This is a genomic window from Microbacterium sp. KSW4-4 (assembly GCF_023091185.1).
Classification (GTDB): Bacteria; Actinomycetota; Actinomycetes; order Actinomycetales; family Microbacteriaceae; genus Microbacterium; species Microbacterium paraoxydans.
The window spans coordinates 621,862-676,869 of sequence record NZ_JAHWXJ010000002.1 but is presented as its reverse complement, the minus strand read 5'-3'; the positions used below and the strand labels follow the sequence as shown (position 1 = coordinate 676,869).

General features: G+C 70.3%; 55 protein-coding genes and 6 tRNA genes (1 of these 61 only partly in view). 23 read left to right on the top strand and 38 right to left on the bottom strand.

Features of this window, described 5'->3' with window-relative positions:
- Nucleotides 1-6 precede the first annotated feature (6 nt).
- Nucleotides 7-1,500 carry an L-serine ammonia-lyase, iron-sulfur-dependent, subunit alpha gene (locus tag KZC57_RS12800; RefSeq protein ID WP_060921440.1) on the bottom strand — a complete coding sequence of 498 codons (1,494 nt, stop codon included), beginning with the start codon at nt 1,498-1,500 and terminating at the stop codon, nt 7-9.
- A gap of 136 nt (nt 1,501-1,636) precedes the next feature.
- Between KZC57_RS12800 and KZC57_RS12795 the strand changes: the two genes are divergently transcribed.
- Nucleotides 1,637-1,909 (top strand): hypothetical protein, encoded by a 273-nt coding sequence (locus KZC57_RS12795; protein ID WP_247641919.1) that lies wholly within the window; start codon nt 1,637-1,639, stop codon nt 1,907-1,909.
- Between the two features lie 92 nt (nt 1,910-2,001).
- Here KZC57_RS12795 and KZC57_RS12790 read toward each other — a convergent pair whose 3' ends face one another.
- Entirely contained in the window at nt 2,002-3,732 is a 1,731-nt protein-coding gene (locus tag KZC57_RS12790; RefSeq protein WP_247641918.1) for an L-aspartate oxidase, read from the bottom strand.
- A 71-nt stretch (nt 3,733-3,803) separates the two neighbouring features.
- Here KZC57_RS12790 and KZC57_RS12785 point away from each other — a divergent pair, with 71 nt between their 5' ends.
- Nucleotides 3,804-4,739 carry a LysR family transcriptional regulator gene (locus KZC57_RS12785; protein ID WP_186326287.1) on the top strand — a complete coding sequence of 312 codons (936 nt, stop codon included), beginning with the start codon at nt 3,804-3,806 and terminating at the stop codon, nt 4,737-4,739.
- A gap of 76 nt (nt 4,740-4,815) precedes the next feature.
- On the opposite strand, the gene KZC57_RS12780 is transcribed toward KZC57_RS12785, so the two are convergent.
- The 14 genes from KZC57_RS12780 to KZC57_RS12715 all read right to left on the bottom strand — a co-directional run bounded on the left by KZC57_RS12780 (nt 4,816) and on the right by KZC57_RS12715 (nt 15,318).
- A tRNA-Arg gene (locus tag KZC57_RS12780) sits at nt 4,816-4,888 on the bottom strand.
- 77 nt (nt 4,889-4,965) lie between these two features.
- Complete coding sequence (locus tag KZC57_RS12775) at nt 4,966-5,550, bottom strand: asparagine synthase (RefSeq protein WP_247641917.1); 585 nt, start codon at nt 5,548-5,550, stop codon at nt 4,966-4,968.
- Nucleotides 5,551-5,665: 115 nt separating this feature from the next.
- Complete coding sequence (locus KZC57_RS12770) at nt 5,666-6,517, bottom strand: hypothetical protein (RefSeq protein WP_247641916.1); 852 nt, start codon at nt 6,515-6,517, stop codon at nt 5,666-5,668.
- A gap of 8 nt (nt 6,518-6,525) precedes the next feature.
- Entirely contained in the window at nt 6,526-6,771 is a 246-nt protein-coding gene (locus KZC57_RS12765; RefSeq protein ID WP_247641915.1) for a hypothetical protein, read from the bottom strand.
- Nucleotides 6,772-6,871: 100 nt separating this feature from the next.
- Entirely contained in the window at nt 6,872-7,531 is a 660-nt protein-coding gene (locus KZC57_RS12760; protein WP_060921434.1) for a GntR family transcriptional regulator, read from the bottom strand.
- 69 nt (nt 7,532-7,600) lie between these two features.
- On the bottom strand, nt 7,601-8,242 hold the full coding sequence (locus KZC57_RS12755) for an NADPH-dependent F420 reductase (RefSeq protein WP_060921433.1): 642 nt from the start codon (nt 8,240-8,242) through the stop codon (nt 7,601-7,603).
- Between the two features lie 58 nt (nt 8,243-8,300).
- On the bottom strand, nt 8,301-8,735 hold the full coding sequence (sufU, locus tag KZC57_RS12750) for a Fe-S cluster assembly sulfur transfer protein SufU (protein WP_247641914.1): 435 nt from the start codon (nt 8,733-8,735) through the stop codon (nt 8,301-8,303).
- Nucleotides 8,732-10,039 carry a cysteine desulfurase gene (locus tag KZC57_RS12745; RefSeq protein ID WP_247641913.1) on the bottom strand — a complete coding sequence of 436 codons (1,308 nt, stop codon included), beginning with the start codon at nt 10,037-10,039 and terminating at the stop codon, nt 8,732-8,734. Before KZC57_RS12745 ends, sufU begins: the two co-directional genes overlap by 4 nt.
- Before the next feature lie 142 nt (nt 10,040-10,181).
- Complete coding sequence (locus KZC57_RS12740; protein ID WP_105949261.1) at nt 10,182-10,985, bottom strand: DUF1206 domain-containing protein; 804 nt, start codon at nt 10,983-10,985, stop codon at nt 10,182-10,184.
- Nucleotides 10,986-11,055: 70 nt separating this feature from the next.
- Nucleotides 11,056-11,691 carry a GyrI-like domain-containing protein gene (locus KZC57_RS12735; protein WP_247641912.1) on the bottom strand — a complete coding sequence of 212 codons (636 nt, stop codon included), beginning with the start codon at nt 11,689-11,691 and terminating at the stop codon, nt 11,056-11,058.
- 86 nt (nt 11,692-11,777) lie between these two features.
- Nucleotides 11,778-12,641, bottom strand: coding sequence for an AraC family transcriptional regulator (locus KZC57_RS12730; protein ID WP_105949259.1), 864 nt, complete (start codon nt 12,639-12,641; stop codon nt 11,778-11,780).
- An 84-nt stretch (nt 12,642-12,725) separates the two neighbouring features.
- Nucleotides 12,726-12,860, bottom strand: a complete 135-nt coding sequence (locus tag KZC57_RS12725; protein WP_075251602.1) for a methionine/alanine import family NSS transporter small subunit — start codon at nt 12,858-12,860, stop codon at nt 12,726-12,728.
- The gene (locus KZC57_RS12720) at nt 12,857-14,476 is read right to left on the bottom strand and encodes a sodium-dependent transporter (RefSeq protein ID WP_247641911.1); all 1,620 of its coding nucleotides are present in this window, start codon (nt 14,474-14,476) and stop codon (nt 12,857-12,859) included. The genes KZC57_RS12725 and KZC57_RS12720 overlap by 4 nt, the downstream gene beginning before the upstream one ends.
- Before the next feature lie 50 nt (nt 14,477-14,526).
- Nucleotides 14,527-15,318 carry an SDR family NAD(P)-dependent oxidoreductase gene (locus KZC57_RS12715; protein WP_247641910.1) on the bottom strand — a complete coding sequence of 264 codons (792 nt, stop codon included), beginning with the start codon at nt 15,316-15,318 and terminating at the stop codon, nt 14,527-14,529.
- Between the two features lie 116 nt (nt 15,319-15,434).
- Between KZC57_RS12715 and KZC57_RS12710 the strand changes: the two genes are divergently transcribed.
- On the top strand, nt 15,435-15,926 hold the full coding sequence (locus KZC57_RS12710; RefSeq protein WP_247641909.1) for a MarR family winged helix-turn-helix transcriptional regulator: 492 nt from the start codon (nt 15,435-15,437) through the stop codon (nt 15,924-15,926).
- A 66-nt stretch (nt 15,927-15,992) separates the two neighbouring features.
- Here KZC57_RS12710 and KZC57_RS12705 read toward each other — a convergent pair.
- Nucleotides 15,993-16,081 (bottom strand) — tRNA-Ser (locus KZC57_RS12705).
- 162 nt (nt 16,082-16,243) lie between these two features.
- Between KZC57_RS12705 and KZC57_RS12700 the strand changes: the two genes are divergently transcribed.
- Nucleotides 16,244-16,951, top strand: coding sequence for a potassium channel family protein (locus KZC57_RS12700; RefSeq protein WP_247641908.1), 708 nt, complete (start codon nt 16,244-16,246; stop codon nt 16,949-16,951).
- A 3-nt stretch (nt 16,952-16,954) separates the two neighbouring features.
- Here the strand turns inward: KZC57_RS12700 and KZC57_RS12695 are convergent, their stop codons facing one another.
- Nucleotides 16,955-17,959: a LacI family DNA-binding transcriptional regulator gene (locus tag KZC57_RS12695; RefSeq protein ID WP_247641907.1), complete on the bottom strand. Its 1,005-nt coding sequence runs from the start codon at nt 17,957-17,959 to the stop codon at nt 16,955-16,957.
- 148 nt (nt 17,960-18,107) lie between these two features.
- On the opposite strand from KZC57_RS12695, the gene KZC57_RS12690 reads away from it, so the two are divergent.
- From KZC57_RS12690 to KZC57_RS12650, 9 genes are read left to right on the top strand one after another with little or no spacing between them, the layout of a single operon-like run.
- Nucleotides 18,108-19,625 (top strand): sugar ABC transporter ATP-binding protein, encoded by a 1,518-nt coding sequence (locus tag KZC57_RS12690; protein WP_247641906.1) that lies wholly within the window; start codon nt 18,108-18,110, stop codon nt 19,623-19,625.
- Nucleotides 19,622-20,641: an ABC transporter permease gene (locus KZC57_RS12685; RefSeq protein WP_247641905.1), complete on the top strand. Its 1,020-nt coding sequence runs from the start codon at nt 19,622-19,624 to the stop codon at nt 20,639-20,641. Before KZC57_RS12690 ends, KZC57_RS12685 begins: the two co-directional genes overlap by 4 nt.
- Nucleotides 20,638-21,741, top strand: a complete 1,104-nt coding sequence (locus KZC57_RS12680; protein ID WP_247641904.1) for an ABC transporter permease — start codon at nt 20,638-20,640, stop codon at nt 21,739-21,741. Before KZC57_RS12685 ends, KZC57_RS12680 begins: the two co-directional genes overlap by 4 nt.
- Complete coding sequence (gene rhaS, locus KZC57_RS12675) at nt 21,738-22,769, top strand: rhamnose ABC transporter substrate-binding protein (protein WP_247641903.1); 1,032 nt, start codon at nt 21,738-21,740, stop codon at nt 22,767-22,769. The genes KZC57_RS12680 and rhaS overlap by 4 nt, the downstream gene beginning before the upstream one ends.
- A gap of 56 nt (nt 22,770-22,825) precedes the next feature.
- Nucleotides 22,826-23,206: an L-rhamnose mutarotase gene (locus tag KZC57_RS12670; protein ID WP_105949252.1), complete on the top strand. Its 381-nt coding sequence runs from the start codon at nt 22,826-22,828 to the stop codon at nt 23,204-23,206.
- Nucleotides 23,203-24,369, top strand: a complete 1,167-nt coding sequence (rhaI, locus tag KZC57_RS12665; RefSeq protein WP_105949251.1) for an L-rhamnose isomerase — start codon at nt 23,203-23,205, stop codon at nt 24,367-24,369. The genes KZC57_RS12670 and rhaI overlap by 4 nt, the downstream gene beginning before the upstream one ends.
- Nucleotides 24,370-24,373: 4 nt before the next feature.
- A complete protein-coding gene (locus KZC57_RS12660; RefSeq protein ID WP_247641902.1) occupies nt 24,374-25,222 on the top strand; it encodes an alpha/beta hydrolase fold domain-containing protein in 849 nt (282 codons plus the stop codon).
- Nucleotides 25,223-25,269: 47 nt separating this feature from the next.
- Entirely contained in the window at nt 25,270-27,306 is a 2,037-nt protein-coding gene (locus KZC57_RS12655) for a bifunctional aldolase/short-chain dehydrogenase (protein WP_247641901.1), read from the top strand.
- The gene (locus KZC57_RS12650) at nt 27,303-28,745 is read left to right on the top strand and encodes a rhamnulokinase family protein (protein ID WP_247641900.1); all 1,443 of its coding nucleotides are present in this window, start codon (nt 27,303-27,305) and stop codon (nt 28,743-28,745) included. The genes KZC57_RS12655 and KZC57_RS12650 overlap by 4 nt, the downstream gene beginning before the upstream one ends.
- 7 nt (nt 28,746-28,752) lie before the next feature.
- On the opposite strand, the gene KZC57_RS12645 is transcribed toward KZC57_RS12650, so the two are convergent.
- The 4 genes from KZC57_RS12645 to serS form a co-directional block, all read right to left on the bottom strand.
- Nucleotides 28,753-30,012, bottom strand: a complete 1,260-nt coding sequence (locus KZC57_RS12645) for an LCP family protein (RefSeq protein ID WP_060921416.1) — start codon at nt 30,010-30,012, stop codon at nt 28,753-28,755.
- A gap of 47 nt (nt 30,013-30,059) precedes the next feature.
- Nucleotides 30,060-30,144: transfer RNA gene (locus KZC57_RS12640), tRNA-Ser, on the bottom strand.
- Nucleotides 30,145-30,186: 42 nt separating this feature from the next.
- Nucleotides 30,187-31,008 carry an HAD family hydrolase gene (locus KZC57_RS12635; RefSeq protein WP_247641899.1) on the bottom strand — a complete coding sequence of 274 codons (822 nt, stop codon included), beginning with the start codon at nt 31,006-31,008 and terminating at the stop codon, nt 30,187-30,189.
- On the bottom strand, nt 31,005-32,309 hold the full coding sequence (serS, locus tag KZC57_RS12630) for a serine--tRNA ligase (protein WP_060921414.1): 1,305 nt from the start codon (nt 32,307-32,309) through the stop codon (nt 31,005-31,007). The genes KZC57_RS12635 and serS overlap by 4 nt, the downstream gene beginning before the upstream one ends.
- Before the next feature lie 97 nt (nt 32,310-32,406).
- On the opposite strand from serS, the gene KZC57_RS12625 reads away from it, so the two are divergent.
- The gene (locus KZC57_RS12625; RefSeq protein WP_105949248.1) at nt 32,407-33,405 is read left to right on the top strand and encodes a diacylglycerol kinase family protein; all 999 of its coding nucleotides are present in this window, start codon (nt 32,407-32,409) and stop codon (nt 33,403-33,405) included.
- Nucleotides 33,406-33,417: 12 nt separating this feature from the next.
- On the opposite strand, the gene KZC57_RS12620 is transcribed toward KZC57_RS12625, so the two are convergent.
- The 3 genes from KZC57_RS12620 to KZC57_RS12610 form a co-directional block, all read right to left on the bottom strand.
- The gene (locus KZC57_RS12620) at nt 33,418-34,164 is read right to left on the bottom strand and encodes a hypothetical protein (protein ID WP_060921412.1); all 747 of its coding nucleotides are present in this window, start codon (nt 34,162-34,164) and stop codon (nt 33,418-33,420) included.
- 57 nt (nt 34,165-34,221) lie between these two features.
- Nucleotides 34,222-35,682 (bottom strand): cardiolipin synthase, encoded by a 1,461-nt coding sequence (cls, locus tag KZC57_RS12615; RefSeq protein ID WP_060921411.1) that lies wholly within the window; start codon nt 35,680-35,682, stop codon nt 34,222-34,224.
- 90 nt (nt 35,683-35,772) lie between these two features.
- On the bottom strand, nt 35,773-35,946 hold the full coding sequence (locus KZC57_RS12610; RefSeq protein WP_167627854.1) for a hypothetical protein: 174 nt from the start codon (nt 35,944-35,946) through the stop codon (nt 35,773-35,775).
- Between the two features lie 112 nt (nt 35,947-36,058).
- On the opposite strand from KZC57_RS12610, the gene KZC57_RS12605 reads away from it, so the two are divergent.
- Nucleotides 36,059-37,174: a DUF4192 family protein gene (locus KZC57_RS12605; RefSeq protein WP_247641898.1), complete on the top strand. Its 1,116-nt coding sequence runs from the start codon at nt 36,059-36,061 to the stop codon at nt 37,172-37,174.
- 11 nt (nt 37,175-37,185) lie between these two features.
- Here the strand turns inward: KZC57_RS12605 and lysS are convergent, their stop codons facing one another.
- Nucleotides 37,186-38,718: a lysine--tRNA ligase gene (lysS, locus tag KZC57_RS12600; protein WP_217584067.1), complete on the bottom strand. Its 1,533-nt coding sequence runs from the start codon at nt 38,716-38,718 to the stop codon at nt 37,186-37,188.
- 86 nt (nt 38,719-38,804) lie between these two features.
- Between lysS and KZC57_RS12595 the strand changes: the two genes are divergently transcribed.
- Complete coding sequence (locus KZC57_RS12595; RefSeq protein ID WP_247641897.1) at nt 38,805-40,658, top strand: DUF2207 domain-containing protein; 1,854 nt, start codon at nt 38,805-38,807, stop codon at nt 40,656-40,658.
- Nucleotides 40,659-40,713: 55 nt separating this feature from the next.
- On the opposite strand, the gene KZC57_RS12590 is transcribed toward KZC57_RS12595, so the two are convergent.
- From KZC57_RS12590 to hpt, 10 genes are all read right to left on the bottom strand, one after another.
- Nucleotides 40,714-41,406, bottom strand: coding sequence for a DUF2520 domain-containing protein (locus KZC57_RS12590; protein WP_060921443.1), 693 nt, complete (start codon nt 41,404-41,406; stop codon nt 40,714-40,716).
- Nucleotides 41,407-41,408: 2 nt separating this feature from the next.
- Nucleotides 41,409-43,448, bottom strand: coding sequence for a PH domain-containing protein (locus KZC57_RS12585; RefSeq protein WP_247641896.1), 2,040 nt, complete (start codon nt 43,446-43,448; stop codon nt 41,409-41,411).
- A complete protein-coding gene (locus tag KZC57_RS12580; RefSeq protein ID WP_060921542.1) occupies nt 43,445-44,026 on the bottom strand; it encodes a PH domain-containing protein in 582 nt (193 codons plus the stop codon). Before KZC57_RS12580 ends, KZC57_RS12585 begins: the two co-directional genes overlap by 4 nt.
- Nucleotides 43,977-44,459, bottom strand: coding sequence for a DUF3180 domain-containing protein (locus KZC57_RS12575; RefSeq protein ID WP_025104584.1), 483 nt, complete (start codon nt 44,457-44,459; stop codon nt 43,977-43,979). The genes KZC57_RS12580 and KZC57_RS12575 overlap by 50 nt, the downstream gene beginning before the upstream one ends.
- Nucleotides 44,456-44,995, bottom strand: coding sequence for a 2-amino-4-hydroxy-6-hydroxymethyldihydropteridine diphosphokinase (gene folK, locus KZC57_RS12570; RefSeq protein ID WP_060921543.1), 540 nt, complete (start codon nt 44,993-44,995; stop codon nt 44,456-44,458). Before folK ends, KZC57_RS12575 begins: the two co-directional genes overlap by 4 nt.
- Nucleotides 44,992-45,387: a dihydroneopterin aldolase gene (gene folB, locus KZC57_RS12565; RefSeq protein ID WP_060921544.1), complete on the bottom strand. Its 396-nt coding sequence runs from the start codon at nt 45,385-45,387 to the stop codon at nt 44,992-44,994. Before folB ends, folK begins: the two co-directional genes overlap by 4 nt.
- Before the next feature lie 34 nt (nt 45,388-45,421).
- The gene (folP, locus tag KZC57_RS12560; RefSeq protein WP_060921545.1) at nt 45,422-46,231 is read right to left on the bottom strand and encodes a dihydropteroate synthase; all 810 of its coding nucleotides are present in this window, start codon (nt 46,229-46,231) and stop codon (nt 45,422-45,424) included.
- Entirely contained in the window at nt 46,228-46,839 is a 612-nt protein-coding gene (gene folE / locus KZC57_RS12555; RefSeq protein ID WP_025104588.1) for a GTP cyclohydrolase I, read from the bottom strand. Before folE ends, folP begins: the two co-directional genes overlap by 4 nt.
- A 1-nt stretch (nt 46,840) precedes the next feature.
- A complete protein-coding gene (ftsH, locus tag KZC57_RS12550) occupies nt 46,841-48,841 on the bottom strand; it encodes an ATP-dependent zinc metalloprotease FtsH (protein ID WP_025104589.1) in 2,001 nt (666 codons plus the stop codon).
- A 156-nt stretch (nt 48,842-48,997) separates the two neighbouring features.
- The gene (gene hpt / locus KZC57_RS12545) at nt 48,998-49,549 is read right to left on the bottom strand and encodes a hypoxanthine phosphoribosyltransferase (protein ID WP_017204674.1); all 552 of its coding nucleotides are present in this window, start codon (nt 49,547-49,549) and stop codon (nt 48,998-49,000) included.
- 121 nt (nt 49,550-49,670) lie between these two features.
- Here hpt and KZC57_RS12540 point away from each other — a divergent pair, with 121 nt between their 5' ends.
- A complete protein-coding gene (locus KZC57_RS12540; protein WP_060921546.1) occupies nt 49,671-50,261 on the top strand; it encodes a DUF937 domain-containing protein in 591 nt (196 codons plus the stop codon).
- A gap of 26 nt (nt 50,262-50,287) precedes the next feature.
- Here KZC57_RS12540 and tilS read toward each other — a convergent pair whose 3' ends face one another.
- Nucleotides 50,288-51,280 (bottom strand): tRNA lysidine(34) synthetase TilS, encoded by a 993-nt coding sequence (gene tilS, locus KZC57_RS12535; RefSeq protein ID WP_060921547.1) that lies wholly within the window; start codon nt 51,278-51,280, stop codon nt 50,288-50,290.
- A gap of 101 nt (nt 51,281-51,381) precedes the next feature.
- Between tilS and ppa the strand changes: the two genes are divergently transcribed.
- Nucleotides 51,382-51,873, top strand: coding sequence for an inorganic diphosphatase (gene ppa / locus KZC57_RS12530; RefSeq protein ID WP_025104593.1), 492 nt, complete (start codon nt 51,382-51,384; stop codon nt 51,871-51,873).
- 189 nt (nt 51,874-52,062) lie between these two features.
- Here the strand turns inward: ppa and KZC57_RS12525 are convergent, their stop codons facing one another.
- Nucleotides 52,063-53,412, bottom strand: a complete 1,350-nt coding sequence (locus tag KZC57_RS12525; protein WP_247641895.1) for a M23 family metallopeptidase — start codon at nt 53,410-53,412, stop codon at nt 52,063-52,065.
- 211 nt (nt 53,413-53,623) lie between these two features.
- Between KZC57_RS12525 and KZC57_RS12520 the strand changes: the two genes are divergently transcribed.
- From KZC57_RS12520 to KZC57_RS12500, 5 genes are all read left to right on the top strand, one after another.
- Nucleotides 53,624-53,696 (top strand) — tRNA-Glu (locus KZC57_RS12520).
- 31 nt (nt 53,697-53,727) lie between these two features.
- Nucleotides 53,728-53,801, top strand: a tRNA-Asp gene (locus tag KZC57_RS12515).
- Nucleotides 53,802-53,869: 68 nt separating this feature from the next.
- Nucleotides 53,870-53,942, top strand: a tRNA-Phe gene (locus KZC57_RS12510).
- Nucleotides 53,943-54,112: 170 nt separating this feature from the next.
- On the top strand, nt 54,113-54,688 hold the full coding sequence (locus KZC57_RS12505; protein WP_158698513.1) for a helix-turn-helix transcriptional regulator: 576 nt from the start codon (nt 54,113-54,115) through the stop codon (nt 54,686-54,688).
- A protein-coding gene (locus tag KZC57_RS12500) for a hypothetical protein (protein WP_247641894.1) crosses the window boundary here: on the top strand, nt 54,688-55,008 show its 5' portion. The gene runs 264 nt beyond the window's last position; 321 of the gene's 585 nt are visible here — the first part of the coding sequence; it begins with the start codon at nt 54,688-54,690; the stop codon falls past the right edge of the window. The genes KZC57_RS12505 and KZC57_RS12500 overlap by 1 nt, the downstream gene beginning before the upstream one ends.

The following is a 55,008-nucleotide window of genomic DNA, read 5'->3' as shown; positions in this document are numbered from 1 at the left end:
GCGAGGTCAGCACTCGATGACGTTCACCGCCAGACCGCCCTCGCTGGTCTCCTTGTACTTCGTCGACATGTCGAGGCCCGTCTGCCGCATCGTCTCGACGACGGCATCCAGCGAGACGTAGTGGCTCCCGTCACCGCGGAGCGCCAGGCGGGCGGCGGTGACGGCCGTCGAGGCGGCGATGGCGTTGCGCTCGATGCACGGGATCTGCACGAGCCCGCCGATCGGGTCGCACGTGAGGCCGAGGTGGTGCTCCATCGCGATCTCCGCGGCGTTTTCGATCTGCCGGTTCGTGCCGCCCATCACCGCGGTGAGCCCGCCCGCGGCCATCGCGCACGCGGAGCCGACCTCGGCCTGACACCCGCCTTCGGCGCCGGAGATCGAGGCGTTGGCCTTGAACAGCGACCCGAGGGCAGTGGCCGTCAGCAGGAACCTGCGTATTCCCCGGCGGCGGTTGGCCTCCGCGATCTCCGCGTCCTCGCCGTCGAGTGCGGGAGGCGACGGCGGAGCTCCGTCGAACCCGAGCAGCGCACTGCCGACGAGCTCGCCGTACGGCGTCACCGCGTTCCCGGCACCGAGGCCCGAGTCCGCGAGGAAGCGCCACCAGTACATCGCCACCGCGGGGAGGATTCCGGCCGCGCCATTGGTGGGTGCCGTCACGACGCGGCCACCAGCCGCGTTCTCCTCGTTGACGGCGAGCGCGAAAGCTCCGAGCCACTCGCCGGGGAGCTCCCGGTGCCCGTCGGCTTCGACCGCCTCGAGCTGCGCGCGGATCGTGCCCGCACGGCGCTTCACCTGCAGCATGCCCGGAAGGACGCCCTCGGCGTGGAGTCCGGCGTCCACGCAGCCCGCCATCGCGTCCCAGATCGCATCGAGGCCGGCGGCGACCTCCTCCTCGCTCCGCAGCGCCGTCTCATTGCGGCGAGCGACCTCCGCGATGGACAGGCCGAGGTCATCGCACACCGCGAGCAGCGAGGCGGCATCGGCATAGGGGTGCGGGAAGGCACCGGTCGAGAGGTGCGCCTCCTCACCCTCGCGCCGGATAAAGCCTCCGCCGATCGAGTAGTACGTCTGCTCGAACAGTGTGGTCCCGTCGGTCTCACGGGCGATGAGCGTCATGGCGTTCGGATGCCCGGGGAGACGGGTCCGCGGCGCGAACACGATGTCGTCCTTCTGGAACGGCACCGCATGGGCGCCGTCGATCCGCAGCGGCTCCCCCTCCGGATACGCCGACCACGCCGCACGGACGGCCGCCGGATCGCACGTCTCGGGAGCGAGACCGCGGAGCCCCGCGACGACCGCATCCGGGGTGCCGTGGCCGATCCCGGTGGCGCCGAGCGAACCGTACAGCGTGCACTCCACGCGACCGACACGGTCGAGCTCGCCGGAGGCGGAGAGCTGTCGCGCGAAGTCGAGCGCGGCGCGCATGGGTCCGACGGTGTGCGAGCTGGACGGGCCGACGCCGATGGAGAAGAGGTCGAAGGCCGAGACGTACGCAGTCACCCCTCCAGGCTACGCCGAGTTCGGGATTCCGGTTCACCGCGATTAACCGCGCGGCCGGCGGGTCCGCGTCAAGGCCCTTCATCTCCCGGAGAGGCGGAGGCAGGCTGAGAGGACGACATCGCAGAAAGGGACGATCATGACCGACAGCACTCCCGAACCGACCGCGAACGACGACCTCTCGCCCGAGGCGCAGACCCCGACCCCGACCCCGGCCTCCGACACCACGGAGGGTGAGGCGACGACGCCGGAGCAGGCGGACTCCCCCGAAGACGCGGACCCGGCCGAGCTCCCGAGCACCGAGGAGCTGGAGGAGCCCAGCACCGAGAAATCCCCCGGCGAGGAGCCGAAGGCCCCGAAGCGCGACGACCCGGAGCCGGATCACGAGGCCGTCGGCCTCGGGGTCGACTGACCCCCTCCCCGAGACCCCGCACTACCGCCGAGACCCCGCCCTGCAGACATCTGCAGGGCGGGGTCTCGACGCGAAAGCGGGGTCTCGGGGATCTACTCGACGAGCTTGCCCGTCGTGTCGACGTCGCGCATGAGCTCGGCGATCTCGTCGGGGACGGCGGGGATCTCCTCGCGGGTCACGCCGGCGGTCGGCGACCACACGAGGTTCACCTGCAGCGTGGGATCGGTGTCCGGGAAGTCGCTACGGTTGTGGCATCCCCGCGTCTCCCGACGCTCCCGCGCCGCCTCCAGCGTGGCCCGGGCGGCGAGCGCGGAGGCCTTGAGATCGAAGGCGTGCGCGAGGTCCTGGAATCCGGCGATGTCCGGGTGGATGCCGATGTCCTCCATCCGCCCCTCGATCATGTCGAGGTCGGCGAGGCCCGCCTTCAACCCTTCCTCCGACCGCACCACGCCGGCGTACTCCGTCATGAGGTTGCGGATCGCGCGCTGCAGGGCCCGCACGTTCTCGCGCCCCTCCGCGGCGAGGAGGTCGTCGATCTCGGCACGGGCGGCGGCGACCGCATCGGCCGACCGGCGCTGGGCGTCGAGCCCCGCGGCGTGGGCCATCGCGGCCTGACCGACGATCCGGCCGTAGACGAGCAGCTCGATGAGGGAGTTGCCCCCAAGACGATTCGCGCCGTGGAGTCCGCTCGATGCCTCCCCGATCGCGTACAGCCCGTCCACGTCGGTCTGGTGGTCGTCCGGCCGCACCCACACGCCACCCATCGAGTAGTGCGCGGTCGGCGCGATCTCGATCGGCTCCGCCGTGATGTCGAGCATCTGCAGCTCCATCATCGTCTGGTAGACGCGCGGAAGCCGCGTCATGATGGTCTCGCGGGGCAGGTGCGACACATCGAGCCAGACGCCGCCGTTCGCGGTGCCGCGCCCTTCCTGGATCTCGGTGTAGGCGGCGAGCGCGACCCGGTCCCGCGTCGACAGCTCCATCCGCTCGGGGTCGTACTTCGCCATGAACCGCTCGCCGAGGGCGTTGCGGAGGATGCCGCCCTCCCCGCGCGCGGCCTCGGAGATGAGCGTGCCGGCGGCGTTCTCGGGCTCGATGATGCCGGACGGATGGAACTGCACCAGCTCCGGATCGCGAAGTCGCGCCCCCGCCTCGACGGCGAGCCGGAACGAGTCTCCGGTGTTCTCGTCGCGGCGCGACGACGTGCGGCGCCAGATGCGGTTGTGTCCGCCGGCGGCAAGGATCACGGCGTCCGCATGGATGAGGTAGCGCGTGCCGTCCGCCTGGTCGAAGCCATAGGCGCCGAATACGACGTTGTCGCGCACCAGCAGACGTGTGATGTAGACGTTGTCGAGGATGGGGACGTCGAGCTGCTCCGCGCGAGCCACCAGCGTCCGCTGGATCTCGAGGCCCGTGTAGTCGCCGGCGAAGGCCGTGCGGCGGTAGGTGTGCGCGCCGAAGAAGCGCTGCGAGATGCGGCCGTCGCCTTCACGGGCGAAGTCCATGCCCCAGCGCTCGAGGTCGCGGATGCCGCGCTCGGCGCCCTGGGTGACGATCTGGACCGTGTGGGGGTTGGCGAGGAGGTAGCTCTCCTTGATGGTGTCCGCGGCGTGCTGCTGCCAGCTGTCCTCGGCGTCCATCGTGCCGAGCGCCGCGTTGATGCCGCCGGCCGCGAGCGACGTGTGGGCGTCCTGCCGCGGGCGCTTGCCGACGGCGAGCACGTCGACGCCGTGCTCGGCGACCTCGATCGCGGCGCGGAGCCCGGAGCCTCCGGTGCCGATCACGAGGACCGTGGTGGAGATCTGTCGTTCGGGTGCATTCATGCTCTCGACGCTAGTTAGGCAATCCTAATAACTCCAATGCATAGTTCGTCTGGAAACCATGCGGGTACGCTATGGATATGAACCTCGAGCAGCTCCGCGGGTTCGTCGAAGTCGCCCGCCTCGGCCATTTCACCCGCGCGTCCGAGCACCTCCACCTCGCGCAGCCCTCGCTGAGCCGTCAGATCTCGACCCTCGAGCGGGAGCTGGGCGCCGAGCTGTTCCATCGCGCCCGCGGCCACATCGCCCTGACCGCCGCCGGTGAGACGGTCCTCCCCCGCGCGCAGCGCATGCTCGCCGAAGCCGACGCCATCCGCGACGAGGTGGCCGAGCTCGCCGGACTCCGTCGCGGCCGCGTGCGCCTCGGCGCCCCACCCACCCTCTGCATCAGCCTCGTCGCGGAAGCCCTCAGCTCGTTCCATGCCGCCCACCCCGGCATCGACCTGCACCTCACCGAAGGAGGCTCCCGGCTGCTCGTCGAGCAGCTCGCCGTCGGTGCCGTCGACATCGCCCTCGTCACCCAGTCCGAGGGGCCCGTGCCCGCAGGAGTCAGTCTCACGCACATCCCGCTGCTCGCGGAGGAGCTCGTGGTGATCTCGTCGGCGGCCGCACCTCCGGTCACCCACGGCCCATCCGTGAGCCTCGCGCACCTCGCGACCCTCCCGCTCATCCAGTTCGATGAGAGCTACGAGCTGCGCGCCGCGATGGACGCCGCCTTCCGCGCCGCCGACCTCACCCCGACCCTCGCGCTGGAGGGTGCGGAGATGGACGCCGTGCTCCGCTTCGTGGAACGAGGCGTCGGGGTCGCGGTGGTCCCGGCGATGGTGCTGTACGAACGCCCCGCCCTGCGGTCGGCGCGCCTCGCCCACCCGGCGATGTCCCGGACGATCAGCCTCGCCCACCGCTCCGACGTCACCCCCGCGGTCGCGGTGGCCGCGATGCGCACCGCCATCATGGCCACGGCGGCCGACCTCGCCGAGCGCGACCCGGCGATCACCAGCCTGCTCTGACCGGAGCGCTCACCCCGGAACAGCGAAAACCCCCGCCGCTTCCGCGACGGGGGTTCCGTACTGTCTCAACACAGTGTGCGCCTCGAGGGACTCGAACCCCCAACCTTCTGATCCGTAGTCAGATGCTCTATCCATTGAGCTAGAGGCGCAGGACCCGCGGTGCTTTACCGCTCAGCGGGCCGACGACCAGCCTACAACAGACGAGACCGGAAAGCGAAACGAGGCCTCAGTCCGCCTTCGCGGCCGCCTTCTCCTGCTTCTTCCGCCGCTTCTCCTTGGCGCGCTGCTCCGAGGAGAGGGCCTGGAGATCGACCAGTCGCAGTGCCTGCATCCGCGCCTCGCGCATGCGCGCGTAGTCAGGATCCTGGTCCGGCCGCATGCCCTCGACGCGCAGCCGGCGGTCGAGGTTGTGCCGCACGTCGGCCCAGGCCGCCGCGCGCGCCTCCTCGACGATGCTCTCCAGCTGGGCACGGTCGTCCATCATCTCGCGCAGACGCTGCGCGACGCCGAGCGACTGCTTCGCCCGCCGCCGGAGATTGCGCACATCGCGGTCGCGGTAGTCGTGCGTGCCGACCGGGTCGGAATGTCGACCGCGGGCGCGCTTGCGCAAGGCCGTGACCGTGGCGGCGGCCTCCTCCGACTCCTCGGCCATCGCCTCGAGAGCAGCCCTCGCATCCTCGACGTACTTGTCGAGGTCGAAGACGCCGTCCTCGGCGATGGTGCCGATGAGGATGTGATTCTTCACGGCGAGGCGCGCAGCGGCCGTCGCGATCGCGACGCCTTCGGCGATGGCATCCGCAGTCCGTCCCACCGGCACCTCCTTCTCTCGAGCGTACCGGTATGGATGCCGCGCAGTCTCGGCCGGAATCGCTCCGGATCAGCTTGCCGCAGACGTCCGACATCGGCAGGCGGCGTCGGGCCGAGGCTCAGCCGACGACGCCGACCCAGATTCCGGAGGCCCAGGCCTGCTGCTCCCCGGAGCAACCCACCACCCCGGGGAAGCCGCGGACGACAGCCATGCAGTTGGCGAGGAACTCCGGATCGCCGCCGAACATCGCCCCGTACGCGCCCGAGGAGGTGAGGGTGCCCCAGACCCGGAACTGGTAGATGTGAGCCAGCTCATGCGCCATCGCCCAGTTCAGGCGTCCGTCGCTCCAGCCGGTGATGTCGGCGCGGTACTTGATGTACCCGTTGCTGTTGGCGCAGGCCGGGGCTGTGCCGCCCGCACAGGACGACGACTCGTACAATCCGACGCCCCCGCCGCCGACCCTGTCGAGGGCGGCCCGCACCCGCGCGTAGCCGTCCGGCCCGCTCGACGTCCATGCGGGCCCGCCGGGACCGGCACTCTGCGACGCCTGCCACCCGGCGACCTCGGTGCCGACCTTCTGCGTGAGCGCCTCCACCGTCGCGGTCGCCGCGACCACGGTGTCCGGGTCATGGCGCTCGGCGCGCACGGTCTCCTGCGCGGACCGGGCGGACGCGAGATGCGCCGCCGTGTCGACCTTGCCGTCCGCGCCCTGGAGGACGGCGGCCAGCGTCGAGAGCTCCTCCAGGAATGCCGGCCGCACCGCCAGGACGGAGGCCCGATCCTCAGCGTCCTGCTCGGCCCGGGCCACGGCGCCGGACAGGTGGTCGGTGCGCTGTGCGGCGTCGTATGACCGGTCGGCCAGTACGGAGAGCTCGGCCACCGCCTCGGCGCGCTCCTGGTCCAGCGCGTCGGAGCGCGCGACGGCGGCCGCCGCGACGAGCACGGCCGCCGACACCGTCACCGCGAGCACCCGGCGCCTCACGGGAGGAAGCCCGTCGTGTCGTTCAGCTCGGCGTCCTGCTCCGCGATGCGCGACCTCAGGGCGGTGAGACGCTCCGCCAGTTCGAGGTTCTCGGCCTGCGACTCCGCGAGCACCTGCTCGATCCGCGCGATCTCCGCCTTCACGGCGGCGACACCGGAGGCGCGCTCCTGATCGGCCACCACCAGGAGTGCAGCACCTCCGAGCAGGAGGATCCCCCCGACGACGACAGCAAGACTTCGCATCTCGCTCCCCAGGACAGCGCGAACAGACCGAACCGACTCCGACCGGACAAGGATACAACCGCTCGCGGCGCGTCCGGGGGTCGTTCTCCCGACGGACGCCTCAGGTGGTCGCCGTCTGCGCCAGCCGCCGTTCGGCCGCGGAGTGCCCGCTCGCCAGGTGCGCGGGGACGATCCGCCGCAGCGCCTCGACATCGCGCGCACGGACGGCCTCGAGGATGACGCGGTGCTCCTCCGCCATCGCCTCCAGATCGTCGTGCTGTCCGAACAGCCAGCGCAAGCGCGTCAGGAACACGGCGATGAGCTCGCCGAGCATCTCGTTCCCCGCCAGGTCGACGGCGACCTCATGGAACGCCGCGGCCGCCGTCCGGGCGGTCTCCGCGTCGCCGGCCCGGGCCGCGGCGACTTCGCGCTCGTACACCTCGCTCAGCCGGGCGAGCCCTTGCGCATCGTGACGCTCGGCCGCGAACACGAAGATGAGGGTCTCGATCGCCTCGCGCACCTCCGCGAAGTTGCGGATGTCGTCATGGGTGAACTCCCGCACCACGGCCCACGTCCGGGGCCGTGCGACGACCACGCCCTCCGCGACCAGCGTGCGGATGGCTTCCCGCACCGGGAGTCGGGACACGTTCAGCTCGGCGGCGATATCCCGCTCCACCAGCCGGGAACCGGGCGCGCGCCGCCCCAGCACGATGTCGTCTCGGAGGATCCTCGTGACCCTGACCGACTCGAGTTCCCCGCCTACCCCCACAGCCCCCGCCATCCGGGCATTGTCGCACCCCGGCCCGGGATTGGCCAAGTTTGGTATCCCAGACCGGGGCGCGCGCCAAGGTCAGGGCAGACGGTTCGCCCGCGCGACGTTGGCCGTCAGCTCTTCCGCGTTCTGCCGGATGACGTATGCCGGGCGGTCGCGCTCGACCCGCCACGACTCGCTGAGCGGGCCGACGTTGACCGTGTCGAAACCGGCCTCGTCGTAGAAGCGGGTGACGAAGGCCACGGCCTCCGCGTCGTCCCCGGCCGTGGCCAGCGCGCGACGGTTCGGCGTACCGGCCGGGGTTCCGTCGGTGGTGATCTCCGCGGCGTAGATGTGGTTGAACGCCTTGGCGATCTTCGAGTCCGGGAGCTGCGCCTGCACGAGCTCGGACGTGGTGGTCTCGCCCTTGTCGAGGGCCTCGATGTGCCCGTCGCGCTCGAAGTAGTAGTTGTTCGTGTCGAGCACGATCTTCCCGGCGAGCTGCGCGGCGGGAAGCTGATCGATCGCGTGCAGCGGCACCGTCACCACGGCCACGTCCGCCGCGGCGGCCGCCTCCTCCGCCGTCGCCGCCTTCGCGCGCGGCCCGAGCTCTGCGACGAGATCGGCCAGGGTCTCCGGCCCTCTCGAGTTCGCGATCACGACGTCATAGCCGTTGGCCACCGCCACACGCGCGACCTGGCTGCCGATGTTGCCTGCTCCGATGATTCCGAGAGTTGTCATGCTCGGGCCAACGCCTGCCGCCGGATGCTATTCCCGGCGAGGAGGGAGGCGAACGCGGTCAGAGGCGCGTGAGCGCGTCCTCCGCCGCCACCCAGGCGAGCATGGCGCACTTCACGCGCGCCACGTACCGCGAGACTCCCCCGAGCGCCGCGGCATCGCCGAGCAGTTCCTCGTCCGGCTCGATCGTGCCGCGGGAGCGCATCGCCTCGCGGAAGGCAGCGATGCGCACCTCGAGCTCGTCCACGGTGAGGCCCTCGGCGAGCTCGGCGAGCAGGGACGCGGAGGCCTGGGAGATGGCGCACCCGTGTCCCTCCCACGCGATCGCCTCCACGCCGCCGTCGGCGCCTCGATGCACCTGCAGCGTGATCTCGTCGCCGCAGGTCGGGTTGAGCTGATGCGATTGCGCGGGGGTCTCCTCGCGGAGGCCGAAGCCGTGCGGCGTGCGCGAGTGGTCGAGGATCAGCTCCTGGTACAGACTCTGCAGGTCGCTCATGCGCCCCTCCCGAAGAACGCGATCGCCCCGGCGACCGCCTCGATGACAGCGTCCACCTCGGACGGGGTGGTGTACAGATAGGTGCTCGCCCTCGTCGATGAGGTCACGCCGAGCCGACGGTGCAACGGCTGGGCGCAGTGGTGACCGACGCGCACCGCGATGCCCTGGTCGTCGAGGAACTGCCCGACGTCGTGCGAATGGATGCCGGCCACGTCGAAGCTCGCGAGACCGACCCGCGGCAGCTCGATGCCCGCGCCCAGGACCCGCACGCCGTCGATGGCGCCGAGCCCTTCGACGAGACGCTGCCCGAACGCGGCCTCGTGCGCGGCGATGCGATCCATCCCGACCGCGGAGAGGTAGTCGACCGCGGCGGCGAGCGCGATCGCCTGGGACACCCGCTGCGTGCCCGCTTCGAAGCGCTGCGGCGGCGGCAGGTACTCGGCCGCGGTCGTGGTCACCGTCGTGATCATGGAGCCGCCCGTGAGGAACGGGGGCATGGCGGTGAGGACCTCGCGACGACCGTAGAGCGCGCCGATGCCGGTGGGGCCGAGCATCTTGTGGCCGGAGAGGACCGCGAAGTCGACGCCGAGCGCGTGCAGGTCCAGCGGGAGGTGCGGAGCCGACTGGCAGGCGTCGAGCAGGGTGAGGGCGCCGACCTCCCTGGCCAGCGCGACGAGGGTCTCGACCGGATTGATCACGCCCAGCACGTTCGACACGTGGGTGAAGGCCACGAGCTTCGTGCGCTCCGAGATGATCTCCGCGGCCGCATCCAGACGGAGGGCCCCGTCGTCGTCGAGCGGGATGACCCGGAGCGTTGCCCCGGTGCGCGCGGCGAGCTCCTGCCAGGGGATGAGGTTGGCGTGGTGCTCCATCTCGGTAGTGACGATCTCGTCCCCTTCGCGGAGCCGGAGAGGCTCGGCCGCAGCACCACCCCGGCCGAGGGAGGCGTTGGAGAGGGAGTAGGCGACGAGGTTGACCGCTTCGGTGGCGTTCGAGGTCCAGACGATCTCGTCGTCATCGGCGCCGACGAACCGGGCGAGGGTGCTGCGGGCGTCTTCGAAGAGCTCGGTCGCCTCGGCGGCCAGCGTGTGGGCGCCGCGGTGGACGGCCGCGTTCATGGTGGTGGCGAAGCGGCGTTCGGCGTCGAGCACGGCCTCCGGACGCTGCGACGTCGCCCCCGAATCGAGGTACGCCAGCGGGTGGCCGTGGACGCGGGTGTGCAGGATCGGGAAGTCCTCGCGGATCCGCTCCACCTCGGTCTCGGTCAGCGGGGCGATCACGTCGACTCCGGGAGAAGCGCTCATCGTTCCAGTCTCCCATCTTCCGGCTGACCGGGGCCCGGCTCCGGACGGGCACAGCTTCGGAGACGGGGCGAGACACGTCGGGCTGCCGGACCGTCGAGCGGCGTGTCGGCAACGATCTCCGAAGTCGTGCCCGGCGGAGGCGCTACGACATGCGGGCGAGACGGGCACGGGCGATGCAGAAGGCCCCGTACAGGGCGAAGCCGACGCCGACGGCACCGAGGATGAGCCGCCCGAACGGCAGGCTGAGGAGGCTGTGCAGAGCGGCGTCCAGACCAGCGGCGCGTTCCGGGTCCTGCGTCACGGCGGCCACCACGAAAAGCACCCCGGTGACCCCCACCGCGATGCCCTTGCCGATGTAGCCCACGATGCCGAGGGCCATCACCCCGGCGCGGGCGGCTCCGGTCGGCACGTCGATGAGCTTGCGGAAGGAGCGCATGATCCCGCCGATGATGAAGCCGACGCCGACGCCGATGACGCTGAGACCGATCACCACGAGCAGCGCCACCCCGCCTGGCGCGGACAGGACCACCTGGCTCAGGGTCTTCGAGGCGTCGGAGGACTCCGCGCGGCCCCCCACGGCGTAGATGAGCGCGAGGCCGGCGATCACGAGGTACGTACCGGAGATGCCGAAGAGCTTGAGGCGCTTGCCCCACTTCTTCGTCTCCGCGGGGTCGGCGGCGAGGAACCCGCTCGCCACCTGCCACACGGCGAGCGCAAGAAGGCCGACGGCGATCGCGAGGAGCAGCAGTCCGCCGATCGGGTTGTTGCGCACCTGCTCCATCGCGCCGTCCTGGTCGGCGTCCCCCGACCCGCCGGCCGCGATCGTGATGGCGATCGCGCCGATGATGATGTGGATGATGCCGAGGACCACGAATCCTGCGCGGGCGGTCCGCCGGAACGCGGTGGAGTCCTTCGCCACGCGTGCCGCATGCTTGACGGTGCTCATCCTCGAAGAGTATCCGCCGCGAACCGCCGGAATCAGGGGGTTGCTTTCCGGACGCCCGGTGCGAAAGCGCTCAGGTGATCCGCTCCACCGGCTGCCGCAGGATGGTGCGCAGCTTCTCCGGGGCTGCGCGACGACGGTCGCTGAGGTAGATCTCGTGGTGCCGCCCGCGCATCCGCAAACCGTTCTCCGGAACGAAGCGCTCGTGCAGCTCCTCGAGCACCGGGCCTTCGTCGTCGAACGGCCCGATGTGCAACGTCTGCACGCAGAGGCCCTCGTCCAGCACCTCCCGCCGGACGGCAGCCAGTGCCGGGAGCTCTTCCCCCTTCTTCGCGCTCTTCGCCGCGACCGTCTCGACCGCGCGGTCGAACAGGGCAGGAGTGACGTGGTCGCCCACCATGATCATGAGCGTCCAGAGCCAGGTCGACTTGTCGCGCCGGGTGGTGAACGACGCCATGTCCGGCGCATGCCACAGGCCTTCCAGGGGCATCACGACCTGATCGATGCCGAGCTCGGCGCGACTGGCGAACTTGAGGGTGTACGCCAGCGGGTAGAGCGCCGCGACCGCATCGAAGAAGGCCGGAGCGGTGTTCGGATCTCCGGCGCCGTCGATCATCAGATAGGTCAGCGGCGGCACCTCGAGGACACGGAAGGCGCCCCGCTTCGCCTGATACGCGTCGAGGGTCTTCTTGGGATCGATCGCCGCCATGGCCCGCCTCTCGGTACGTCGTGCGGTCAGTGTGCCACCGGGCACCGACATCGGGTCGAGCCGCTCGGGCCCGACCCGATGCACGGTCAGCTCTGCTCGACGGGGAGCCAGAGCTCGCAGGAGGCCGTGTCGCCGGTGAACTCGCGATAGCGGACGATCGAGGGCCCGGGTCGCAGCCGCCACGGGTTCGACGGGAACCACTCGGTCGCCGTCGCCGCCCACAGATTCTGCAGGGTCTCCGGGAACGGGCCGCTCGCGCCGAACACGGCCCAGGCACCCTCCGCCACGCGCAGAGCGTCGAGGTCGTCGGGGACTGCGGTGTCGTCGCGCACGGCCACCCCGTGCAGGTAGGTCAACGGCGTCCCCTCCGGGGCGTCCGGGTCGATGTCGGCGGTCACGGCGAGGATGCCCGCGGGCTCCTCGTTCCCGAGCGCCTTGAGGCGGGCGTGCTCCTCGGGCGGGATCGCGGCGATGTGCGCCTGGATGTGCGGATTGACGCCGACGTGGATCAGCGGGACCTCCGCGGCATGCCCGGCGAGGACGAATGCGGGACGGTGGGTGATGGTGACATCCATCGGGGTGCTCCCTTCGACGCTCAGGCGGAACCGGAGCGTGGGTTGTGTGCGGAGAGGACCCCCGTGCCGACGCGCGTCCGCCGGCCCGATGCCGTGCACGGCGCGGAACGCCCGGGCGAACGCCTCGGTCGAGCCGTAGCCGTGCCGAACGGCGACATCGAGCAGACTCGGCGCGCCGGCGGCGAGCTCCGCGCCGGCGAGCGTCATCCGACGACGCCGCACGTACTCGGTCAACGGCATCCCGGCGAGCGCCGAGAACATCCGGCGCAGGTGGTACTCGGTGGTGCCATGCGCACGGGCGAACGCAGCGACGTCGATCTCCTGGCCGTGGTCCGCCTCGACGAGGTCGACCAGGGCGTTGAGCGTGCCGATCACGGGGGCCCTCCTTTCCCCCTCATCGTCTGGCCGCTGTCCATCCGCGCACCCGACCGTTCCGACCCGATGCGATCGGGTCGGTGCTCAGAGCTCGGTCGGGACTGCGGGCTCCGTGTCCTCCACCTCGGGGTGACGGGCGAGGTTCACCACGGCGGCGATGAGACCGCCCCACACCGTGACCATGGCGATGATCATCATGACGATCGCGGTGGTGGTCATGCGCCCGCTCCCTTCGTCTGCGCCGCCGGGACGGCGATGCTCGTCGTCTCGGGGTCGGCGGCGTACTCCTCCTGGTCCAGGAAGTCGTCGTACCCGACGTCGTCCTTGGCACGGGAGCGCCTGCTCCACGGCACCAGCGACAGCAACACTCCCCCGATCACCAGCGCGATGACCATGCCCCAGCCGAACACGCCGAGGAACCAGCCGGGGTAGCCGCTGTACGGCTCGGCGATCTTCGTCAGGAGTTCCGTGATCAGCAGGTACCCGAGCACGAGCGGTGCGAGGACACCCACGAGCAGGCGCCAGAGCAGGCCGACGCGGAAGCTCGAACGGCGGTTCAGGTGGTCCTGCAGCTGCGGCAGCTTGTGCAGCACCCAGGCCACGACGATCACCGCGACGAGAGCGACCGCCATGATGCCGAAGGCGTTGACGAAGGCGTCGGTCGTGTCGAGGACCGACAGCGCGGTGGTGGTGGAGAACAGGGCGGCGGAGATGATGGCCAGCGGGATCGAGACGACGAGGGTGGTGCGCACCCGCGCCCAGCCGAGCTTGTCCTGCAGCGCCGCGACGATCACCTCCAAAATCGAGATCATCGAGGTGATCCCGGCGAAGACGAGGGCGCCGAAGAACAGCACGCCGATGATCGAGCCGCCGGTCGCCTGCGACACGATCGTGGGGAACGCGACGAACGCGAGACCGATACCCGAGGTGGCGACACCGGAGACATCCGTGCTCTGCGCCTGAGCCATGAACCCGAGGGCGGCGAACACTCCGATGCCGGCGAGGATCTCGAAGCCGGAGTTGGCGAACGCGACCACGAGACCGGAACCGGTGAGGTCGGTCTTGCGCTTGAGGTAGGACGCGTACGTCACCATGATCCCGAACGCGACGGACAGCGAGAAGAAGATGTGCCCGTAGGCGGAGGCCCACACGGCCGGGTCGGCGAGCGCTTCCCAGTTCGGCGTGAAGAACGCGTTGAGGCCGTCCAAGGCGCCAGGGAGGAAGAGGGCCTGCACGACGAGCACCGCGAACATGAGGGTGAGCAGCGGCATCAGGATCATGTTGGCGCGACCGATGCCGCGCTTGACGCCGAGCGCCATGATGATGATGACGATCAGCCACACCGCGATCAGCGGTAGGCCCACCTGCGGCACGAACTCGCCGGACAGGCCGACCTCCGCGACGTCGGCGGAATGCAGGAAGTCGACGAAGAAGAAGTCGTTCTCGTTACCTGCACCCCAGGTGAGCTGCGCCGAGAACCAGGTGTACATGCCCGCCCACGCGACGATCACCGCGTAGTACACCGCGATGACGACGCAGATCAGCACCTGCCACCAGCCGAGCGGTTCGGCGGCCCGGTGCAGACGCCGGAACGCGAGGGGCGCGGAGCCCCGGAACCGGTGGCCGATCGCGTAGTCGAGGAACAGCAGCGGGATACCGGCGGTCAGCAGCGCGCACAGGTACGGAATGAGGAACGCACCGCCGCCGCCTTCGTAGGCGACGTAGGGGAAGCGCCAGATGTTCCCGAGACCCACGGCCGAGCCGATCGCCGAGAGGATGAACACGTTCCGCGAGCCGAAGGCCTCGCGCTGCGGCGTCTGGGTGGGTCTAGGCATGCCCGCGAGGATACCGGAAGCCATGGGCCCCGGCGAGTGACGCGCTCGGGTCAGAGCATCGCCGTCAGCACCCCGCCGTCCGCCCGCAGCGCGGCGCCGTTCGTCGCGGAGGCCCGGACGCTGGAGAGGTAGACGACGAGGTCGGCGACCTCGGTCGGATCGAGGAAGCGCTCCAGGAGTGAGGTCGTGTTCTGTCCGATGATCGCCTCTTTCATCACGTCCACGGAGACGGACTGGGCTGCTGCGACGGCGGCGACGCTCGCCGCGACGCCCTCCGAGTAGGTCGGGCCACCCAGGACGGTGTTGACCGTCACGCCGGTGCCGCGGGTGAGCTTGGCCAACCCGTTGCCCAGGGCGATCATCGCCGCCTTCGTCATGCCGTAGTGCACCATGTCGGCCGGCACGTTGACGCCGGACTCGCTGCTGACGAAGACGATGCGCCCCCAGCCCCGTTCCCGCATCCCCGGCAGGAGAGCCCGGGAGAGGCGCACGCCGCTCATCACGTTCACCTCGAAGTAGCGCGCCCAGTCCTCGTCGGTGATGTCCGCGAAGTCGGCGAGTCCGAAGAGACCGACGTTGTTGACGAGGACGTCGACGTCGCCGAGCTGCTCCGTCAGCCGCGCCACCTGCGACGGGTCGGTGAAGTCCGCGGCGATCCCGGACACGGTCACCTCCGGGTGCGCGAGGGCCAGCACGCGCACCGCTGCGTCGACCCGTCCCTCGTCACGACCGTTGATCACGACATCGACCCCCTCGGCGGCGAGAGCGGACGCGACCGCGTATCCGATCCCCTGGCTCGATCCGCTGATGAACGCCCTCTTGCCGCGCAGCCCCAGTTCCATCCGTCTCCCTCTCACTTCCGCGGACCACCCGCTTCACTTGCCTGAGCAAGTCATCCTAGTCTCCACTCACTTTCCCAAGCAAGCAAAGAGCACAGATCGACCGCTACGGTGGAGGAATGTCGTCATCCTCCCGCGCCCCCTTGAACGCCGACGAGATGGACGTCTGGTCGGCGCTCGCGACGCTCCTCGAACGGCTCCCCGCGGCCCTCGACGCGCAGCTGCAGCACGACAGCGGACTGACCCACTTCGAGCACGGCATCCTGTACGCCCTCGACGCTGCACCGGAGCGCACGCTCCGCCTCAGCGTCCTCGCCGGCTACGCGAACAGCACACTGTCCCGGCTCTCCCGTGCGGTCACCCGCCTGGAGGCGAAAGGCTGGATCCGGCGCGAGGTCGATGCGGAGGACGGGCGCTTCACCCTCGGCACCCTCACCGACGCGGGCCACCGGAAGGTCGAGGAGTCGACCCCCGCACACCAGGCCCTCATCCGCCGCGTCGTCTTCGACACCCTGACCCCGGCGCAGGCCCGGCAGCTCGGCGCAGCCAGCCGGAAGATCTCCGCCGCGCTCTCCCCCGACCCGACCTGGGCGCCGGGGGCGAAGGCGTGAGGAGGGCCCGCCCGCACGCGAGAACACGAAAGCCCCGGCGAGCGGACTCGTCGGGGCTTCTCTGTGCGGAGACGAGGGGATTTGAACCCCTGGTCCCCGTAAGGGGACTCCACCTTAGCAGGGTGGTGCACTAGGCCGGACTATGCGACGTCTCCAGGCATCCGGCTCGAGAGCACGGATGCACCCCACCATCATAACGGGTCCGACGCGTGGTCACGAACCGCCGGTGTCGGATGCTCCCCGGAGCGGCCCGGTCGCCCTGCGATACTGGCCGCACGTTGCGAGGGTCCGGCCCCGCGGACGCGAGAGGAGTCGCCATGTCCGAGTCATCGGGAGCGCACGTCCGCGCGGGGTTCGCCGCCCCGGCCGACCCGAGGCGCGGCGCCCTGGGCTATGCCGCGGTGCTCGCCCTCCTCATCGTGTCGTACGGGCTGTGTGCGGCCCAGCCCGGCACGGTCCCCAGCCCCTGGGCGTTCCTCGCGATGCTGGTCACGGTCGCGATCGTGTTCCGCGTGACCAGGGCGCACGCCCTCGTGCAGCGGGTGTCGTGGGTCGTGCTCTCGGCCGCGGGCCTGGCCGCCCTCCTCGCGGCGTTCTTCGCCACGGACAGCCCCGCCCTCGCCGTCGCCCTGTCCGCCGCCTCCATGCTCGCGCTGCTGGTCGCGCCGTGGGCCATCATCGCGCACCAGGTCACCCGCCGAGGCCTCGACGTCGAGGCGCTCCTGGCCGCGGTGACCGCGTACATCCTCGTCGGCATGTTCTTCGCCTTCGTCTACAACCTGCTGTCGCTGCTGCTGCCGACACCGCTGTTCGGGGATGCCGCGAGCGACTCGCTCGGCAATCAGCTCTTCTTCTCCTTCACGGCACTGACCACGACGGGCTACGGGAACCTCGTCCCCGTCGGACCGGGCGTGCAGGCGGTGGCCGTCGCCGAGGGGATCACCGGGCAGCTCTTCCTCATCACCGCCGTCGCCCGCATCATGCGGGGTGCGAGCGCCCAGCGCCCCACACCGACACCGGCCTGACGGTCACTCCCCGGTCGTCGAGCGACGGGCGACGAGCTCCGGCCGGAACAGCACGTGCTCCGGCGCCGGTGCCACCTCGTCCTGTCCCCTCAGCAGCAGGTCGACGGCGGTCGAGCCGATGAGCGCGGCCGGCTGGCGCACCGAGCTGAGCGGGATCACGGCGGCCGCCGCGAAGTCGATGTCGTCGTAGCCCACGAGCGCGATGTCCTCGGGGACCCGGGCATCCCCGGTCATCACCAGGCTCTGCAGGAGCCCCAGGGCCAGGAGGTCGTTCGCCGCGAAGACCGCGTCCGGCCGATCCCGCGGGGCGCGGTCGAGGATCTGCGCGCCGGCGCGGCGCCCCTCCTCGACGGTGAGCGCGGAGGTCGGGATGAACTCCAGGCCGATCCCCGCCGCGGCCGCCGCGGCCTGCGCGCCGCTCAGGCGGTCGGAGACCTGGCGCAGCGCGACCGGCCCGCCGACGAAGGCGATCCGTCGACGACCGACCGCCAACAGGTGCTCGGTCGCGATGCGGCCGCCCTCGACGTCGTCGACGGCGACCGAGGCGAACCGCTCATCCTGCGATTCCCGGTCGACGAGCACCGCGTGCGTCCCGCGCTCGTGCATCCGCACCAACCGCGGCAGGGACTCCGCCACGGGAGTGACGAGCACGCCGGTCACCCGCTGCTCCTCGAAGAGATCGAGATGCATCGCCTCCCGCTCCTGCTTCTCGTCGCTGTTGGCGACGAGGACGGAGAGTCCGTGCTGGTCGGCGCGCTCCTCGGCTCCGCGGATGACCTCGGCGAAGAACGGGTTGCGGATGTCGAGCACGACGAGGCCGATCGTCCGGCTGCGCCCCGCCCGGAGCTGCCGCGCCGCATCGTTGCGCACGAACCCGAGACGGTCGATGGATGCCTGCACACGCGCCACGGTCTCCGCGGCCACCTTCTCCGGCCGGTTGAGCACGTTCGATACGGTCCCGACGGAGACACCCGCGTCCTCGGCGACCTCCCGCACGCTGACGGCCATCGCGCCCTCCCTCCGGTTCCCGCCGCTGAAACGACTCATCCGCGGGGATCGCCTCAGACTCTCATGTCGTATTGACACGCGTCAACACAGCCCCTAGTCTCATCTGCATCAGGGTTTGAAACGATTCATTCCCTCAATGGAGAGAGAAATGATGTCCTCACCCACGACGGCGCCCGTGCTCGAGCTCGCCGACGTCCAGAAGGCGTTCGGGTCGGTGATCGCCCTGCGCTCCGGCACCATCGCCGTCCACCCCGGCTCCATCCACGCGCTCGTCGGCGAGAACGGGGCCGGCAAGTCCACGCTCGTGAAGATCGTCGCCGGCCTCTATCAGCGCGACGGCGGGGTCTTCCGCCTCCGCGGCGAGGAGGTCGACTTCACCTCGACCGCGCAGTCGAAGGCCGCCGGCGTCGCGGTCATATACCAGGAGCCGACGCTCTTCCCCGATCTCTCCGTCACCGAGAACATCTTCATGGGGCGCCAGCCGACCGGGCGGTTCGGGCGGATCGACCGCAAGGCCATGCGCCACGAGGTCGAGCGCCTCTTCACCCGCCTCGGCGTCACCATCGACCCCGACCGCCCCGCCGAGGGCCTGTCGATCGCCGATCAGCAGGTCATCGAGATCGCCAAGGCGGTCTCCCTCGAAGCCACGCTGCTCATCATGGACGAGCCCACCGCGGCGCTCTCCGGCGTGGAGGTGGAGCGGCTGTTCGCGATCGCCCGGAGCCTGCGCGATGAGGGACGCGGCCTCATCTTCATCTCACACCGGTTCGACGAGGTGTTCGCGCTCTGCGACACCGTGACGGTCATGCGGGACGGCGCGTACATCGCGACCTCGGCCATCGCCGACACCACGGTCGACGAACTCGTGCACCAGATGGTCGGCCGCGAGGTGTCCGAGCTGTTCCCGAAGCAGGAGGCGACGATCGGCGAGCCGCTGCTCGAGGTCGAGGGGCTCACGAGCCCCGGCCTCTTCCACGACATCTCGTTCTCCGTCCGTGCGGGCGAGATCGTCGGGCTCGCCGGCCTCGTCGGCGCCGGGCGCAGCGAGGTCGCCCGCGCGGTCTTCGGCGTGGACGGGTACCGCGAGGGCAGCGTGCGCATGAAGGGCCGCCGCATCCGCGCCCGCCGTCCGGTGGACGCGATGCGCGCCGGTCTCGCCCTCGTCCCCGAGGACCGCCGGAAGCAGGGCCTCGTCATCGAAGCCGGCGTCGGCGGGAACATCACCCTCGCGATCCGCCGGCGTCTCGCCCGCCTCGGCCTGCTCACCACCGCGATGGAGAACCGCGCCGCTCGGGAGTGGGCCTCGCGGCTCGAGGTGAAGACGCACGCCCTGGACACCGTCGCCGCGACGCTCTCCGGCGGCAACCAGCAGAAGGTCGTCCTCGCGAAGTGGCTCGCCACGCAGCCGCAGGTGCTGCTCATCGACGAGCCCACCCGCGGCATCGACGTCGGCACCAAGTCCGAGGTGCACCGCCTGCTGTCCCAGCTCGCCGGTCAGGGCATGGGCATCCTCATGATCTCGTCCGAGCTGCCCGAGGTACTCGGCATGGCCGACCGGGTGCTCGTGATGCGCGAGGGTCGCATCACGGCCGAGATCCCCCGCTCGGAGGCCACCTCCGAGAACGTCATGTTCGCCGCGACGCACGCATCGGAGCTCAGCTCGTGACCACCGCCATCCCCGTCTCCGCGCTCACCAAGCGCATCTCCGGTCTCGGCAGGGCCCGAGAGTTCGGCATCCTCCTCGCCCTCGTGCTCGTGGTCACCGCCGCGACCCTCAACAACCCGAAGTTCCTGTTCAGCGCCGACGGCTGGCGCGACCTGCTGCTGACGCCGTCGATCCTCGTGCTCGTCGCGGTGGGACAGGCCATCGTCCTCATCACGCGCAACGTCGACCTGTCCGTGGGTTCCGTGATGGGTCTGACCGCGTACCTGACCGGTCGGCTCTTCATCGACATCCCCGGCATCCCGATCGTCCTGGTCGTGGTCGCCGCCGTGGTGCTCGGCGCCCTCCTCGGCCTCGTCAACGGCGCGCTCGTCGCGTACGCCAAGGTGCCGGCGATGGTGATCACCCTCGGCACCCTCTACGCCTACCGCGGCATCAACGTGCTGTGGACCGGCAGCGACCGCGTGAACGCCTCCGACATGCCGCGCGACTTCCTCGCCCTCGGCACAGGGCAGCTCCTCGGCGTCCCGATCCTCGCGATCGTCGCGGTCCTCGTACTCGCCGTCGCCGCCTGGTACATGAAGAACACCCGCGGCGGCCGGGAGTTCTACGCGATCGGCTCCGACCCCGCGGCGGCCGAGCTCTACGGCCTGCGCGTCACCCGCCGCGTGCTCACCGCGTTCGTCCTGTCGGGAGCTCTCGCCGGACTCGCCGGCGTCTTCTACGCGGCCCGGTACGGCACCATCAACTCCCAGGCGGGAGCGGGATGGGAACTGGACGCGGTGGGCGCGGCCGTCATCGGCGGCGTCGCGATCACCGGCGGCATCGGCTCGGTGTGGGGCGCCGCGATCGGCGCCGTGCTGCTGCTGACCATCAACCGCGCACTGCCGATCCTCGGCATCCCCGACTTCTGGCAGCGTGCCGTCGTCGGCCTGCTCATCATCGGCGCCATCGTGCTCGACCGCGTGCTCGCGGTGCGGCAGAGACGGCGGCTCATCGAGGCGAGGGACGAATCATGACCACCGCGACCGCCACCGCGACCACCCGCGTCATCCGCGACTACGACAAGCCCCTGTGGCGCCGGCTCCTGCTCACGCGCGAAGCCGCGATCGTCGGCCTGCTCCTGCTCGTCGCGGTCGTCTCGGCCTCCAGCATCCGCGGGTTCGGACAGCCCATCACGCTGACGTACCTGCTGCTCGACATCGCGCCGATCCTCCTGATCGCCCTGCCGATGACCCTCATCATGATCACCGGCGAGATCGACCTCTCGGTGGGCAGCATGGTCGGGCTGTCCAGCGTCGTCACCGGCGCGCTGGTGCAGGCGGGGCTCCCGTTCGAGCTCGCCGCGCTCGCCGCGCTCGTCGTGGGCGTGGTCGGCGGAGCGTTCAACGGCTTCCTCGTGACCGTCGTCGGACTACCCTCGCTCGCCGTCACGATCGGCACGCTCGCCCTCTTCCGCGGCCTCGCCGTCGGGCTGCTGGGCACGGCCGCCGTCACCGACTTCCCGGAGTTCTGGACGGCTCTCGCCAAGGCGAAGATCGCGGGCACCCCGATCCCCGTCATCACGATCCCGTTCCTCCTGCTCGTCGCGGTCTTCGCGATCCTGCTGCACTTCACGCCGTTCGGCCGCGGGGTGTACGCGATCGGTCTGTCGAAGGACGCGGCGCACTTCTCCGGTGTGCACGTCGAGCGCACGAAGCTCATCCTGTTCGTGCTGTCCGGAGGGGTCGCCGCGTTCGCCGGCATCTTCTATACGCTCCGCTACGGCAGCGCCCGCGGCGACAACGCCACCGGCCTCGAGCTCCAGGTCATCGCGGCCGTCGTGCTCGGCGGGGTGTCGGTGTTCGGCGGTCGCGGCAAGATCTACGGCGTCATCGCCGCCGCCTTCCTCATCGGGGCGCTCGCGAGTGCACTCCGCCTGGTGAACGTCACCTCCGACGTCATCAACATCATCACCGGCACGCTCCTCGTGATCTCGGTGGTGGCCGCAAGCTTCCTGGCCTGGCTGCAGAAGGCACGCCGCCGACCGGGCAGACCCCCCGCCGGTGCCGCCACAGCGACGAAGGCACCGATGGACGCCGCATCCGCGGCATCTCCCGACGAAAGGAACGAACAATGACGTTTGCACGCAAGCGTGTCACCGCCTTCGCCGCCCTCGCGGTGGCGGCGGCGGTCGCACTGACCGGCTGCGCCGGCTCCACCGACGGCGGAGGAGACGGCGGCGGCGACGGGGCGGACGCCTCGATCACCTTCTTGCCCAAGAACCTCGGCAACCCGTACTTCGACACGTCCAGCGAGGGCGGTAAGAAAGCCGTCGAGGAGTTCGGCGGCACGTTCTCCGAGGTCGGCCCTGCCGAGGCCACGCCCGACGCCCAGGTCAGCTACATCAACACGGCCACGCAGCAGGGTGTCGGCGCCCTCGTCGTCTCGGCCAACGACCCGCAGGCCATCTGCGACGCGCTGAACGAGGCCAGGGACGCCGGCGTCAAGGTCGTCACCTTCGACTCCGACACCAACACCGACTGCCGCGACCTGTTCATCAACCAGGCCGACTCCGAGGGCATCGCGAAGGTGCAGATCGACCTCATCGCCGAGCAGATCGGCGGCGCCGGGGAGATCGCCATCCTCTCCGCGTCGGCCAACGCCACGAACCAGAACGCCTGGATCGAGCTGATGGAGGAGTACGTCGCCAGCGAGTACCCCGACATCACGATCGTCGAGACGGTCTACGGCGACGACGACGACCAGACGTCGTTCGACAAGACGGCCGCGCTGCTGCAGACCCACCCGGACCTCAAGGGCATCGTCTCGCCCACCACGGTCGGCATCGCCGCTGCGGCGCGCTACCTGTCGACGTCCGACTTCAAGGGCCAGGTCGCGCTGACCGGACTCGGCACCCCCAACCAGATGCGCGAGTACGTGGAGGACGGCACCGTCACCGCCTTCGCGCTGTGGAACCCGGCCGACCTCGGCTACCTGGCCGCTTACGCCGCCCAGGCCCTGATCGCCGGCGACATCACCGGCGAAGAGGGCGACACCTTCGAGGCCGTCGACCTCGGCGAGTACACCGTCGGCGCCGACGGCGTCGTCCTGCTGGGCGACCCGTTCGTGTTCGACGCCGACAACATCGGCGACTTCGACTTCTGAGTCGCCCTCCGGCCGGCGCTCCCTGCGGGCGCCGGCCGGACCCCGAGAGGAATCGCATGACCCGCGTCGCCTTCCAGCTCCAGGTGAAGCCCGAGCTGCTGCCCGAGTACCTCGCCCGTCACACACCGGTACGCCCGGAGATGCTCCGCGAGATCGCGGCCGCCGGACGACGCGACTACAGCCTCTTCCTCGGAAGCGGCGGCGTGCTCTTCGGCTACTACGAGACCGATGACGACGCGGCTGCGCAGGCGTACCTCGCCGCCTCCCCCGTCGCCGCACGCTGGGAGGCCGAGATGGCCCCCTTCTTCCTCGGCCTCGACGGCCGTCCCGATCAGGCCGCCACCCCTCTCACCGAGGTGTTCCACCTCGAAGACCAGCTCGCCGCCGCCGGCGAGAGCGCCACACCCGCCACCGACAACGAAGGCCGTGCATCGTGAGCATCCTCACCCCCGACATCCTCGCCGCGCTCGAGAAGCAGAGCATCGAGCTGCCCAGCTGGGCGTTCGGCAACTCCGGGACCCGGTTCAAGGTGTTCAGCACTCCCGGCACGCCCCGTGACCCGTACGAGAAGATCGCCGACGCCGCGCAGGTCCACGCCCACACCGGGCTCGCCCCCACCGTGGCGCTGCATATCCCGTGGGATCTGGTCGACTCGTTCGACGATCTGCGCCGGCATGCCGAGGACCACGGCGTCGCCCTCGGCACCGTGAACTCCAACACCTTCCAAGACGACGACTACAAGTTCGGCGCCCTCACCCACGAGGATGCGGCCGTGCGGCGCAAGGCCATCGACCACCACCTGGCCTGCATCGACGTCATGGACGCCACCGGCAGCCGCGACCTGAAGATCTGGCTGGCCGAGGGGTCTAACTACCCGGGTCAGGCCGACCTGCGTGGACGCCAGGATCGCCTTCACGACTCGTTGCAGCAGATCTACGCGCGTCTCGGCGACCACCAGCGCCTCGTGCTCGAGTACAAATTCTTCGAGCCGGCGTTCTACCACACCGACGTCCCGGACTGGGGGACGTCCTACGTGCAGGTGACCGCCCTCGGCGACAAGGCGATGGTCTGCCTCGACACCGGCCACCATGCGCCGGGCACCAACATCGAGTTCATCGTGATGCAGCTCCTGCGCCTCGGCAAGCTCGGCTCGTTCGACTTCAACTCCCGCTTCTATGCGGACGACGACCTCATCGTGGGTGCCGCCGACCCGTTCCAGCTGTTCCGGATCCTGTTCGAGGTGATCCGGGGCGGCGGGCTGAACAACCCCGACGTGGCCTTCATGCTGGACCAGTGCCACAACATCGAGGACAAGATCCCCGGGCAGATCCGCTCCGTCCTGAATGTGCAGGAGATGACCGCGCGCGCCCTGCTCGTCGACCGCGAAGCGCTGGCGACCGCCCAGCGCAGCGGCGACGTGCTCGCGGCGAACGCCGTCTTCATGGACGCCTTCTCCACCGACGTCCGCCCGGCCCTGGCCGCGTGGCGAGAGGAGCGCGGGCTGCCCGCGGACCCGATGGCGGCGTACGCGGCCTCCGGGTACGGGCAGCAGATCGCGGAGGAGCGCGTGGGTGGCGTGCAGGCGGGCTGGGGAGCCTGAGCGTATGAGCGCGCACGACATCCACGATCACGTCTTCGACGGGCCGCACGGGCCGCTGCGCGTGCGCGTCTACTCCCCGGAGTCGCCGAGCGGCCACGGCTTGGTGTGGGCTCACGGCGGCGGATTCGCGGGCGGGGACATCGACATGCCGGAGGCCGACGCCGTCGCACGGGCGTTCGCAGATCGCGGAATCGCGGTCATGAGCGTGGACTACGCCCTCGCCCCGATGACAGCCGAGTGGAGCGCACGCCTCGGCGCGGAGAAGCGCGGCGGCGTGCACTACCCCGTCCCGCACGACGAGATGGTCTCCGCGTTCCGCTGGGCCGCCACGTCGGACGTCGCGTCGCGAGGTTGGGCGATCGGCGGAGCCAGCGCAGGCGGCAACCTCGCCACCGGCGCGGCGCTCCGCCTCGCGCACGAGGGCGGCGCCGTGCCCGCACTCGCCGTCCTCGCGTACCCGACCCTGCAAGCGGTGCAGGCCGCTCCCGACCCGGAGCTGCGTGCCCTGCTCGACGGAGATCCCTCCGCGGACGTGTTCACCCCCGATTTCGTGCGCGGCATGTACGAGAACTACCTCGGGAGCGACCCCGACACGGCGGACGTCTATGCCGTCCCCGGCACCGCAGAGCCCGCAGCACTCTCCTCCTTCCCGCCCACCATCATGGTCAACGACGAGACCGACGAGCTCCGAGTATCCGGCGAGGCGTTCGCCCGCTCCCTCGCCGCTGCCGGCGTCGAGGTCGAAGTAGTCGTCGAGCCGGGCACCACCCACGGCCACCTCAATCGCCCCGAGGAATCCGCCTTCGCCGCGACGATCGATCGGTTCGCGGCTCGGATCCTGCAACTCCCCTGACTCTCCGGCGTCGACCGGGCATCTTCACTCACGAACCGAGGACTCACATGACGAACCCCACCGCCGCCGAACTGATCGCGCGGAGCAACCGCCTGGGCGCCGACCCGAAGAACACGAACTACGCGGGCGGCAACACCTCCGCCAAGGGCACCGAGACCGACCCGGTGACGGGGCAGCCGGTCGAGCTCCTCTGGGTGAAGGGCTCCGGCGGTGATCTCGGCACCCTGACCGAGGCCGGCCTCGCGGTCCTCCGCCTCGACCGTATGCGCGCGCTCGTCGACGTCTATCCGGGGGTCGAGCGGGAGGACGAGATGGTCGCCGCGTTCGACTACTGCTTGCACGGCAAGGGCGGCGCCGCCCCCTCGATCGACACCGCGATGCACGGCCTGGTCGACGCCCCGCACGTGGATCACCTCCACCCCGACTCGGGCATCGCGATCGCCACCGCGGCCGACGGCGAGGAGCTCACGACGACGATCTTCGGCGATCGGGTCGTCTGGGTGCCGTGGCGCCGCCCCGGCTTCCAGCTCGGACTGGACATCGCGCAGATCAAGGCGGAGAACCCGCAGGCCATCGGCACGATCCTCGGCGGCCACGGCATCACGGCGTGGGGCGACACCTCGGAGGAGGCGGAGGCGAACTCCCGGTGGATGATCGACACCGCCGCCGCCCACATCGCGGAGCACGGCTCCCCCACACCGTTCGGCGGCACGCGATCGGGCTTCGAGGCCCTGCCGGGGCCGGAGCGCCGCGCACGGGCGGCCGCCCTCGCCGGCACCATCCGCGGGCTCGCGTCGACGGACAAGCCGATGGTCGGCCACTTCACGGACAGCGACGTGGTCCTCGACTTCCTGGCCTCCGAGAAGGCTCCGGCCCTCGCCGCTCTCGGCACGAGCTGCCCCGACCACTTCCTGCGCACCAAGGTCAAGCCGCTCCTCCTCGACCTGCCCACCACCGCGACCCTGGAGGAGCAGACGGAACGCCTGCGGGAGCTCCACGCCGCCTACCGCGCCGACTACCAGGCCTACTACGACGCCTACGCGACCGCCGAATCCCCCGCGATCCGAGGTGCGGATCCACTCATCGTCCTCGTGCCCGGCGTCGGGATGTTCTCGTACGGAGCGAACAAGCAGACCGCACGGGTCGCCGGAGAGTTCTACGTCAACGCGATCAACGTCATGCGCGGTGCCGAGGCCTTGTCGGCCTACACCCCCATCTCCGACGCGGAGAAGTTCCGCATCGAGTACTGGGCGCTGGAGGAGGCGAAGCTGCAGCGGATGCCGAAGCCGAAATCCCACCAGGGCCGCATCGCCCTCGTCACCGGTGCCGCGAGCGGGATCGGCAAGGCCATCGCGACGCGCCTCGCCGCGGAGGGCGCCTGCGTCGTCATCGCCGACCTCGACCTGGACAAGGCCAGAGCCGCGGCCGCCGAGTTCGGGAACGAGGACGTCGCCATCGGCGTGGCCGCCGATGTCGCCGACGCCGACGCGGTGCAGGCGGCGATCGACGAGGCGGTGCTCGCGTTCGGCGGCCTCGACCTCGTCGTGAACAACGCGGGTCTCTCGCTGTCGAAGCCGCTGTTGGAGACGACCGAGAAGGACTGGGATCTCCAGCACGACGTGATGGCGAAGGGCTCGTTCCTCGTCTCGAAGGCGGCAGCCCGGGTGCTCATCGATCAGGGACTCGGCGGCGACATCATCTACATCTCCTCCAAGAACTCCGTCTTCGCCGGTCCGAACAACATCGCGTACTCGGCGACGAAGGCCGACCAGGCGCACCAGGTGCGACTGCTCGCGGTGGAACTCGGCGAGCACGGCATCCGGGTCAACGGCATCAACCCCGACGGTGTAGTCCGCGGTTCCGGCATCTTCGCCTCCGGGTGGGGAGCGAACCGGGCGGCCACGTACGGCGTCAAGGAAGAAGACCTGGGCCAGTTCTACGCCAACCGCACCATCCTCAAGCGCGAGGTCGTGCCGGAGAACGTCGCGGACGCCGTCTTCGTGTTGACCGGTCCCGAGCTGAGCCGGACCACCGGTCTGCACATCCCCGTCGATTCCGGCGTCGCCGCGGCGTTCCTGCGATGACCGACGACCGCTCGCCCGCGACCGCACGACACGTCCGTGCGGTCGCGGCGGTGGATCTCGGCGCCACGAGCGGCCGCGTGATGATCGGCCGGGTGGGGCCGGGCGTCCTGGAGCTCGAGCCGGTCTCCCGCTTCCCGAACGGCCCGGTCGCCCGCGCCGACGGTCTGCACTGGGACTTCGACGCGCTCGTCGCCCATGTGCTCGACGGCCTGGCCGAAGCGGTCAGCCGGGAACCGGGGATCGAGTCGATCGGGATCGACTCGTGGGCCGTCGACTACGGCCTCCTCCGCGCCGGAGAGCTGCTCGCGGAGCCGTTCCACTACCGTGACGATCGCACCGCTCGAGGGGTGGCCGAGGTGCACGCCCTCGTCCCGTTCGACGAACTCCACGCGCGCAACGGCCTGCAGTTCCTCCCGTTCAACACGCTCTACCAGCTCCGGGCGGACGAACTCAGGCACGACGCCGACACCGCGCTCCTCATCCCGGACCTCCTCGCCTTCCTCCTCACCGGCGCCCGCGTCGCCGAACGGACCAACGCCTCGACGACGGGGCTGCTGGATGTGGAGTCCGGCACCTGGGACCGGGCGCTCGCGACCCGCCTCGGCATCGACGCCTCCCTCCTACCGGACCTCGTCGACCCCGGCACGGTCATCGGTCGGCTGCGCCCCGAGGTCGCGGAGCGCATCGGCGCGGATCTGCCGGTGATCGCCGTGGGTTCGCACGACACCGCCTCGGCGGTGGTCGCCGTCCCGATGACCTCACCCCGTGCCGCGTACATCTCCTGCGGCACCTGGGGGCTGGTCGGGGTCGAGCGGGTCGAGCCGATCCTCACGGCGGCGGCGAGGGACGCCAACTTCACCAACGAACGCGGCGTGGACGACCGCTTCCGCGTCCTCCACAACGTGACCGGACTCTGGCTCCTCAGCGAGACCGTGCGAGCCTGGGAAGACGAGGACGGAGCGCCCATCGACCTGTCGGGGCTGCTCGCCGAAGCTGCTGCCGCGGCGCCGCCGTCGGGGGTGTTCGATGCGAACGACCCCGCGCTCTCGGCCCCCGGCGATATGCCTGCGCGTATCAGCGATCTCCTGCGTTCCCGCGGCACCACCGTCCCCGCCTCGCGTCCCGCGTTCGTCCGGCTCGTCGTGGAGAGCATCGCCACCGCGTTCGCCGACGCCGTCCGGACGGCGGGCGGTCTCGCCGGGCACCCCGTCGACGTCATCCACCTCGTCGGGGGCGGGTCCCTCAACCGGCTCCTGTGCCAGGCGACGGCGGACCGCACCGGGGTTCCCGTCCTGGCCGGCCCCGTCGAGGCGACGGCCCTCGGCAACGTCCTCGTGCAGGCGCGGGCGCTCGGCGCGGCGCCTGCCGAGCTCTCGGAGCTTCGCGCCCTCGTGGCGACGACGCACCCGCCGACGGTCTACCGCCCGCGGAGCGCCTGAGCGCTGATCAGCGCACGTTGCCGTTCGAGCACGTCTGCTGCGCGGCGGAGTTGCCCTTGATCGAATCGGGCAGCGCCACGACGTCCGGAGCGGTCGTCGGGGTCGGCGTCGCCTCCTGCGTCGGGGTGGTGGGCTCGGCGGGCTCGGTGGGTGTCGTCGGCTCCTGCACGACGACACCGTCGTTGCTGGTGTTCTCGTGCGTGATCTGCAGCTGGGCGTTGGCCTCGATCGCGTCCCAGAGCGCCGCGGCGGCCTCGTCGTTCGGCACGACCTTGTTCGGGTCGTCCCAGTCCTCCAGGGTCGGGTACTGCACGAACACGATGTCCTCGAACGGCACCGACTTCACGGCGAGAGCGATCTTCACCATCGTCATCGGATCGGCGAGCGACGTGCTCGTCTCCAGGTTCTGGATGCCCGTGTTGGCGAGCTTCAGCATCACCGGCACGTTGCCCAGCACCTCGCCGCTGATGAGCTTGCGGGCGAGGCTCGACATGTACTGCTGCTGGTTGCCGATGCGGCCCAGGTCGCTGCCGTCGCCGACGCCGTGACGGGTGCGGAGGAACTGCAGAGCCTCGAGCCCCTGGACGGTGTGCGTGCCGGCTGCCATGTCGAGACCCGTGTAGCGGTCGCGGATCGGGTTGGCGAGGCAGACGTCGACGCCGCCGATCGCGTTGGTGATCTCGATGACGCCGCCGAACGTCACGGAGGCGGCGAACTGCACCTCCTGGTCCGTGAGGGCCGATATCGTGCGGACGACGCAGTTCAGTCCGCCGTCGGTGTAAGCGACGTTCAGGGGCTGCTTGCTCATCGCGGCGGTGGCGTTGCCGTCCTCGTCCTCACAGGACGGGATGGGGATCATCAGGTCGCGCGGGAAGCTGACGACCGTGATCCGCCGCGGCTCCTCCGAGACGTGCACGAGCAGATTCACGTCGTTGAGGGTGCCCTCGGCATCCCCGCCGGTGCACCGATCGCCGAAGTACTGCTTGTAGTCGTCCTCGCACGTGTCGACGCCGGTGAGGACGAGGTTGAAGCCGCCCTTGTACTCTCCGATGTCCGGCGGCACGTCTTCCTGCCCGTCGAGGTCGACGGCGTTCGCCGAGACGGTGCTGGAGAAATCGAGGTAGAAGTAGGCCGCGACGCCGATGCCGCTGACGAGGACCACCGCCATGCTGATCGCGAGAAGCCGGAGGAGCTGGCTGACGGCGCCGGGCGAACGCAGCTGACCATGTCGCGCGACGGTGCGGCGGCGGCGGGTGTTGTCGCTCACTCGGGCCCTTTCGGATTCAGCGCGGCGGGGGTACCGCGCTCAGGAAGCGGAGGGTGTGGGATTCGAACCCACGAGACATCTCTGCCCACTGGTTTTCAAGACCAGCTCCATCGGCCGCTCGGACAACCCTCCCGACAGAAGCATCTGTCGACCAGGCGCGAGTCTAGCCGAGTTCTATTCTCCGGCGTCGACCTGGGCGGGCGCTGGAAGCGTGTCCAGGGCGCTGGCGAGCCCTCCCTGCTCCACGTCGGCGGTGATCTCCCCCGCGGCGTCCTTCACCTCGACCGGCGCCTGACCCATCGCCACGGCGCGCCCACCGCCGCCGCGCGCCCAGCCGAACATGCCGATGTCGTTGCGTCCGTCTCCGGCGACGAGCACGCGCGCGGCGTCGAGACCGAGTTCGTCGCGCACGCGTTCCAGGGCCGTGCCCTTGTCGACGCCCTGCGGAGCGATGTCCAGCCAAGCCGTCCAGCCGATCGCGTACGAGACCTCGTTGAGCCCGGCATCGGCGACGAGCCGGTGGAAGTCGTCCTCGTCGTGCCCGGGTGAAACGACGACGATCCGGGAGACGGGGAGGGCCCCGAGCTCCTCGAAGTCGACCTGACGGCCGCCGTCGAGCGTCCAGTCGTCGAGCTGCTCGGTGAACAGCCGCTGCCCCGAGCCGAGCTCCACCATGTACCGCGCGTCCGGAAGCCGGTCCCGCAACAGGGCCAGCACGGGTGTCGGGTCGAAGGTCTCGACGTGCCACCGCTCCCAGTCGTCCCCGTCGCGGCGCATCGTGACGGCGCCGTTGGAGCACACCACGTAGTCGGCGGTGAGGCCGAGCTCCTCCACGTAGCGACGGGTCGCCATCCAGCTGCGACCGGTCGCGATGGTCACCACGTGTCCCGCGTCGCGGACGCGGGACACGGCCTCAGGAACACCGGGGCTCATCGTCTCGTCCTGCAGGAGGATGGTCCCGTCGACGTCGAGGCCGACCAGCCAGGGCGCCGTCACCGGGTGCTCTGCTCGTCGGCGAGCGGGCGGATCACCTCGAGTCCGCCGAGGTAGGGGCGCAGGACCTCCGGAACCCGCACCGAGCCGTCCGCCTGCTGGTGCGTCTCGAGCAGGGCGACGATCCAGCGCGTCGTCGCGAGCGTGCCGTTGAGGGTCGCGACGTGCTGGGTCTTCGGCGCCGTACCGCCCTCCTCCACGGCAGGGCGGTAGCGCACGTCCAGACGACGCGCCTGGAAGGTCGTGCAGTTCGAGGTGGAGGTCAGCTCGCGGAACGCGCCCTGTGTGGGCACCCAGGCCTCGATGTCGTACTTCCGCGCCGCGCTCGACCCGAGGTCTCCCGCGGCGACGTCGATCACCCGGTATGCGAGGCCGAGCGAGGTCAGCATCTCCTCCTGCAGCGCGACGAGGCGCAGGTGCTCGGCCTCGGCGTCCTCAGCCGTGGTGTAGACGAACATCTCCAGCTTGTTGAACTGATGCACGCGGATGATGCCCCGGGTGTCCTTGCCGTGCGAGCCGGCTTCCCGGCGGTAGCACGTGGACCATCCGGCATAACGGAGGGCCCCGCTTGCGAGGTCCACGATCTCGTCCTTGTGATACCCGGCAAGAGCGACCTCGCTGGTGCCGACGAGGTAGAGGTCGTCGTCCTTGTCGAGGTGGTACACCTCATCGGCGTGCTCCCCCAGGAACCCCGTGCCCTGCATGATCTCAGGGCGCACGAGGGTGGGCGTGATGAGGGGGACGAAGCCGTTCTGCAACGCCTTGTCGAGAGCGAGGTTCATGAGCGCGATCTCGAGTCGGGCACCGATCCCGCGCAGGAAGTAGAAGCGCGCACCGGAGACCTTGGCCCCCCGCTCCATGTCGATGGCGCCGAGAAGCTCACCGAGCTCGAGGTGGTCGCGCGGCTCGAAGTCGAACGCCGGGACCTCGCCCACGCGACGGAGCTCGACGAAGTCCTCCTCGCCGCCGGCCGGGACGCCGTCGATCACGACGTTCTCGATCCGCGCGAGTGCCGTGGCAGCGGCCTCGGCCGCTTCGTTCGCCGCGTGCTGGGCCTGCTTGACGCGGTCCGCGAGGTCTTTGGCCTGCGCGACGAGGGCCGCCTTCTCCTCCTTGGGCGCCTTCGCCACCTGCTTGCCGAACGCGTTCTGCTCGGCGCGCAGCTCCTCGAACGCGGCGAGCGCGGCGCGGCGCGATCGGTCGGCCTCGAGTGCGACGTCGACGGTGCTCTGGTCATTGCCACGGGCAGCCTGCGAACGGCGGACGATCTCCGGGTTGTCGCGGAGGAGTGCGAGGTCGATCATGCCGCAAGTCTACGAGGTGTGCGCCCGGGGACCGGGCTGCCGGGTATCCCTCCACCCGTGCTGCTCTCCTCGGACGATGCCGGTCTAGAGTAGCGCCATGACCACGAGTCCTCCCGTTCGGAAGCAGGCGGCGCTCGTGTACAACCCGGTGAAGATCGACGGGAAGCGTCTGCGCGCCCAGGTCCGCGACCTGTCCCGCGAGGCCGGATGGGACCACCCCGCCTTCTACCCCACGACCGTGGAGGACGCGGGGCAGGGAGCGACGGCGGAAGCGCTCGCGCGCGGGGTGGACGTCGTGCTCGTGGCCGGCGGCGACGGCACGGTGCGGGCGGTCGCCGAAGCCATCGCCAATACGGGCGTGCCACTCGCGATCCTCCCGAGCGGCACCGGGAACCTTCTCGCGCGCAACCTCGGTCTCCCGCTGGCCGACCCCGCGGAGATGATCCGTGCCGCCCTCGGCGACTTCCACCACCCCATCGACATCGGCTGGGCCCGGATGACCAGGGAGGACGGCGGCGAGGAGGAGCATGCGTTCGTCGTGCTCGCCGGCATCGGCCTGGACGCCGACATGATCGCGAACACCCGTGCCGATCTGAAGAAGTCCGTCGGCTGGATCGCCTACGTCGACGGCGCCGCCCGGTCACTCCCCCGCGCGAAGCCCTTCCGCGCGGTGTACCAGATCGGCACAGGGCGCCTGCACTCCACGAAGGTGCACAGCATCCTGTTCGCGAACTGCGGCACCCTTCCGGCCGGCATCTCCCTGATCCCCGACGCGTCGATCACCGACGCGACCCTCGACGTCGCGGTCATCCAGCCGACCGGCGTCCTCGGCTGGCTCGGCGTCTGGCGCAAGATCTGGTGGGACAACTCCGTGCTGCGCCGGTTCCGTGCCGGACGGCTCGTGCTCGAGCGCCGTGGCACGGACGCGTCCGTCCATTACTTCCGGGGCGCCCGCGCCGAAGCTGCGGCGCCCGCCCCCACGCCCATCGAGCTCGACGGCGACGAGTTCGGCGAGGCCGTGCGCGTCACCTGCCGTGCCGACCCCGGCGCACTCCTGCTGGCTCTGCCCACCGGGCACCCGGTGCACATCCTCTGAGGAGTCGCCTCCTCAGCGCACGTCGACAGTGCCCTCCAGACCGCCGCCGACCAGGGTCAGCTGGAACGGACCATCATCATCGACCTCGTCCTCGGCGAACTCGATCACCGTGCCCCGCGGCGCCATGTCCATGGTGCACACCTGGTTCTCGTCGGTGACGAACGTGACGGTCCCCGTGGACCCGTCGGCCTCGACGGACTCGACGACCGGAGCACAGCTGGAGGATCCCCAGGTCAGGAGGACGAGCCCACCGTCGTCGAACCAGCCGGCCGAAGGCTGATACTCGGTCGACGATCCCGGTGTCGCCGTGGCGTCGGGATCGGCATCGACGTCGATCTCGTCGAGCAGGTCCCCGTACGTCACGACGAGAGTGATGTCCTTCGTCGGGTCGACCCCCTCGGGCAGCGCGCCCAGGCTCGCGCGCGGTGCGAGGTCGGCCGTGCAGGCCTGTTCCGTCGCACCATCGGCGTCCGGCTCGACGAGGGTGACCGAGACCCGCTGTCCCTCGGCGGTGATGTCGTCGACCTGGGGCAGGCACGTCGAGGATCCCCAGCTCACGATGGCGAACATCCGTCCGTCATCGAGGAGCGTCGCGTCCATGTCGTCCTGGTCGTCGCTGCTCCCCGCACTCCCGGGACCGCTGGACGGGTCGGACGTCGAGTGCGGTGCCGCTCCGCCGGGACCGACCGTGCAGCCGGCGAGGACGAGAGCGGCGGCGAGCGCGGAGGACACGGCGATCACAAGCCTGCGGGGAGTCATGCCCTCAGGCTAGCGGCGGGTTCCCCCGCCCGAAATGGGGCTTGACGAAATGCGCGGTCACTGCAGCGCGGAGGTCAGCCGTGCCAGGTTGTCGAGCACGGTGGAGCGCAGGGGCTGCTGCATCCATTCCTCGAGGGTCAGCTCCCGGCTCAACGACCGGTACTTGTCCTCGACCTCGCGCATCTCGGCGACGAACTCCTGGCCGCGGACGAGCATCGAGACCTCGAGGTTCAGGCCGAACGAGCGCATGTCCATGTTGCTCGACCCGATGACGGCCACCTCATCGTCGATCGTGAGGCTCTTCGTGTGGAGGATGTAGGGCTTCCGGTACATCCAGATCCGCACCCCCGCGCGCAGCAGCGCTTCGTAGTAGCTCCGCTGGGCGTGGTAGACCATCGCCTGGTCGCCCTCCTCGGAGACGAACAGCTGCACCTCGACACCGCGGTCCACGGCCGCGGTGACCGCCAGCAGCAGAGCCTCGTCCGGGACGAAGTACGGGCTGACGATCATGATCTGCTTCTTCGCCGCGTAGAGGAGCGCGAGGAACAGGCGCAGGTTGTTCTCGACCTCGAAGCCGGGACCGGACGGCACCACCTGGCAGTCCAGGTCCCCCGATCCGATGTTGGCGTGAGAGATGTCGATCTCCTCCAGCACGACATCGGTCTCGCTGTACCAGTCGCTGAGGAAGATCGCGTTGACGCTCAAGACCACCGGTCCGTCGAGCCTCACCATCAGATCGACCCAGTGCAGACCGCGTCGGATGTTCTTCGGCAGGTTGTAGGTGGAGTCGGTGATGTTCTGCGATCCCAGGAAGGCGATGTTGCCGTCCACGACGAGCAGCTTGCGGTGATTGCGCAGATCAGGGCGCTGCATCTTGCCCTTGAGTGGCTGTACCGGGAGCATCAGATGCCACTCGGCGCCCATCTCGTTGAGACGGGCGATGGTCTGGCGGTAGCGGGGCTTGCCGCGGTTCGCCCAGTGGTCGAGGAGCACGCGAACGGCGACGCCCCGCGCTGCGACCTCTTCGAGGGCGCGGAAGAAGTTGTCCGTCGAGTCGTCGGACTGCAGGATGTAAAACTCGACGTGCACGTAGTCCTGCGCCGTGCGGATCGCCTCCGCCATCTCGTCCAGTGATTCCTGGTAGTCGGAGATGAGGTGCGCGCCGTTGTCGCCGGAGAGCGGCAGAGCGCCGAGGCGCTGATTCATCTGCACGATCGGCCCGAACCAGGCGGGGGCGTTCGGCCGGAGCGTCCCGAAGTGGAGGTGCTCGCTGGTCTCCGCGATGTACTCGTTGATCTGCTCCTGCTTGCGGCGCCGCGCACGCGGCAGGCGGGGGTTGCCGATCAGCAGGAACAGGAAGACGCCGACCACCGGGATGAAGAACACGGCGAGGAGCCAGGCCATCGCCGCGGTGGGCCGGCGGTTGCGCGGGATGACGATGATCGCGGTGACGCGGATGATGATGTCGAGCACCAGCACGAAGGCGGCGACCCACCAGCCCCAGGACTCCGCGGTCATCACGCCCCCTCACCCACACCGGGGGATCGTCGTCACCCCGGGTCGCGCCGGACCCGGCGCGCTCGCTTCACAGTAGCGGATGGGGCGGACTCAGGCCCGCGGAGGCAGTCCGCGCGCGGCGCGTTCCTCGGCCTCGATCTGCGCGTGGACCTTCCGCTCCGTGCGGTCGAACCGGAGGATGCCGCGGAGAACGACGAAGAAGACGATGCTGACGCCGACCGTCGGCAGGAGCGACCATGCCGCGGCGAGCCAGAAGTTGTCCATGCCTCCATCGTACGCGAGCGACTACTCGTGCACAGGCGCCGCTTCACAGGAATCTCGTCCACATCGCTCCGTCCCCGCTCCGACGGAGACGGGGGCACGCGAACCTCTCCTCATGACAACCGTGCTCCGCGCCTCCGACTCCGCCCAGTTCCTCGGCATCGTGCCCGCCCTCGCAGGGTTCACGCCGCACGAGAGCATCGCCCTCCTCCCGTTCCACGGCAGCCGCAGCGACGGGGCGATGCGCCTCGATCTGCCCGACGCCGCCGTTCCTCCCCTGCAGTACGCCGCCGCGGCCGTCGAGTTGCTCGGCCGCGTCCCCGGTACGGATGCGCTGGCCGTCGTCGTGTACACCGATGAACCACCCCAGACGACGCCCGATGGCCTCGTCCTCCCTCAGGCTGTGACGGTGGACACCCTTCTCGGATGTGCCGAGGAAGCGGGGCTGCGTACCGTCGAGGCCCTGTGTGTGACGCCCGAGGGATGGGCCCGGTATGACGACGAGGATCCGACGCTGCATCCCTTGTCGGACATCGTTCCGCCGCCGGATGCCTCCTCCCTCGGCGACGTCTCCGGCGATCAGTTCTCCGGCGCGGGGCTCCCGCCGGTCTCCGCCGCGGAGGAGGACCAGATGGCGCGCATCCTGCGCGGGCTCGACGCCGCCCTCGCGCCAGGGCAGGCCGACCCCTCTCGTTCCGCAGAGCCGGAGGTGATCTCGGCGTGCGCGCTCCTCGACGACATCCCCGCCTTCCTCGAGTCAGTGGTCCATCACCACGACAGTCTGCGGCCGTTCGACACCGCAGCGCTCGTGTGGTGTCTCGGACGTCCGCCGGTGCGCGATGCGGCGATCGCCCAGTGGGCCACCGATCACCGTCGGGGCATTCGCACCATGGAGGCGCAGCTGGCTTTCGCCGCCTCCGGCGCGCCGGTGCCCGACGACATCGGACGAGTGTTCCTCGGCCGCGGCCCGGCGCCGGACGGGGAGCGCCTCCGCGCGGCGCTGCACGCCGTCCGACACGCCACCGCCCTGGCACCGCGGGCAGCACGCCCCGGCCCGCTCACGGTCGCGGCCTGGCTCTCCTGGGCGCTCGGCCGGGCCACGCACGCAGGTCGCTACCTCGACATGGCGAGGGAGATCGATCCCGGGTACAGCCTCGCGCTGCTGCTGGACACTATGATGGGCGGCGCCGTTCTGCCGGAGTGGGCGTTCCACGGGCGGCGTGGAGCGTGAGCGCCTCGCTTCTACTTGACCAGCGGGAAGAGGATGGTCTCGCGGATCCCGAGGCCGGTGATCGCCATCAGGAGTCGATCGATGCCCATCCCCATGCCCCCGGACGGCGGCATGCCGTGCTCGAGAGCCCGCAGGAACTCCTCGTCGATCGGCATGGCCTCGACATCGCCTCGCGCGGCGAGCTTCGCCTGCTCGACGAAGCGTTCGCGCTGGATGACGGGGTCCACGAGCTCGGAGTAGCCGGTCGCCAGCTCGAAGCCCCGGATGTAGAGGTCCCACTTCTCCACGACGCCCTCGACGGACCGGTGTTCGCGCACGAGGGGAGACGTGTCGACGGGGAAGTCCATGACGAAGGTCGGCCGCACGAGGTCACCCTTCACGAAGTGCTCCCAGAGCTCCTCGACGAGCTTCCCGTGCGTGGCCTGAGGCGGCACGTCGACCCCGTTCGCCTCAGCGAAGGCGATCAGGTCGTCGACGGAGTCCGCGGGCGTGACCGTCCGTCCGGAGGCGGCGGAAAGGGACTCGTACATCGAGATGCGGTCCCACTCGCCGCCCAGGTCGTACTCGGTGCCGTCCGCCCAGGTGACCGTGGTCGACCCCGCGACGGCGACCGCGGCCTGCTGGACGAGTTCCTGCGTGAGGGCCGCCATCTGGTTGTAGTCGCCGTAGGCCTGGTAGGCCTCGAGCATCGCGAACTCCGGGCTGTGCGTCGAGTCGGCGCCCTCGTTGCGGAAGTTCCGGTTGATCTCGAACACCCGCTCGATCCCGCCCACGACCGCGCGCTTCAGGTACAGCTCCGGCGCGATGCGGAGGTAGAGCTCGGTGTCGAACGCATTGGAGTGGGTGACGAAGGGGCGGGCGGATGCACCGCCGTGCTGCACCTGCAGCATCGGCGTCTCCACTTCGAGGTACCCGTGGGCGGCGAAGGTCGCCCGCAGGCTCGCGTTCACCGCCGCGCGCGCACGCACGGTCGTCCGCGCCTGCTCACGCACGATCAGGTCGAGGTAGCGGCTGCGCACACGCCCCTCTTCGCTGAGCTCGGCGTAGGCGTTGGGAAGCGGCAGGATCGCCTTCGACGCGATGGTCCAGTCGTCCGCCATGATCGACAGCTCACCGCGGCGGCTGGAGATGACCTCGCCGTGCACGAAGACATGGTCACCGAGGTCGACGTACTCCTTCCAGTCGGCGAGCGACTCCTCGCCGACATTGGCAAGGGAGATCATCGCCTGGATGCGGGTGCCGTCGCCGGCCTGGAGCGTGGCGAAGCAGAGCTTGCCGGTGTTGCGGCTGAACACCACGCGCCCCGCGACGCCGACGACCACGCCGGTCTCGGCGCCGGGCTCGAGGTCGCCGTACTCCGCACGCAGCGCGGGGATGCTGTGCGTCACCGGCACCGCGACAGGGAAGGCGCCGCCGCCGGCGTCCGAGCGCTTCTCGATCAGACGCTCGCGCTTGGCGAGGCGGACGGCCTTCTGCTCGTGGATGTCCTCTTCGGTGGAAGGGGCGGCCGAGGCCGTTTCGGGCGCGGCGGGCGCGTCAGTCATGTGCGGGGCTCCTTGGAAGTCCTCCCCAGTTTACCGAGATGGCGCGGGACGTCCTCGCCGCGCGGCGTGCTGGGTAGCCTCGAAGCATGGCCCCCACTCGGATCCTCCGTGCGAGCGCCGTCGTCGCTCTCGCCACCGTCCCTGTCCTCGCGCCGGAAGTCGCCGTCGCGGTGACCCCGGCGACCGCGACCACCGTCGTCTCCGCCGCCGATGTGGACGAGTTCTCCTACGCCTCGTGGGACGCGGTGTACGACGTCGGGCTCGACGATGACGGCCGGGCCCACATGCAGGTGAGGGAGACGCTCGTCGCGCGATTCCCCGACGCCGACCAGAACCGCGGCATCGTGCGCGGCCTGGCGACGGCATACAAGAACGCTGACATCGACACCCGGGTGCTCGCGGTCACCGATGAGGACGGAGCCGCCGTCCCGTATGAGACCGACGAGGATGACGGGACGCTCTTCATCCTCACCGGCGACGACGACTTCGTCCACGGCCTCACCACCTACGTCATCGAGTACGAGATGCGCGACATCATCGTCGGGAGCGCACCCGACCCGTCCGGCACCCACGCCGCAGACGAGTTCTACTGGGATCTCCTCCCGCTCGACAGCACGCAACCGATCGAGGCGTTCCAGGCCGACATCCGGTTCGACGCCGTGCTGACCGCCCATCTCACCGGCGCGACGAAGTGCTACATCGGCCCCTCCGGATCCACCGAGCCCTGCGACCTGGAGGGACCGATAGCGGACGGAGAAGCCGCTTCCTTCCACGTCGAAGCCGGGCCTCTGCCCGCCGCGGACGGTGTGACGGTGGCCGTCGGCTTCGATCCCGGCACAGTGACTCAGCCCGCTGCCCGCATGCCTGACGCCGTCGCCGATCTCGGGCCTGCCGTCGCTGCTGCCGGCGCCGTGGGTCTGTCCGCGGTCGGATGGGCAGTCGCCGTGGGCGCCGCACGACGTCGGCGTCGCGCCACCGGGATCATCGTGGCGCAGTACGACGTCCCCGACGACCAGCCGCCCCTCCTCGCCGCCGCGATCCTGCCCGGAGCCGAGAACGTGATCCCTGCCGAGATCGTGCACCTCGCCGTCCGCGGCGCGCTGCGCATCGAGGACGGGACGTCGACCGGAGCACCACGGCTTCGACGACGGCCCCACGGCAGCGCGCCGAGTCCCCTCGATCAGGCTGCGCTCGACGCGCTCTTCCTCCACGCGGGTGCGGACGGCGTCGTGGACCTGCCGGCCGAGAGTGAGGCATTCGCAACGCGGATGACGGCGCTGACGACGAACGGCCGCGAAGAGGCCGCCCGCCGGGGCCTGACGACCAGGGTGCGCAGCCGCGCGGCCGTCATCCTGCAGTCCGTGGCGATCGCCCTCGCCGTCGCCGGTCTCGTCGTCGCCGTCGTCGCCGTCGCATCCGGACGGTTGTCCGCCGGCCCCGCGCTTCTGGCCATCTCCGTCGGAGCCCTCCTCGTCGCGGCCTCCAGCTTCTTCACCTTCTCGCGGCACACGGTCCTGACTCCGGAGGGAGCACAGGCGTACGAACACCTGCAGGGGGTGCGCGAGTTCATCCGCGTCGCCGAGGAGGACCGGCTGCGGATGCTGCAGTCCTACACCGGGGCGGAACGACGTACCGACGAGGGCGTGGACGTCATCCACATCTACGAGCGCCTCCTCCCCTACGCGATGCTGTTCGGCATGGAGGAGGAGTGGGGCCGCGTGCTCGAGACGGCATACAGCCAGGAGACGCACGGCCCATCCTGGATCGGCGACCCCGCATCCTTCGCGCTTCGCACCTCGCTCGTGGCGTTCATGAGTTCCTCCACGGCGGCGGCGACGTACTCCGCACCGTCCACCGGCACATCATCCAGCAGCGGCGGTTCGTTCGGCGGCGGATTCTCCGGTGGCGGTGGCGGCGGCGGATTCTCCGGAGGACGCTGAGCCGGGAAGCGGTCGGCTGGCGGCGCTGCGCGCACGATCACACGCCCGCACCCGATCAGACGAGTGGCGGCGGTTCCGAGGCGTCGCGCAGCGCCCGCTCGACGGTCGACTGCACCAGCGCGGAGAGGAACCCGCCCGGATTCTCGACGCCGATCTCACGGAGCCGCGAGGTCGACTGGCCGATGATCGAGCGGGAGAACTCCGTGGCCGTGGCGATCGCATCGGCATAGGCGGGACGGTCGGCCTCGGCGATGACGACCGGTTCGCACCCCATCTCCACAGCCAGCGCCTGGGCGATCGGGAGCACGGCGGCGGGAGCGGTGACCGCCGCGAATCCCGCCTGCAGCTGTCGGAGATCGATCGAGGTCCCGGTGAACGTGATCGCCGGATGCACCGCCAACGGGATGGCACCGCGCTCCGCCGCCGGGCGCAGGACCTCGATGCCCTGCGCCGGATCGGTGTGCAGGACGAGCTGGCCGATCTGCCACCCGCCCAGCTCCGCGATGCCCGAGACGAGGGCCGGAAGCTCGGCGGAGGGGACCGCGAGGACCACCAGTTCGGCGCGCCGCACGACCTCCTGGGTGTCCAGCACCGGGACGCCCGGGAGAACCGCGGACGCACGTTCGTCGTCCGATCCGCTCGTGATCCCGACGATCGCATGTCCGGCTCCGGCCAACGCGGCGCCGACAACAGGGCCCACACGCCCCGCGCCGACGATGCCGACGCCGAGACGGCCGTCACGCACCACGCTCACTCCTCGCGCGGCGCGTCCGGTCGCGCCGGCGGGATCGGTGGCGTCGGAGGCACGACCGAGCCGGGCGGCGCCGGCGGGGCGGACGGGGCCGCCGTCTGCGGCGGTGGCGGCGCCACCGGTGGAACGGAGGGCGGAGCGACCGGAGGCGCCGTGACCGGAGGCGCCGGCGGCGGCGTCACCGGAGGCGTCCGGACGGGCGGGACCGGAGGCGGCGGCGTCGCCGGCCCCGCAACGCCCGCGGGCGGAGCGGGCGGAGCCGGCGGAGCGGACGGAGCGGATGCCGCCCCTCCGAACGCGGGAGACGTCGGCGTCGCAGGACCGCCGAACACCGGCGGAGCGGGCGGTGCGACCGGAACTCCGGCCGCGGCGTGCTCGCTCCAGCGGTGGGTGTGGTCGCGGGACGCCGCCTCGGCCGCGGCGACGCTGACCTCGTTGAGCAGCGCAAGGGCGTCGGCGCGCTCGAGCCCCGAGAGGAGGCCGGTGATCGGCCCGGGCACGGTGTGCACCTGTGCACCGGAGACCCCCTGGGCCCGGTCGATAGGCCCCTGGCTCAGCGACACGCCCTGGAGACGCGCGAGCGGGAAGACCGCGAGCTTGCGCCACACGATGCCGCGGCGCAGGAGCAGGCCGTCCGTCGTCACCGTATAGCCGTGGCGCTTCCAGGAGAACGGTCGCCGCCACCAGGCCCGGCGCGGCATCGTCCGGTAGGGGTCGGCGTCGGTCGGACCGACGACGCCCTGGTCCCACAGCGCGGGGATGCTCTCAGCCGGCACGTCGGGCAGCACGAGCGACAGCACCCGCTCCACGTCCGCACGCTTGCCGACCGGAAGCACGACGTTGAACTGCTGACCGCTGCTCGACGACTGCTGCGCGGCACTCTTGCCGCTCATCCGGTTGATCTTGATGGTCCACCAGCCGAACGGCCGCCAGAGCAGGGACTGCGACACCTCGACCGCGAAGATGCGGCCGGGCGGCAGGGTCTCGGTGACGGTGGTGAGCAGCCCGTAGGTGATGCGCACGCCGTCGGGGGTGGGCGCGATGGAGTAGCGCAGCGACTTGGAGATCTGCGCCCACGTGATACCGACCACGGCGATGACCATGGGGACGCCCATGCCGAGACCGATGCCGAGGAGGACGATCCCGCCGTCGGGATCGCCGTCGACGAGGATGCCGATGAGGGTGCTGCCGATCGCGATCGCGAAGATCACGCCGAAGAAGACCAGCCACAGCAGCCCGGAGATGAGCTGCGAGCCGATCAGCCGGCCGGCCGGGATCTTGACGACGCTCTCGGGGACGACGTCCTGCAGGTCCACACCGGCGAGCAGGCCGTTGACGCCCTCGTTCATCGAGCCGACGAGCTGTGCCCGGGTGGAAGCCGGAGCGGTCCCGCCCGGCGTCGCTGCGCCCTGCGGATCCGACGCCGCGTGCCGCGCGGCACGAGCCCCGGAAGCCAGGCGCAGGATCTCGGCGCGCACGCCTTCGGCACGTGGCGTCGCCAGGTACTCGAGCGCGACGTTCGCGTCGGTGCCCGCGCCGACGACCTCGAGCTTCGCGAGGCCGATGATGCGTGCCGGGAACGGCCGCGTGAGGTTCACACCCTGCACGCGGTCGAGGGGAGCACGGCGATGGGAACGGAAGATGATGCCCTTGCGCACCTCGACATGGTCGCCGGTGATGCGGAACTGCTGGAAGCGCCAGATGAACCAGAAGATCGCCACGAGCACCACGACGAGCGCCAGGACACCCAGCAGCGCGATGAGCGCGAAGTTGTTCGCGAGCACCCAGTCCACCGGGTCGCCGCCGGTGTAGTCGTCGTAGTGCGCTTCCTCGGGCGCGAACTGCCCGACGAGCCAGGCGATGACCCGGTCGCGCATGTTCGCGATCACGATGCCACCCACGATGATGAGCGCCAGGCCGCCCTTGAAGAGCGGCGTGAGCGGATGCATCCGGTGCCATTCACCGTCCGCGAGGTGCGTCGACGGTGTGCCCGCGGAGGTCTGCCCCGGCGCGGCGGTGGGGAGCTGCGACTCGCTCACAGGCCGGTCCGGCGGGTCTCGGCGACCTGGATGAGCGTGTCGCGCAGCGCCTCGGCCGCCGCCTGGGTGAGGCCGGGGATCTGCACACCGGTGGTCGCCGCGGCGGTGACCATCTTGAGCTGGGAGATGCCGAACGCCCGGTCGAGCGGCCCCTGGGTGATGTCGACGAGCTGCATGCGGCCATACGGCACCGCGATCATGCGCTGCCACAGGATGCCCTTGCGGAACACGATGTCGTCCGCCCGCAGCATGTAGCCGATCGCCCGCGCCTGACGCGGGAGGATGACCAGCGTCACGAGCGTGATGAGGATGATGACCCCGGCCGGGATCCACACCCAGTCCTGTTCGAGCACGATGTTCAGCACGACGGCCGCCGCCACGACGATCGCCAGGAAGATGACGTTCTGCACGATCTGCGACACCACGTAGCGCGGCGAGATCTGGTGCCAGGTGCCGTCGAGCTCGAGGCGGGCCTCGTTGCGCGCCGTGCGCAGGCCCGTGTAGGTGCCCTGGTCGAGGGCGCCGAGGTCAGTGCCCTCCGCCGGGTTCAGGGGCGCGGTCTCTGGGTTCTGAGTCATCAGGATCCTTCGGCAGGGTGCAGAACTGTTCGGCTACGAGAGCGGCGATGACGAGCACGACCGCACTCGCGATCAGCGCCACCATGGCCACAGTCGACCCTATCGGGGGATCGATGGGGCGCGTGAGGAGGAAGGCCAGCAGTCCTGCCCCGAAGCCCGCCAGGATCGCCCCCAGCAGACTGGACGCCCGCGCGAGGGTCGCGGCCCGGAGGGCACGGAACGGGTCGATGCGCACCCCGGAGCGGACGCTGCGCCGCACCGGCCAGGCCACCCCGAGCGATGCGCCCGCGATGAGGACGAGCAGCACCGGGAGGAAGAGGGACGGCGTGAACGTGGCCCGCCCCGTCGCCGTGAGCATCTGGTCGAGGATGAAGCCGGCCCCGGCGCCGACGAGCGCGAGGACGGCGAGAAGTCCGGCGGAGGTGCGCTTCATCCCTCGCCTCGCGCGCGAAGGTCCGCCGCCAGATCGGCGACCCGGCCGCACCCCACGAGCTCGGCGTCGGGGTCGATGTCGAGCCACGGCTCCAGGACGAACAGCCGCTCCGCCGCCCGCGGATGGGGCAGCTGGATCCGGGGGTCGTCCGAGACGACGTCGCCGTAGGCGATGAGGTCGAGGTCGAGGGTGCGGTCGCCCCACCGCTCGCCGCGCACGCGGCCGTTCTCGTCCTCGATGGCGTGCAGCATGCCGAGGAGGATCTCGGGAGCGAGCCGGGTGGTCACCAGAGCCACCGCGTTCACATACCCGGGGGCGTCCGGATCGGGGCCGTCCACACGGAGCGCCACCGTCTCGAACAGGCGCGACAGGCGCACGTCCGAGACGAGCGGGAGCCGCCCGATGCGCGCGGCCGCGGCGCGGATCGTGTCCTCTCGGTCTCCGAGGTTGGCGCCGAGCGCGACGACCGCCACCGTCTCGGGGCGCGGAGCTCGGGGGCCCGGCACCTCCGGCGGGCGGGTGAGGTTGCGGCTCATGTGGTGATGTCCTCCAGCGACTCCGGAGCCCGCGTCCGATGCACCGTCACGGCCACGTCGTCGAAGGTCAGGGCGATCGGTGCCTGCGGCTTGTGCACCGTCACGGTCACCTGCTGCACGCGGCGGTCGCCGAGGGCGACGTCCGCGATCCGCTCGGCCAGGGTCTCGATGAGGTTCACCGGCTCCCCCGCGACGACGGCGGCCACCCGCTCCGCGAGCTCGCCATAGTGCACGGTGTCGGCCACTTCGTCGGACGCGGCGGCCTGTTCGAGGGAGAGCCGCAACCGGAGGTCGACCGTGAACTCCTGCCCGTTCTCCCGCTCGTGCGGGTAGACGCCGTGGTGGCCGAACACGGTCAGCCCTGTCAGCACGATCTCGTCGAGGAAGTCCATGCCTCTAGGGTACGGCGACGCTCCGACCTCGCACTCAGCCTTCCCAGGCGCGGGTGATCGCGAGGGCGTCGCGGGTGGCCGCGACGTCGTGCACGCGCACCGCCCAGGCGCCGGCGCGCATCGCGAGCGCACTCGTCACCGCGGTCGCCAGGTCCCGGCGCTCCTCGGAGACGCCGTCACCGCCCGGGGCCGCCTCCTGCAGCACGTCGGCGAGGAAGCGCTTGCGCGACGTCCCGACCAGCACGCGGAAACCGAGGCCCACGATCTCGTCGAGGCCCCTCAGCACGTCCCAGTTCTGGGCACCGGCCTTGGCGAACCCGATACCGGGGTCGACGATCAGGCGGGAGGGCGCGATCCCGGCGGCGGCCGCCTCCCCGATGCGCTCGCGCAGCTCGCCGGCCACCTCTCGGGCGACGCGCCGGTAGTCGGCGTTCGCATACATGTCGGCGGAGAAGCCCCGCCAGTGCCCGATCGCGAAGTCGGCACCCGACTCCGCCACCGCGGCGCGCATGTCGGGGTCGGCGAGTCCGCCGGAGACGTCGTTGACGATGCGCGCCCCTGCGCGGACGGCCGCCACGGCGGTCGACGCGTTGAGGGTGTCGATGCTGACGACGGCACCGGCCGCGGCGAGCTGTTCGACGACCGGGAGGACGCGGCGCTGCTCCTCGTCCACCCCGACGCGCTCCGCGCCCGGCCGGGTCGACTCGCCCCCGACGTCGAGGACGGACGCTCCTTCCGCGCGCAGACGGAGGCCGTGGGCGACCGCGCGGTCCGCGTCGAGGTACCGCCCGCCGTCGCTGAACGAGTCGGGGGTGACGTTGACGATGCCCCAGATGCCGGTCATGCGCGCGACGTCCCGGCCCCCGGCACGGTCATGCCGATCAGGGTCACCAACTCCGCGCGTGCCACGGGATCCGTGTAGACCCCGCGCGCTGCGATGGTCAGGGTCGAGGCTTCGGTCTGCCGTCCGCCCCGCATCGTCACGCAGCCGTGGCTGGCATCGAGAACGACGAGCACGCCGCGCGCGTCGAGGTTCTCGGCGATCGTGTCGGCGATCTGCTCCCCCAGCCGCTCCTGCACCTGCGGCCGCGCGGCGAGGATCTCCACGACGCGCACGAGCGCACCGAGACCGACGACCTGCTCGCCCGGAAGGTAGGCGATGTGCGCGTGTCCCGCGAAGGGCAGGAGGTGGTGCTCGCACACCGAGCGGAAGCGGATGTCGCGCAGCAGCACGGCACCGGACGGCAGGGTGTCCGGCGCCGGCCCGCGGGTGACGCTGATCGTGTGGGCGAGCGGTTCGGCGGGATCCTCGCCCACCCCCGCGAAGAACTCCGCGTAGAGCTCGGCCATCCGGGAGGGCGTCTGCTTGATCCCCGGACGATCGGGGTCCTCGCCGATCGCCTCCAGGAGTTCCCTGGTGAGCCGTTCGACGCGCCCCTTGTCGACGGTCACGTCACGCCGTCGCGGGACGAGGGTTGCCCGCTCCGGCGGAGCCCTGCTGCGGACGCGGCGGGGCCGTCGGCGCCTCGACGGAGGCGGCGAGCGAGACGTCCTTCTTCGGGACCTCGATCGGCGGCCGCTCCGAGACCGGGCGGTCCTCGCTGGACAGCCACAGCGGACGCTCGGGGAGCTTCTTCACCTCGGTGAAGATCTCCGCGATGCGGTTATGGTCGAGGGTCTCCTCCTCGAGGAGCGCGAGGGCGAGACGGTCGAGGATGTCCCGGTTCTCGCTGAGCACCGCGTACGCCTCGTTGTGCGCCTGCTCGATGAGCGCCCGCACCTCGGCATCGACACGCTCCGCGACCTTCTCGGAGTACTCGCGGCCACGGCCCATGTCGCGCGCGACGAACATGTCGCCGCCCTCGGTGCCGAGCTTGACCGGACCGACCTGCGTCGTCATGCCGTACTCGATGACCATCTTTCGGGCGATCGAGGTCGCCTTCTCGATGTCGTTGGACGCACCGGTGGTGGGGTCGTGGAAGACGAGCTCCTCGGCGACGCGACCGCCCATGGCGTAGGTGAGCTGGTCCTGCAGCTCGTTGCGGGTCACCGAGTACTTGTCGTCCAGCGGCAGCACCATCGTGTAGCCGAGCGCCTTGCCGCGGGGCAGGATCGTGATCTTCGTCACGGGGTCGGTGTAGTTCATCGCCGCCGCCGCGAGCGCGTGTCCGCCCTCGTGATACGCCGTGATGAGCTTCTCCTTGTCCTTCATCACGCGAGTGCGACGCTGCGGACCGGCGATCACGCGGTCGATGGCCTCGTCGAGGGCACGGTTGTCGATGAGCTGCGCGTTCGAGCGGGCCGTGAGCAGCGCGGCCTCGTTGAGCACGTTCGCCAAATCGGCACCGGTGAAGCCGGGGGTCTTGCGGGCGACGACCTCGAGGTCGACGTTTTTCGACAGCGGCTTGCCCTTGCTGTGCACCTCGAGGATCTTCTGGCGGCCCTTGAGGTCGGGGGCGTCGACACCGATCTGACGGTCGAAGCGGCCGGGGCGCAGCAGCGCGGGGTCGAGGATGTCGGGACGGTTGGTGGCCGCGATCACGATGACGTTCGCGTTCGGGTCGAAGCCGTCCATCTCGACGAGCATCTGGTTCAGCGTCTGCTCGCGCTCGTCGTTGCCGCCGCCCATGCCGGCGCCGCGGTGACGGCCGACGGCGTCGATCTCGTCGATGAAGATGATCGCCGGGGCGTTCTCCTTGGCCTGGCTGAACAGGTCGCGCACGCGGGAGGCACCGACGCCGACGAACATCTCGACGAAGTCGGATCCGGAGATGGAGTAGAACGGGGCACCGGCCTCGCCGGCGACGGCACGGGCGAGGAGGGTCTTTCCGGTTCCGGGAGGGCCGTACAGCAGCACGCCCTTCGGGATGCGGGCGCCGATGGCCTGGAACTTCGCCGGGTCCTGCAGGAACTCCTTGATCTCGTGGAGCTCCTCGATGGCCTCGTCGGCACCGGCGACGTCGGCGAAGGTGACCGTCGGGGTCTCCTTGTTGACGAGCTTGGCCTTGGACTTGCCGAACTGCATGACCTTGCCGCCGCCGCCCTGCATGGACGACAGGAGCCACCAGAACAGCAGGCCGAGCAGCACGAGGGGAAGCAGCAGGGAGAGGAAGCCGTCGAACCAGGTCGCGCGCGGCACGGCGTCGTTGAAGCCGTCCTTCGGCGCGGCCGCATCGATCGCGGAGACCACCTCGTCGGCGCGGGCCTCGACGTAGTAGAACTGGACGTTCTCGGAGCCCTCGAACGGCTTCGACAGCGTCATGTCTACGCGCTGATCGCCGTCGGTGGTGACGACCTCGGTCACGGTCTTGCCGGAGAGCAGCTCGAGCCCCTCCTGCGTCGTGATCTGCTTCGGCGCACCGAGGTTCGAGATCAGCAGGAATCCGCCGAAGAGCAGCACGCCGATCAGAGCGACGTAGATCAGCGGATTGCGGGTGAGCTTCTTCACATCCATGGTCGGATCAGCGTATCGCCTCCGTGCTAGGGGGCCGCTGTGCGTTCACCCACGGCGCAACGCTGTCGGCGCTGCCGCCTCGGTGGCTGAGCCCACCCGGGTCGCTGACCCCCCCCGGCTTCTGAGCCCGCCTGGGTCGCTGAGCCTGTCGAAGCGTCAGCTGTAGACGTGCGGTGCCAGCACGGCGACGTCGCGGAGGTTGCGGTAGCGCTCCGCGTAGTCGAGTCCGTAGCCGACGACGAATTCCACGGGGATGTCGAAGCCGACGTACTTGCAGTCGATCTCGACCTTCGCGGCCTCCGGCTTGCGCAGCAGCGCCAGGACCTCGATCGACTCCGCACCGCGGGACTCGAAGTTCTCCAGCAGCCAGCTCAGGGTGAGGCCGGAGTCGATGATGTCCTCGACGATGAGCACGTGCTTGCCGTGCAGGTCGGTGTCGAGGTCCTTCCGGATCTGCACGACACCGCTCGACTTCGTGCTGGCGCCGTAGCTCGACACCGCCATCCAGTCCATCGGCGCGTGGAACGGCAGCGCTCGCGCGAAGTCCGCCATGACCATGACCGCGCCCTTTAGCACGCCGACGAGGATGAGGTCCTTGCCCTCGTAATCCTTCGCGACCTGCGCCGCGAGCTCGTCGAGCTTGGCGTGGATCTCCTCCTCGGTGACGAGGATCTGTGCAAGGTCGTCCTGGATCTCCGCGGCGCGCATGGATCGATTTTAGGTGACGTGACCGTGTGCTCCGGTCGCGGGCGCGTACCCTCCCCCGCAGGACGACGCCGCACTACTCTGACGGTGACGCGGGCGCACGCCCCGACGGAAGGAGATCCCCATGGCGACTCACGACATCCTCAGCCAGGTCCCCCTCGACGACATCGCGCAGAAGCTCGGAGTGTCGCGCGACGAGGCCAAGGTCGCGGTCGAGCAGGGCGGCGCCGTGCTGCTCGGCGGGCTGGCCAAGAACGCGGAGAGTTCCGAGGGATCGGCGGCCATCGAGAAGGCCCTCGGCAAGCACCGCGGTGCGTCGAGCCCGGCGACGGTCGACGACATCGACCAGGAAGACGGCGAGAAGATCGTCTCCCACATCCTCGGCGGGAAGGAGAAGGAGGTCACGAAGGAGCTGACGGAGTCGAAGGCGACCCCGGGCATCGACTTCGGGAAGCTCCTCCCCATCCTCGCGCCGATCGTGATGGGTCTCATCGCCAACGCGACCAAGGACAAGACGGCGAAGGCGGACGCGGGCGCGGAGGGCTCCGGCGGGATCGGCGACGTCATCGGCGGCATCCTCGGCGGCGGCGACTCGGGCTCCGGCGGCGGGTTGGGTGACGTGCTGGGTGGCCTCCTCGGCGGCGGTAAGAGCGGCTCCGGCGGCGGCATCGACCTCGGAGGCATCCTGGGCGGCCTCTTCGGCGGCAAGAAGTAGAACGCGACGCCGCCGCGGCCTGCGATTCAGCGGGTCGCGGCGGTGAACACGATCCGGCCGCCCTGACGCACGGCGGCGCACCCCGGCAGATCGATCGGGCCCTGACCCGACCAGTCGGTCACGAGGCGGGCGACCTCGATCGTCTGCGCGCGGCTCAGGCTCGCCCCGAACTCGCTGTCGACCACGAGCCGGATGATGCGGTTGCGCAGCGCGGCCGGGTTGGCGGCGAGCGCGGCGACGCTCACGGAGATCCCGGCCTCGGCGTGCTCGACGATGTCCTCGATCGTCTCGTGGATCATCTCGTCGAACGCCTCCGCGTCCTCCCGGAGCTGCTCGGCGGTGCGCGCCAACGCCTCGGCGATACCCGGGCCGAGCTGCGTCTCCAGCACCGGGAGCACGTGGCGACGCACCCGCACCCGCGTGTAGCGGTCGTCGGTGTTGTGCGGGTCTTCCCACGGCTGCAGCTCCGCCGCGCCGCAGAACGCACGGGTGGTCTCGCGGCGCACGCCGAGCAGCGGACGCAGCCACCGGAGGCCGTCGTCGTCCTCCCGGTCCGGCGCCATGCCCTGCAGGCTCGTCGCCCCGGAGCCGCGGGCGAGTCCGAGCAGGACCGTCTCGGCCTGGTCGTCGAGGGTGTGTCCGAGCAGGACCGCCCGCGCGCCGATCTCGCCCGCCGCGTCCCGGAGCACGCGGTAGCGCGCATCCCGCGCGGCCGCCTCCGGACCCCCGTCGCCGTCGACCTCGACGCGGAGGACGAGCGCCTCCAATCCGAGCCGTCCGGCGATGCGTCCCGTCTCGGCGGCGACCTCGGCGGACCCCTGCTGCAGACCGTGGTCGACCGTCACCGCGGTCGCACGCACCCCGACTTTCGCGGCCTCGAACGCGGTGGCCGCCGCCAGTGCGAGCGAGTCGGCACCGCCGGACACCGCGACGACGACGGTCGAGCCCTCGGGCAGGTCGGCGAGCGCGGTGCGCACGGCGAGGCGGATCTCGGCGACGGCGGGGTCGAGGGAAGGCATCCCTCCACGCTAGGGCACCGCCTCCTCCGTCACGGTCGGATCCGCGGCCCCCGAGTAGGCTGGTCCGCGGCATCCAACCGATCTTCCTGAGGAGCACACGCATGGGCGCACACGACGCCGTCATCGAGATCCCGCGCGGCAGCCGCGTGAAGTACGAGGTCGACCACGAGACCGGGCGAGTGCACCTCGACCGCGTGCTCTACACGACCTTCGGCTACCCGGCCGACTACGGCTACTTCGACAACACGCTCGGCGAGGACGGCGACCCGCTCGACGTGCTGGTGCTCCTCGACCACCAGATCTACCCCGGCGTCGTCGTCGAGGTCCGCCCGGTCGCCGTACTGAAGATGAGCGACGAGGCCGGCGGAGACGACAAGCTCGTCGCCGTGCTCTCCAAGGACCCGCGCTGGGCCCACATCCAGGACATCGACGACGTGCCGGAGTACACGAAGAAGGAGATCGCGCACTTCTTCGAGCACTACAAGGACCTCGAGCCCAACAAGTGGGTCAAGGTCGACGAGTGGGGCAACGCCGCCGAGGCGCAGCGCATCCTCGACGAGGCCATCGTCCGCTTCGGCGAGCAGGGCCACTGACCGGACCCTCTCCGGGTCGCCGACCTCTCTGGGGCGCTGACCTCTCTGGGTCGCTGACCTCTCTGGGTGGCAGACCTCTCTGGGTCGCAGACCTCTCTGGGTCGCAGACCTCTCTGGGTCGCTGAGCCTGTCGAAGCGAAGACCCCCGGACGCCATGCGTCCGGGGGTCTTCCGCTATCCAGCCGTCCGTCAGACGGAGATGCCCTTGCTCGCCATGAAGTCGATGGGGTTCGTGTAGCGGCCGTTGATGTAGACCTCGAAGTGCAGGTGGCAGCCGAAGGAGCCGCCGGTGTTGCCCGCATACGCGATGACCTGGCCGGCGCGCACCCACTGGCCGTTCCGGACCGCGAAGCCGCCGGGCTTGATGTGCGCGTAGCCGGTCGCGATGCCGCCGCCGTGCTGGATCCGGACGTAGTTGCCGTACCCGCCGTTGTAGAACGCGGCATCGACAGTGCCCGAGTGCGCCGCGTAGATCGCCGCGCCGCAGCCGTTCGCGAGGTCGACGCCGTAGTGCCAGCTCGACGAGCAGCCGTTGGCGTTGCACTGCTGGGAGCGCGGGCCGTAGCCGGAGCTGCGGTAACCGCCATGCGGACGCACCCAGCCGCCGCTTCCCGGGGTCCCGCCGCCGCCGCTGTTGCCGCCGGCATTCGCGGCGGCTTCGGCGGCCTCGCGGCGCTTACGCTCCTTCTCGCGCTCCTCGACGCCCTTCTGGTAGCCGGCGACGGTGGTCGCGGTGGTGTCCTTCAGCGCGGCGAGCTGCGCCTGCATCGTGGCGAGGTTCGCCGACTGCTCGTCGAGAGCGGCCTGGGCGGCGTCGGCGGCCTGCTGCGCCGCGACCATCTTCTCCTCGGCGATCTTCTGGAGCCGGTCGCGCTCGTCCCGGGCGACGACCGCCTGATCGCTGAGCGACTGGGCGGAGTTCCGCGCGGCGACCGCGTCGTTGTAGACGGTCTGGTTGTACTCGAGGAGCTTGTCCATCGAGCCGAGGCGGGCGAGGAGCTCGTCGGCGTTGGCTGCGGAGCCCGCGAAGAACAGCTCCAGCGAGGTGTCGTCGCCGCCGTTGCGGTAGAGCTGGGCGGCGACCTGACCGGCCTTGCGGGCGGACTCGTCGGCGACGGCGGCCTGCGCGTCCGCCTTCTCCTGCAGCGAGTCGGCCTCCGCGATCGCGGCGAAGTAGGCCTGCTGCGCGTTGTAGAACTCGGTCGAGGCGACCTCGGCGGCGGCCTGCGTCTCGGAGACCTTCTGCGTGAGCGACTGGATCAGCCCCTCGATGCGCTTCACCTCAGCAGCCTTGGAGGCCTCGTTCTGCTTGGCCTTCTGCACGTCGTCCCAGCTCGGGTACGACGCGGCGTGGGCGGCCGTGACGCCAGACGAGATGCCGAACGCGCTGAGGGCGACGACGCTGAGCGCGCCGAGTCCGAGAGCGCCGCGGCGGCTGATGCCGTCACCGAAGAGGGCACGGCGCTCCGTCGGGGTGGGCGCACACCCGCAGTCCGCGGATGCCGCGAGTACCGCATCCTGCGTGGTCTTGTCGTTCACACGGCCCCTTCCGCCGGTTTCACAGATGCCACAGTAACAACAACTTTCACACCAGCACCAGACTCCTGGAGCGGCGTGAACGGCATCCCCGGCCCCTCCATGGTCCCGCTCGAACACGCCCGGGGGAAGCGGGTTCCGGCCTCGATTCGCGATTTGCCCGAATGATCCCTTATGCTTGAGCGTCGGCAAGGAAGTCCCCCGGGACTGACTCGGCCCCATCGTTTAGCGGCCTAGGACGCCGCCCTTTCACGGCGGTAGCACGGGTTCGAATCCCGTTGGGGTCACTCCATCCGATACAATTGAAAACACCAGTATGGCCCTGTAGCGCAGTTGGTTAGCGTGCCGCCCTGTCACGGCGGAGGTCGCGGGTTCAAGTCCCGTCAGGGTCGCTCCGTGCGACGAGCTCTTTCTTCGGAGAGGGCTCTTCGTCTAGGACGCGGCAGCATCATCGCCGCGCGGCTCTGTAGCTCAGTTGGTAGAGCGTTCGACTGAAAATCGAAAGGTCACCGGATCGATGCCGGTCGGAGCCACACGGCTGATCATTACAATCAGCCCAGAAACCCTCGCCTAGCTTCTACATGGCGGGGGTTTTGCTTTGCCCTGGAACGAACAGGACGCGGCTTCCCGGATCTGAGGCGTCGCATCCTGATCCCAGCCGACGTAGAATATGGCTCAGAGGACATTTCTACGGGGAGGCGACGTGACCAACGCATCAGTGCTCGTGCGCGCTGCGCGGAAGAGCAGCGGGCTCACGCAGAAGGATCTCGCCGAGCGAACCAACGTCGATCAAGGCCGCGTATCTCGAGTGGAAGGTGGCCGCGAGGCTGAGTTCAGCACAGTCGAACGCTTCCTCCGTGGCGCCGGCTATCGCCTGTACTCCGCACCGACGCGACGGGACGACGCGGCGACCATCGCGGCGGCGATCCGCGGGTACCTGCGAGCGGGCGACAAGCACAGCGCGCTTCGCGAGTTCATCCAGCTGAGCGACAACCTCAACGCCGAGCACGGCCTCGTACGCGGGGTTCTCGGTCTCGCGGAACCCGAGCCGACCGGTGACCGCGTCTGGGATGCCGCCCTGGCAGCGCTCGTGGATCTTCGCCTCCGCGAGGAGGGGCTCCCCACCCCGGCGTGGGTCGACGGCCCGAACAGGAGGGTCCAGGTACCCCGAACCCTGGACGTCGATCCGGCGGATCCGATCCCGGCGCCCGACGACGTGCCCACGGAGTTCCTCGAGCGTGGTGTCCTTGTCTGGCAAGACACGCTGACGAGCGTCTGATGGCTGACGCCCTGAACCGCGACGACATCATCGCCGGCCTCCGCGACCTGGTCGGCGAGCTTCATGCCGCTGGCGAAGTCGCAGGCATCCGACTCGTCGGCGGCGCTGCGCTCGTCATCAGGTACTTCGACCGCCGTGCCACCGGAGACCTCGATTCCCTTCACATCAACCCTGGAAGTGACGAAGCCGTTCTCGCCGCGGCCTCGCGCGTCGGAGACCGACGAGGGTGGAGCGTCGGCTGGTTCAACTTCGCTGTGGAGCACGCCGATTCCGTACCGACGTTCGGGCGTCGAACTGTCGAGTGGGAGACGATCTACGAC

What these genes read in the sequence shown, in the direction of transcription:
- KZC57_RS12740 (WP_105949261.1), bottom strand. Translation starts at nt 10,985, where the DNA reads ATGAGCACCGTCAAGCATGCGGCACGCGTGGCGAAGGACTCCACCGCG.
- KZC57_RS12765 (WP_247641915.1), bottom strand. Translation starts at nt 6,771, where the DNA reads ATGCGAAGTCTTGCTGTCGTCGTCGGGGGGATCCTCCTGCTCGGAGGT.
- KZC57_RS12720 (WP_247641911.1), bottom strand. Translation starts at nt 14,476, where the DNA reads ATGCCTAGACCCACCCAGACGCCGCAGCGCGAGGCCTTCGGCTCGCGG.
- folB (WP_060921544.1), bottom strand. Translation starts at nt 45,387, where the DNA reads ATGGACTTCCTCGACGAGATCGTGCTGACAGGGCTGACCGTGTTCGGC.
- ftsH (WP_025104589.1), bottom strand. Translation starts at nt 48,841, where the DNA reads ATGGATGTGAAGAAGCTCACCCGCAATCCGCTGATCTACGTCGCTCTG.
- KZC57_RS12680 (WP_247641904.1), top strand. Translation starts at nt 20,638, where the DNA reads ATGACCACCGCGACCGCCACCGCGACCACCCGCGTCATCCGCGACTAC.
- KZC57_RS12605 (WP_247641898.1), top strand. Translation starts at nt 36,059, where the DNA reads ATGACAACCGTGCTCCGCGCCTCCGACTCCGCCCAGTTCCTCGGCATC.
- KZC57_RS12785 (WP_186326287.1), top strand. Translation starts at nt 3,804, where the DNA reads ATGGATATGAACCTCGAGCAGCTCCGCGGGTTCGTCGAAGTCGCCCGC.
- KZC57_RS12650 (WP_247641900.1), top strand. Translation starts at nt 27,303, where the DNA reads ATGACCGACGACCGCTCGCCCGCGACCGCACGACACGTCCGTGCGGTC.
- lysS (WP_217584067.1), bottom strand. Translation starts at nt 38,718, where the DNA reads ATGACTGACGCGCCCGCCGCGCCCGAAACGGCCTCGGCCGCCCCTTCC.
- tilS (WP_060921547.1), bottom strand. Translation starts at nt 51,280, where the DNA reads ATGCCTTCCCTCGACCCCGCCGTCGCCGAGATCCGCCTCGCCGTGCGC.
- KZC57_RS12760 (WP_060921434.1), bottom strand. Translation starts at nt 7,531, where the DNA reads ATGGCGGGGGCTGTGGGGGTAGGCGGGGAACTCGAGTCGGTCAGGGTC.
- KZC57_RS12540 (WP_060921546.1), top strand. Translation starts at nt 49,671, where the DNA reads ATGGCGACTCACGACATCCTCAGCCAGGTCCCCCTCGACGACATCGCG.
- KZC57_RS12715 (WP_247641910.1), bottom strand. Translation starts at nt 15,318, where the DNA reads ATGGAACTGGGGCTGCGCGGCAAGAGGGCGTTCATCAGCGGATCGAGC.
- KZC57_RS12620 (WP_060921412.1), bottom strand. Translation starts at nt 34,164, where the DNA reads ATGACTCCCCGCAGGCTTGTGATCGCCGTGTCCTCCGCGCTCGCCGCC.
- KZC57_RS12735 (WP_247641912.1), bottom strand. Translation starts at nt 11,691, where the DNA reads ATGGCGGCGATCGATCCCAAGAAGACCCTCGACGCGTATCAGGCGAAG.
- rhaS (WP_247641903.1), top strand. Translation starts at nt 21,738, where the DNA reads ATGACGTTTGCACGCAAGCGTGTCACCGCCTTCGCCGCCCTCGCGGTG.
- sufU (WP_247641914.1), bottom strand. Translation starts at nt 8,735, where the DNA reads ATGAGCGACCTGCAGAGTCTGTACCAGGAGCTGATCCTCGACCACTCG.
- KZC57_RS12625 (WP_105949248.1), top strand. Translation starts at nt 32,407, where the DNA reads ATGACCACGAGTCCTCCCGTTCGGAAGCAGGCGGCGCTCGTGTACAAC.
- KZC57_RS12700 (WP_247641908.1), top strand. Translation starts at nt 16,244, where the DNA reads ATGTCCGAGTCATCGGGAGCGCACGTCCGCGCGGGGTTCGCCGCCCCG.
- serS (WP_060921414.1), bottom strand. Translation starts at nt 32,309, where the DNA reads ATGATCGACCTCGCACTCCTCCGCGACAACCCGGAGATCGTCCGCCGT.
- KZC57_RS12695 (WP_247641907.1), bottom strand. Translation starts at nt 17,959, where the DNA reads ATGGCCGTCAGCGTGCGGGAGGTCGCCGAGGACGCGGGTGTCTCCGTC.
- KZC57_RS12755 (WP_060921433.1), bottom strand. Translation starts at nt 8,242, where the DNA reads ATGACAACTCTCGGAATCATCGGAGCAGGCAACATCGGCAGCCAGGTC.
- KZC57_RS12660 (WP_247641902.1), top strand. Translation starts at nt 24,374, where the DNA reads ATGAGCGCGCACGACATCCACGATCACGTCTTCGACGGGCCGCACGGG.
- KZC57_RS12745 (WP_247641913.1), bottom strand. Translation starts at nt 10,039, where the DNA reads ATGAGCGCTTCTCCCGGAGTCGACGTGATCGCCCCGCTGACCGAGACC.
- KZC57_RS12790 (WP_247641918.1), bottom strand. Translation starts at nt 3,732, where the DNA reads ATGAATGCACCCGAACGACAGATCTCCACCACGGTCCTCGTGATCGGC.
- KZC57_RS12725 (WP_075251602.1), bottom strand. Translation starts at nt 12,860, where the DNA reads ATGACCACCACCGCGATCGTCATGATGATCATCGCCATGGTCACGGTG.
- KZC57_RS12710 (WP_247641909.1), top strand. Translation starts at nt 15,435, where the DNA reads ATGTCGTCATCCTCCCGCGCCCCCTTGAACGCCGACGAGATGGACGTC.
- KZC57_RS12610 (WP_167627854.1), bottom strand. Translation starts at nt 35,946, where the DNA reads ATGGACAACTTCTGGCTCGCCGCGGCATGGTCGCTCCTGCCGACGGTC.
- folP (WP_060921545.1), bottom strand. Translation starts at nt 46,231, where the DNA reads ATGACCGGCATCTGGGGCATCGTCAACGTCACCCCCGACTCGTTCAGC.
- KZC57_RS12655 (WP_247641901.1), top strand. Translation starts at nt 25,270, where the DNA reads ATGACGAACCCCACCGCCGCCGAACTGATCGCGCGGAGCAACCGCCTG.
- KZC57_RS12690 (WP_247641906.1), top strand. Translation starts at nt 18,108, where the DNA reads ATGATGTCCTCACCCACGACGGCGCCCGTGCTCGAGCTCGCCGACGTC.
- KZC57_RS12580 (WP_060921542.1), bottom strand. Translation starts at nt 44,026, where the DNA reads ATGACTCAGAACCCAGAGACCGCGCCCCTGAACCCGGCGGAGGGCACT.
- KZC57_RS12575 (WP_025104584.1), bottom strand. Translation starts at nt 44,459, where the DNA reads ATGAAGCGCACCTCCGCCGGACTTCTCGCCGTCCTCGCGCTCGTCGGC.
- KZC57_RS12670 (WP_105949252.1), top strand. Translation starts at nt 22,826, where the DNA reads ATGACCCGCGTCGCCTTCCAGCTCCAGGTGAAGCCCGAGCTGCTGCCC.
- cls (WP_060921411.1), bottom strand. Translation starts at nt 35,682, where the DNA reads ATGACCGCGGAGTCCTGGGGCTGGTGGGTCGCCGCCTTCGTGCTGGTG.
- ppa (WP_025104593.1), top strand. Translation starts at nt 51,382, where the DNA reads ATGGGCGCACACGACGCCGTCATCGAGATCCCGCGCGGCAGCCGCGTG.
- KZC57_RS12595 (WP_247641897.1), top strand. Translation starts at nt 38,805, where the DNA reads ATGGCCCCCACTCGGATCCTCCGTGCGAGCGCCGTCGTCGCTCTCGCC.
- hpt (WP_017204674.1), bottom strand. Translation starts at nt 49,549, where the DNA reads ATGCGCGCCGCGGAGATCCAGGACGACCTTGCACAGATCCTCGTCACC.
- folK (WP_060921543.1), bottom strand. Translation starts at nt 44,995, where the DNA reads ATGAGCCGCAACCTCACCCGCCCGCCGGAGGTGCCGGGCCCCCGAGCT.
- KZC57_RS12795 (WP_247641919.1), top strand. Translation starts at nt 1,637, where the DNA reads ATGACCGACAGCACTCCCGAACCGACCGCGAACGACGACCTCTCGCCC.